Source organism: Rhodanobacter denitrificans, from assembly GCF_000230695.2.
Lineage (GTDB): Bacteria > Pseudomonadota > Gammaproteobacteria > Xanthomonadales > Rhodanobacteraceae > Rhodanobacter > Rhodanobacter denitrificans.
Genome location: NC_020541.1, coordinates 1,069,182 through 1,124,596 on the forward strand (window position 1 = coordinate 1,069,182; position 55,415 = coordinate 1,124,596).

Genomic DNA, 55,415 nt, shown 5'->3' on the forward strand with positions numbered 1-55,415 from the left:
CGGTCTTGATCTTCGCCATCATGGAGGATGGCTAAAACTTCCGCTCATGTAGCTCAGTCGGTAGAGCACTTCCTTGGTAAGGAAGAGGTCACAGGTTCGATTCCTGTCATGAGCACCATTCCTTCGGCCGTCACGGTCAGCCCCAAAACGGGCAGGTTCCTTTCAATTTATTGACTCCATCGGGGTTTAGCGCGCATGGCAAAGGGTAAATTCGAACGCACCAAGCCGCACGTCAACGTCGGCACGATTGGTCACGTGGATCACGGCAAGACGACGCTGACGGCGGCGCTGACGAAGGTCGGTGCGGAGCGCTTCGGTGGCGAGTTCAAGGATTACAGCGCGATCGACGCGGCGCCGGAAGAGAAGGCGCGCGGCATCACGATCTCGACGGCGCACGTGGAATACGAGTCGCCGAAGCGGCACTACGCGCACGTGGATTGCCCGGGGCATGCGGACTACGTGAAGAACATGATCACGGGTGCGGCGCAGATGGACGGCGCGATCCTGGTGTGCTCGGCGGCGGACGGTCCGATGCCGCAGACGCGCGAGCACATCCTGCTGAGCCGTCAGGTGGGCGTGCCGTACATCGTGGTCTACCTGAACAAGGCGGACATGGTGGACGACGCCGAGCTGCTCGAGCTGGTCGAGATGGAAGTGCGCGAGCTGCTGACCAAGTACGACTTCCCGGGCGACGACACGCCGATGATCCACGGTTCGGCCAAGCTGGCGCTGGAAGGCGATCAGAGCGAGATCGGCGTGCCGTCGATCATCAAGCTGGTGGATGCGCTGGACACCTGGATCCCGGAGCCGGTGCGCGCGATCGACAAGCCGTTCCTGATGCCGGTGGAGGACGTGTTCTCGATCTCCGGCCGCGGCACGGTGGTGACCGGCCGTATCGAGCGCGGCGTGATCAAGGTGGGCGACGAAATCGAAGTGGTCGGCATCCGCGACACGCAGAAGACCACCGTGACCGGCGTGGAAATGTTCCGCAAGCTGCTGGACCAGGGTCAGGCGGGCGACAACGCCGGTCTGCTGCTGCGCGGCCTGAAGCGTGACGACGTCGAGCGCGGCCAGGTGCTGGCCAAGCCGGGCACGATCACGCCGCACACCGACTTCGAGGCCGAGGTCTATGTGCTGAGCAAGGACGAGGGTGGCCGTCATACGCCGTTCTTCAAGGGCTACCGTCCGCAGTTCTACTTCCGCACGACCGACGTGACCGGCGCGGTGACGCTGCCGGAAGGCGTGGAAATGGTGATGCCGGGCGACAACGTGAAGATGGTGGTGAGCCTGATCCACCCGATCGCGATGGACGAAGGCCTGCGTTTCGCCATCCGCGAAGGCGGCCGCACCGTCGGCGCCGGCGTGGTGGCCAAGGTCATCAAGTAGGTAGAATGCAGGGAATAGGGACGAGGGAATAGGGAATCGGAAAGGCTCGCGACCCGCGCTTTCCGGCTCTTCTATTCCCGCTTCCCTATTCCCTATTTCCATTTTTACGCCAGTAGCTCAATTGGCAGAGCAGCGGTCTCCAAAACCGCAGGTTGGGGGTTCGAGTCCCTCCTGGCGTGCCACTTCCCCGAGGACCAAGACGGGTGACGATGGCAGGGTCGGGCCGCAAGGCACGGCATGCTGCTGACACCGAGTCGCTAGTGCATGAATACCAAGGCAGAACAGCCCAAGGGCACGAACGCCGCCGACATCGGCAAGCTGGTACTGGCGGGCCTGGTGCTGGCTGCCGGTATCTTTGCCTATTCCTGGTTCGGCCGGGACGGCAGCATTTCATCGTCGATACGCCTGCTGGGCGTGCTGGCCGCATTCGTGGTGGCGTCGGCGATTGCCGCGTTCACCGCGCTGGGCCGACGGGTACGGAACTTCATCGCCGAGTCGCAGTTCGAGATGCGCAAGGTGGTCTGGCCGACCCGCGACGAGACGATCAAGACGACCGGCATCATCATCCTGGTGGTGATCGTGTTGTCGTTGCTGCTGGGTCTTATCGACCTGATCCTGAAGTCGGTCATTCTCGACTGGCTGCTGAAGCTGGGTGGCTGAGGTGAGCATGAGCAAGCGCTGGTACGTGGTGCACGCCTATTCGGGTTTCGAGAACCAGGTGAAGCGTTCCCTCGAGGAGCGCATCAAGCGCGCCGCGATGGAAGAGAAGTTCGGCGAGGTGCTGGTGCCGACCGAGGAAGTGATCGAGATGCGCGGCGGCCAGAAGCGGCGCAGCGATCGCAAGTTCTTCCCGGGCTACGTACTGGTGCAGATCGAGACGAACACCGAGGGCAAGTCGCCCCGGATCGACGACGAGTGCTGGCACCTGATCAAGGAAACCCCGAAGGTGATGGGGTTCATCGGCGGCACCGCCGATCGCCCGCTGCCGATCAAGGACAGTGAGGCCGATGCCATCCTCAGCCGCGTGCGCGAGGGCGTCGAGAAGCCTCGCCCCAAGGTGCTGTTCGAACCGGGCGAGATGGTGCGCGTCACCGAGGGTCCGTTCAACGATTTCAACGGTGTGGTCGAGGAAGTCAACTACGAGAAGAGCCGCCTGCGTGTGGCGGTGCTGATCTTCGGTCGTTCGACCCCCGTGGAATTGGAGTTCGGTCAGGTCGAAAAGGCCTGAGTTCGCGAAGGAGCCTGTTCGAGGCTAATCCGCTCGATACCTTCCCCTCTTCTCACCGGCGGGGAAATGGCGCTTCGCCCGGCCGAGGCCCCCTGTCCTTGGATTTCAGCCCGAGGTCATTGCTGGCACGGGGCTTGCTGATGATCCGGTAAATCTCTATACTGCGCGGTTCACGCGGGGTCTTTTTGGCCCGGCGTGTACGCGTTTCGGATCCGCATGAGGCGGGTCTTCCCTCCATCCATGGAACGGTGAACAGCGAGGAGCCGCAAGGCGCCTGGACTCGCGAGGAACATCCAATGGCAAAGAAAGTCGTCGGTTACATCAAGCTGCAGGTCAAGGCCGGTCAGGCCAACCCGTCGCCGCCGGTGGGCCCCGCCCTCGGTCAGCGCGGCCTGAACATCATGGAGTTCTGCAAGGCGTTCAATGCTGCCACGCAGAAGCTGGAGCCGGGTCTGCCGATCCCGACCATCATCACGGCGTACTCCGACCGCAGCTTCACCTTCATCACCAAGACTCCGCCCGCCACCATCCTTCTGAAGAAGGCCACCGGTGTCGCCAAGGGTTCGCAGAAGCCGAACACCGACAAGGTCGGCAAGGTCACCCGCAAGCAGCTGGAAGACATTGCCAAGCAGAAGGAGCCGGATCTGACGGCGGCCGACCTTGACGCCGCGGTGCGCACCATTGCCGGTAGCGCCCGCAGCATGGGCCTGACGGTGGAGGGTTAAGACATGAAGATCACGAAGCGCATGAAGGCCGCGCAGGCCGCGGTGCAGCCGGGCAAGTTCTACGGCCTGGAAGAAGCCCTGAAGATCGTCAAGGACAACGCCAAGGCGAAGTTTGCCGAGTCGGTGGACGTGGCCGTGCGGTTGGGCATCGACGCGAAGAAATCGGACCAGGGCGTGCGTGGTTCCTCGCTGCTGCCGCATGGCACCGGCAAGACCGTCAAAGTCGCCGTGTTCTGCCCGCCGGGCGAGAAGGCCGAGGCCGCCAAGGCCGCCGGTGCCGATGCTGTCGGCATGGACGACCTGGCCGAGCGCATGCAGGGCGGTGATCTCGACTTCGGTCGCGTGATCGCTACGCCGGATGCCATGCGGGTGGTCGGCAAGCTGGGCCAGCTGCTCGGCCCGCGCGGCCTGATGCCGAACCCGAAGGACGGCTCGGTCACCGCCGACGTCGCCACGGCGGTGAAGAACGCCAAGGCCGGCCAGGTGAAGTTCCGCAACGACAAGGCGGGCATCATCCACGCCACCATCGGCAAGGCGAACTTCGAAGCCAGCCAGCTCGCAGACAACCTGAATGCGTTGATCGCCGACCTGCTGAAGGCCAAGCCGGCCACGGCGAAGGGTCAGTTCCTGCAGAAAGTGGCGTTGTCCAGCACGATGGGCGTCGGCGTTGCCGTCGATACCTCGTCGCTGACCATCGCCGCGAAGTAAGAATCAAGTCCCGCACCGGCCAGGTGCCAGTGCGGGCAGTTTTTGAGGGCAGTCCCGGTGTCTGTTGGATGCCGGGACCGCTGTCAAAGACCGCAGGCGCGATCAACGCGCGACGACGACGGGCAGGGAGCTCGGTTTTGGCAGGGAATCGCCGCGTCGCCAACGGGATTGCTTAATCGGGTTTTTCGCGAATCCGGCCTGCGCAGATGGTGCTGCCCCTTCTGGAATCGTTCGATTTGTTCTGGAAAGGCCAACACCCGGGGCACCGCAGTGCCCCCGACGTCACGGAGGGCGTCGCCCAGGACCGCAAGCGGCAGGAGCCGTGAGCGGAGTTCATTTGGAGGAGTGCAATGGCTCTCAATCTGTCTCAGAAGCAAGAAGTAGTCGCCGAACTGGCAGAAGTTGCCGCGAAGGCTCACTCCCTGGTCGCTGCCGAGTATGCGGGCACCACGGTCGCTCAGATGACCGCGATGCGCAAGAAGGCCCGCGAATCCGGCGTGTACTTGCGGGTTGTCAAGAACACGCTGGCGTCGCGCGCCGTGGCCGGTACCGAGTTCGAGGTCGTCAAGGACGCCTTGGTCGGTCCGCTGCTGTACGCATTCTCGACGGAAGAGCCCGGTGCAGCCGGGCGTCTGATCAAGGAATTTGCCAAGGACAACGACAAGCTGAAGGCGAAGCTCGTCTCGGTGGAAGGCAAGCTGCTGCCGGCCGCGCACGTCGACGTGCTGGCCTCGCTGCCGACCCGCGAACAGGCGCTGGCCATGCTGGCCCGCGTACTGGCCGAACCGGCCACGATGTTCGCCCGCGTCGTCAAGGCCGTGGCCGACAAGCAGGGTGGTGGCGAAGTCGCCGCCGAGGCCCCGGCCGAAGCCGAACCCGCCTAAGTTCATCGTCTATCAAATCGAATCCATTTCCAGAGGTAAATGCAATGTCCCTGACCAACGAACAGATCGTTGAAGCCGTCGCCGCCAAGTCGCTGATGGAAGTGATGGACCTGGTGAAGGCCATCGAAGAGAAGTTCGGCGTGACCGCCGCCGCCCCGGTGATGGTTGCCGCAGGCCCGGCCGCTGCCGGCCCGGCCGCCGAAGCGCAGACCGAGTTCGACGTCATCCTGAAGACCGCCGGCGCCAAGAAGGTCGATGTGATCAAGGCTGTCCGCGCGATCACCGGCCTGGGCCTGAAGGAAGCCAAGGACCTCACCGAGGCTGGCGGCGTCCTGAAGGAAGCCGTGTCGAAGGAAGATGCCGAGAAGTTCAAGAAGGACCTCGAAGCTGCCGGCGCCACGGTCGAACTGAAGTAATCGGCGCCCTTGCGCGCCGTCAGTTTGATCTAGCGTCAAGCAAGCCTGGGGGCGCGAGCCCCCGGGCTTTGCCTGCTTAGGCGGGAAGGGGAATGGAGAATAGGGATTCGCAGGTCGACTCCCCATTCTCGATTCCCAAATCCGCGGATTTGTCGAACATCTGATTTTTCATTCAGCCGGTGTGTGCACCACCGGCGTCACTGCGAACCGAGGCGCTACCGATCATGGCCTACTCGTTTACCGAGAAGAAACGCATCCGCAAGGATTTTGGCAAGCGTCCGCCCGTACTGGGCGTGCCGAACCTGCTGACCATCCAGACTGATTCCTACCGGGAGTTCCTGCAGGAGCACGTCGCGCCGAAACAGCGCGGCGAGAAGGGTTTGCATGCCGCGTTGAAGTCGGTGTTCCCGATCTCCAGCTATTCGGGCAATGCCGCGCTCGAGTACGTCGACTATCGCCTGGGCGAGCCGGCGTTCGACGAGCGCGAGTGCCGCAACCGCGGCATGACCTACGGCGCCCCGCTGCGCACCACCGTGCGCCTGGTCATCTACGACAAGGACAGCCCGGCCTCGAAGAAGGTGGTCAAGTACATCAAGGAGCAGGAAGTCTACATGGGCGAGATTCCGCTCATGACCGACACCGGCACCTTCATCATCAACGGCACCGAGCGCGTGATCGTCTCGCAGCTGCATCGTTCGCCGGGCGTGTTCTTCGACCACGACCGCGGCAAGACGCACAGCTCGGGCAAGCTCTTGTTCTCGGCCCGCGTGATTCCCTACCGCGGCTCCTGGCTGGACTTCGAGTTCGACCCGAAGGACGCGCTGTTCACCCGCATCGACCGTCGCCGCAAGCTGCCGGTGACGGTGCTGCTGCGCGCGCTCGGCTACAGCAACGAGGAGATGCTGGGCATCTTCTTCGAGCACAACGTGTTCCATCTCGGCAAGAAGGGCGGCACCACGCTGGAGCTGGTCGCCGAGCGCCTGCGCGGCGAGACGCTCTCCTTCGACCTGGCGATCGGCGGCAAGGTACTGGTGGAAGCCGGCAAGCGCATCACTGCGCGCCACGTGCGCCAGCTGGCGGCCGAGAACATCACCGCGCTGGAAGTGCCGGACGACTATCCGGTAGGCCGCATCGTGGCGACCGACATCGTCGACGCCAAGACCGGCGAGCTGCTGGCCTCGGCGAATGACGAGATCACCGCCGAACAACTGGAGAACTTCCGCAAGGCCGGCATCGAGATCGTGCCCACGCTGTACGTCAACGACCTCGATCGCGGCGCCTACATCTCGCATACCCTGCGCATCGACAACACCAAGACGCCGCTGGAGGCGCTGGTGGAAATCTATCGCATGATGCGCCCGGGCGAGCCGCCGACCAAGGATGCCGCGCAGAACCTGTTCTTCAACCTGTTCTTCACTTTCGACCGCTACGACCTGTCGGGCGTGGGCCGGATGAAGTTCAACCGCCGCGTGGGCCGCAAGGACATCCTCGGTCCGGGCGTGCTGTACGACCACAAGTACTTCAGCGAGCGCAAGGAAGATGCGTCGCAGGCGATGGTCAAGGAACTGGGCGAAAGCTCCGACATCCTCGACGTGCTGAAGGTGCTGATCGACATCAAGAACGGCCACGGCACCGTCGACGACATCGACCACCTGGGCAACCGCCGCGTGCGTTCGGTCGGCGAGATGGCCGAGAACACCTTCCGCATCGGCCTGGTGCGCGTCGAGCGCGCGGTGCGCGAGCGTCTGTCGCTGGCCGAGGCCGATGGCCTGACCCCGCAGGACCTGATCAACGCCAAGCCGGTCGCGGCCGCGGTGAAGGAGTTCTTCGGCTCCTCGCAGCTGTCGCAGTTCATGGACCAGAACAACCCGCTGTCCGAAGTGACGCACAAGCGCCGCGTCTCCGCGCTCGGGCCGGGCGGCCTGACCCGCGAACGCGCCGGCTTCGAAGTGCGCGACGTGCACCCGACCCATTACGGCCGCGTGTGCACCATCGAGACGCCGGAAGGCCCGAACATCGGCCTGATCAACTCGCTGGCCGTGTACGCCCGCACCAATGCCTACGGCTTCCTCGAGACGCCGTACCGCAAGGTCGCCAACAGCAAGGTCACCGACAAGGTCGATTACCTGTCGGCGATCGAGGAAGGCGACCACGTGATCGCGCAGGCGAACTCGCCGCTGGACAAGCACGGCGCGTTCCTGGAGGACTTCGTGTCCTGCCGTTTCCGCGGTGAATCCGAGCTGCGTCCGGCCTCCGAAGTGGACTACATGGACGTCTCGCCGATGCAGACCGTGTCGGTCGCCGCGGCGCTGGTGCCGTTCCTCGAGCATGACGACGCGAACCGCGCCCTGATGGGCGCGAACATGCAGCGCCAGGCCGTGCCGACCCTGCGCTCGCAGACGCCGCTGGTGGGTACCGGCATCGAACGCGCGGTGGCGCGCGACTCCGGTGTCATCGTCAGCGCCAAGCGCGGTGGCGTGATCGACCAGGTCGATGCGGCGCGTATCGTGGTGCGCGTGAACGAGGAAGAGGTCGGCGACAACGATGCCGGCGTCGACATCTACACGCTGACCAAGTACACCCGCTCCAACCAGAACACCAACCTCAACCAGCGCCCGCTGGTGAACGTCGGCGACGTGGTGGCGAAGGGCGACACGCTGGCCGACGGCTCGTCGACCGACCTGGGCGAGCTCGCGCTCGGCCAGAACATGCTGATCGCGTTCATGCCGTGGAACGGCTACAACTTCGAGGACTCGATCCTGCTCTCCGAGCGCGTCGTGCAGGAAGACCGCTACACCTCGATCCACATCGAGGAGCTGTCCTGCATCGCGCGCGACACCAAGCTGGGCGCCGAGGAAATCACCGCCGACATCCCGAACGTGGGCGAGCAGGCGCTGGCGCGGCTGGACGAGTCGGGCATCGTCTACATCGGTGCCGAGGTGAAGGCCGGCGACATCATGGTCGGCAAGGTCACGCCGAAGGGCGAGAGCCAGCTCACGCCCGAAGAGAAGCTGCTGCGCGCGATCTTCGGCGAGAAGGCGTCCGACGTGAAGGACTCGTCCTTGCGCGTGCCGCCGGGCATGGACGGCACCGTCATCGACGTGCAGGTGTTCACCCGCGACGGCATCGAGAAGGACAAGCGCGCCAAGCAGATCGAGGAAACCGAGGTCAAGCGGGTCCGCAAGGATCTGGACGACCAGTTCCGCATCCTCGAAGGCGCGATCTACAGCCGCATGCGTACCCAGTTGGTCGGCAAGTCCGCGATGAGCGGTCCGGGCGGCCTGAAGCGCGGCGCCGAGATCACCGACGCCTACCTGGACGGCCTGAAGAAGGACGACTGGTTCAAGATCAACGTCAAGGACGAGGACGTCACCGAGTTCCTCGAGCGCGCCGCCGACCAGATCAAGCGCCACAAGGAAGAGTTCGACAAGCGCTTCAAGGAGAAGCAGGGCAAGATCACCCAGGGCGACGACCTCGCACCGGGCGTGCTGAAGATGGTCAAGGTGTTCCTGGCCGTGAAGCGCCGCATCCAGCCGGGCGACAAGATGGCCGGTCGCCACGGCAACAAGGGCGTGGTGTCGAACGTGGTGCCGGTGGAGGACATGCCGTACTCCGCCGACGGCGTGCCGGTCGACATCGTGCTGAACCCGCTGGGCGTGCCGTCGCGCATGAACATCGGGCAGATCCTGGAAGTGCATCTGGGCTGGGCCGCCAAGGGCCTGGGCAAGAAGATCCAGAAGATGCTCGAAGCGCAGGAGAAGGTGGCCAAGATCCGCGAGTTCCTCGACCAGATCTACAACAACCACGTCGCCGGCGCGGTGCAGCATGTCGACCTGAAGTCGCTCACCGACAAGGAAATCTTCGCGCTCGCCACCAACCTGCAGGAAGGCGTGCCGATGGCGACGCCGGTGTTCGACGGTGCGGAAGAGACCGAGATCAAGGCGATGCTGAGGCTGGCGGACCTGCCCGAGTCGGGCCAGACCACGCTGTACGACGGCCGTACCGGCGAGGCGTTCGATCGCCCGGTTACCGTCGGCTACATGCATTACCTGAAGCTCAACCACCTGGTCGACGACAAGATGCACGCGCGCTCCACCGGCCCGTACTCGCTGGTTACCCAGCAGCCGCTGGGCGGCAAGGCGCAGTTCGGCGGCCAGCGCTTCGGCGAGATGGAAGTGTGGGCGCTGGAAGCCTACGGCGCGGCCTACACCCTGCAGGAAATGCTGACGGTGAAGTCCGACGACGTGCAGGGCCGCAACCAGATGTACAAGAACATTGTCGACGGCAACCACGAAATGTCCGCGGGCATGCCGGAATCCTTCAACGTGCTGGTGAAGGAAATCCGCTCGCTCGCCATCGACATCGATCTGGAAGAGATCAAGTGATCCGCGCAGTCACCGGAGATTTCGAATGAAAGACCTGCTCAATCTGTTCAACCAGCAGCGCGCGACGCCGGATTTCGATGCGATCAAGATCGCGCTGGCCTCGCCGGAGCTGATCCGCTCGTGGTCGTACGGCGAAGTGAAGAAGCCGGAGACGATCAACTACCGCACCTTCAAGCCGGAGCGTGACGGCCTGTTCTGCGCCGCGATCTTCGGACCGGTGAAGGACTACGAGTGCCTGTGCGGCAAGTACAAGCGCATGAAGCATCGCGGCGTGGTCTGCGAGAAGTGCGGCACCGAGGTCACCCTGGCCAAGGTGCGTCGCGAGCGCATGGGCCACATCGAGCTGGCCAGCCCGACCGCGCACATCTGGTTCTTGAAGTCGCTGCCCTCGCGCATCGGCCTGATGCTGGACATGACCCTGCGCGACATCGAGCGCATCCTGTACTTCGAAGCCTTCGTGGTGATCGATCCGGGCATGACCGCGCTGGAGCGCGGCCAGCTGCTCAGCGAAGACCAGTACCTGGAAGCGACCGAAGAACATGGCGACGAGTTCGACGCGCGGATGGGCGCCGAGGCGGTGTTCCATCTGCTGAAATCGCTCGACCTGCCGGGCGAAGTGATCCGCCTGAAGGAAGAGATCGGCTCGACCAACTCCGAGACCAAGCTGAAGCGGCTGACCAAGCGCGTCAAGCTGATCGAGGCGTTCCTCGAATCCGGCAACAAGCCGGAGTGGATGGTGCTGACCGTTCTTCCCGTGCTGCCGCCGGACTTGCGTCCGCTGGTGCCGCTGGATGGTGGCCGTTTCGCCACTTCCGATCTGAACGATCTGTACCGTCGCGTGATCAACCGCAACAACCGCCTGAAGCGGCTGCTCGAGCTCAATGCGCCGGACATCATCGTGCGCAACGAGAAGCGCATGCTGCAGGAGTCGGTCGATGCGCTGCTCGACAACGGCCGCCGCGGCCGTGCCATCACCGGCACCAACAAGCGCGCGCTGAAATCGCTCGCCGACATGATCAAGGGCAAGCAGGGCCGCTTCCGCCAGAACCTGCTCGGCAAGCGCGTGGACTACTCCGGTCGCTCGGTGATCGTGGTCGGTCCGACCCTGCGCCTGCACCAGTGCGGCCTGCCCAAGAAGATGGCGCTGGAGCTGTTCAAGCCGTTCATCTTCGCCAAGCTGCAGGCGCGTGGCGAAGCCACCACGATCAAGGCGGCGAAGAAGCTGGTCGAGCGCGAAGAAGCCCAGGTGTGGGACATCCTCGAAGAGGTGATCCGCGAACATCCGGTACTGCTGAACCGTGCGCCGACCCTGCACCGTCTGGGTATCCAGGCGTTCGAGCCGAAGCTGATCGAAGGCAAGGCGATCCAGCTGCATCCGCTCGTCTGTACCGCGTTCAACGCCGACTTCGACGGCGACCAGATGGCCGTCCACGTGCCGCTGTCGATCGAGGCGCAGCTGGAAGCGCGCACGCTGATGATGTCGTCCAACAACATCCTCAGCCCCGCCAACGGCGAGCCGATCATCGTGCCGACCCAGGACGTGGTGCTGGGCCTGTACTACATGACCCGCGAGCTGATCAATGCCAAGGGCACCGGCATGGTGTTCTCCGGCATTTCCGAGGCGCGTCGCGCGTACGACAACCGTGCGGTCGAGCTGCATGCCCGGGTCAAGGTGCGCCTGAAGCTGGTGCATATCGCCGAGGACGGCGCCCGTACCCACGAGACGAAGATCGTCGACACCACCGTCGGCCGTGCGCTGCTGGCCGAAATCCTGCCGGAGGGCCTGCCGTTCGAGCTGGCCAACACCGAGCTGACCAAGAAGAACATCTCGCGCCTGATCAACTCCAGCTACCGTTTGCTGGGCCTGAAGGAAACGGTGGTGTTCGCCGACAAGCTGATGTACACCGGCTACCGGTTCGCCACCCGCGCGGGCATCTCGATCGGCATCGATGACATGCTGATCCCGGCCGAGAAGAAGACCATCCTCGACGAAGCCGAGAAGGAAGTCGTCGAGATCCAGCAGCAATACCAGTCGGGCCTGGTCACCGCCGGCGAGCGTTACAACAAGGTGGTCGACATCTGGTCGCGCACCAGCGAGCAGGTGGCCAAGGCGATGATCGACGGCATCGGCACCGAGAAGGTCGTCGATGCCGAGGGCAAGACGGTCAGCCAGAAGTCGATGAACTCGCTGTACATCATGGCCGACTCGGGCGCGCGCGGCTCGGTAGCGCAGATCCGCCAGCTGGCCGGCATGCGCGGCCTGATGGCGCGGCCGGACGGCTCGATTATCGAGACCCCGATCAAGGCCAACTTCCGCGAAGGCCTGAACGTGCTGCAGTACTTCAACTCGACCCACGGCGCCCGCAAGGGTCTGGCGGATACCGCGCTGAAGACCGCCAATTCCGGTTACCTGACCCGCCGCCTGGTGGACGTGGCGCAGGACGTAGTCATCACGATGGACGACTGCGGCACCGAGGACGGTGTCACCATGCAGCCGATCGTCGAGGGTGGCGATGTGGTCGAGCCGTTGCGCGACCGCGTACTCGGCCGCGTGGTGGTCGAGGACGTCTACGCCCCGGGCGACGATGACCGGCCGATCGTCACCCGCGACACCCTGCTCAACGAAGCCCTGGTCGAGAAGCTCGACAAGGCCGGCGTGCAGATCGTCAAGGTACGTTCGCCGATCACCTGCGAAGCCATCCACGGCGTGTGCAAGCTGTGCTACGGCCGCGACCTGGCCCGTGGCCACCTGGTCAACATGGGCGAGGCCGTGGGCGTGGTCGCCGCGCAGTCGATCGGCGAGCCAGGCACCCAGCTGACCATGCGTACCTTCCACATCGGCGGCGCGGCTTCGCGCGCGGCGGCGGTGGACAACGTGACGGTGAAGACCACCGGTTCGCTGAAGTTCAACAATCTGAAGTCGGTACAGCACAAGCAGGGCAACCTGGTGGCGGTGTCGCGCTCAGGCGAACTGAGCGTGATCGACGCCAGCGGTCGCGAGCGCGAGCGCTACAAGGTGCCGTACGGCGCCGTCATCGCGGTCAAGGATGGCGCCCCGGTCAAGCCGGGCCAGACCGTGGCGAACTGGGATCCGCATACCCATCCGATCGTCACCGAGGTGGCCGGCGTGGTGCGCTTCATCGACTTCCTCGATGGTGTCACCGTGCAGAGCCAGACCGACGAGCTGACCGGTCTGGAGTCGGCGGTGGTCACCGATCCGAAGCGTCGCGGCGCGCAGGCGAAGGACCTGCGTCCGATCGTACGTCTGGAAGATGCCAAGGGCCGCGAGCTGAAGCTGCCGGGCACCGACATTGCCGCGCAGTACTTCCTGCCGGCCGGTGCGATCGTGTCGATCCAGAACGGCGCGGAAGTGGGCGTAGGCGACGTGATCGCGCGCATTCCACAGGAAACCTCCAAGACCCGCGACATCACCGGCGGTCTGCCGCGCGTGGCCGACCTGTTCGAGGCACGCAAGCCGAAGGAGCCGGCAATCCTGGCCGAGCGCTCCGGCATCGTCAGCTTCGGCAAGGACACCAAGGGCAAGCAGCGCCTGATCATCAAGGACGCCGACGGCAACGAGCACGAGGAGCTGATTCCGAAGTGGCGTCAGGTCATCGTGTTCGAGGGCGAGCATGTGGAGAAGGGCGAGACCGTCGTCGACGGCGAGCCGAATCCGCATGACATCCTGCGCCTGCTCGGCGTGGAGCCGCTGGCCACCTACCTGGTCAAGGAGATCCAGGACGTGTACCGCCTGCAGGGCGTGAAGATCAACGACAAACACATCGAGGCGATCATTCGCCAGATGCTGCGCAAGGTCGAAATCGTCGAGCCGGGCGACAGCCACTACCTGCGCGGCGAGCAGGTCGAGCGCGTGCGGATCAACGGCGAGAACGAGCGGGCGACCGCCAAGGGCGAGCGTCCGGCGGATTACCAGTCGGTGCTGCTGGGCATCACCAAGGCATCGCTGGCGACCGAGTCGTTCATCTCGGCAGCCTCGTTCCAGGAAACTACCCGCGTCCTTACCGAGGCGGCGGTTCGCGGCACCCGCGACAGCTTGCGTGGCCTGAAGGAAAATGTTATTGTCGGTCGTCTTATTCCGGCAGGTACGGGTCTGGCATACCACGCATCGCGTCGTCGCCAGGGCGGTTTGACCGCCACGGAGCTGGAGACTCTTTCCGGCTCCACGCCTGCAGTCTCGTTCGCCGAGGCTTCGGCCGGTGGTGAAAACGGTGTCGAGTAAATCCGTTCGGGATCTTGCTCGCTGACATACGAAATGAGGTGCAGGGACGCACCTCGTGTTCGGGTCCAGGACGGCTGAGCGCTGGCTTGCCTATGGCGGGCCGCTCATGTTAAATTCCCGCTTCTTGGCAGACCGAGCTTATTCGGGCTGCCTTTATGTTTTCAGGAACAGCTTCGCATGACGACAGTCAACCAGTTGGTGCGCAAAAACCGCAGCCCCAAGACCTACAAGAGTGGGTCGCCTGCACTGCAGAGCAGCCCGCAGCGTCGTGGCGTCTGCACGCGCGTTTACACGACCACTCCGAAGAAGCCGAACTCGGCCCTGCGCAAGGTTGCCAAGGTGCGCCTGACCAACGGCTTCGAGGTCATCAGCTACATCGGTGGCGAAGGCCACAACCTGCAGGAGCACTCGGTGGTGCTGATCCGCGGCGGCCGCGTCAAGGACTTGCCGGGCGTGCGCTACCACACGGTACGCGGCAGCCTCGATTGCGCCGGCGTCACCAAGCGTCGCCAGTCGCGCTCGAAGTACGGCGCCAAGCGCCCGAAGAAGTAACGGCGGCTTACTTACTCGAAGAGTGCGGCCACGGACGGTCGCTTTTGCTCGGCAGGCATGGTGCCTGCAAGAAATACAACAGTGCGGCCAGGGTGGTCGCTTTTCCGGTGGGCAGGAATGCCCGCAAAAATAACGGACAAAAAACATGTCGCGCAAAGGTTCACATCCCGCCCGTCTGGTTCTGCCGGATCCCAAGCATGGCAGTCAGCTGATCGCCCGTTTCATCAACATGGTGATGAAGAGCGGCAAGAAATCGGTCGCCGAGAGCATCGTCTACGGTGCGCTGCAGCATATCGGCGAGAAGAATGCCGAGCCGGTGGCGCTGGTCGAGAAAGCGCTGAACAACATCGCTCCGGCGGTCGAGGTGAAGTCTCGCCGTGTCGGCGGCGCGACCTACCAGGTGCCGGTCGAAGTGCGTCCGGGTCGCCGCATGGCGCTGGCGATGCGCTGGGTCATCGACGCTGCCCGCAAGCGCGGCGAAACCTCGATGCCGCGCAAGCTGGCTGCCGAATTGCTGGAAGCTTCGGAAAGCCGCGGCGGCGCCGCCAAGAAGCGCGAGGAAACGCACCGCATGGCAGAGGCCAACAAGGCCTTCTCGCACTACAGGTGGTAAGTGGGTCGGGTCCTTGCCGTCGTCGCTGATGGCTAGGCGGCTCCGCCATCCTGGCAGACTCCTAAATAGAAGCGCGACCCGGACGGTCGTTTTCGAAACAGGGCAGGGTTGCCCGGCAAAGGTAAATATCCATGGCACGCACCACTCCCATCGAGCGCTACCGCAACTTCGGCATCATGGCTCACATCGATGCCGGCAAGACCACCACCACGGAGCGCATCCTGTTCTACACCGGCGTCAGCCACAAGATCGGCGAAGTGCACGACGGTGCGGCCACGATGGACTGGATGGAGCAGGAGCAGGAGCGCGGCATTACCATCACGTCGGCGGCCACGACGGCGTTCTGGAAAGGCATGGATCGTTCCATGCCCGAGCACCGCTTCAACATCATCGACACCCCGGGACACGTGGACTTCACCATCGAGGTCGAGCGTTCGCTGCGCGTGCTTGATGGCGCGGTATTCGTGTTGTGCGCGGTTGGTGGCGTGCAGCCGCAGTCCGAGACCGTGTGGCGCCAGGCCAACAAGTACAAGGTCCCGCGCCTTGCCTTCGTCAACAAGATGGATCGCACCGGCGCGAACTTCAGCAAGGTGATCGAGCAGCTGAAGGCTCGCCTGGGTGCCCATCCGGTGCCGATGCAGGTGCCGATCGGCGCCGAGGACAACTTCGCGGGCGTGGTCGACCTGCTCAAGATGAAGGCGATCATCTGGGACATGGAGTCCCAGGGCATGAAGTTCGAGTACCAGGAGATCCCGGCGAATCTGGCCGACAAGGCCGCCGAGGCGCGCAGCTTCATGGTGGAGTCGGCTGCCGAGGCCACCGAGGAGCTGATGAACAAGTATCTCGAGGGCGGCGACCTCAGCGAGGAGGAGATCATTGCCGGTCTGCGCCAGCGTACGCTCGCGAACGAGATCATCCCGGTATTCTGTGGCACGGCGTTCAAGAACAAGGGCGTCCAGGCGATGCTCGACGCCGTGGTCCAGCTGCTGCCGTCGCCTGCCGATCGCCCGCCGGTCGCCGGTGTCGACGAGAACGAACACGAAGCCACGCGCAAGGCCGATGACGCCGCGCCGTTCTCCGCGCTGGCGTTCAAGATCATGACCGACCCGTTCGTCGGCTCGCTGACGTTCTTCCGCGTCTACTCGGGCACGCTGAACTCCGGCGACGCCGTGTACAACCCGATCAAGAGCAAGAAGGAGCGCATCGGCCGCATCCTACAGATGCACGCGAACGAGCGTCAGGAACTGAAGGAAGTGCGTGCCGGCGACATCGCCGCCGCGGTCGGCTTGAAGGATGTGACGACCGGCGACACGCTGTGCGCGCAGGATCACGTGATCACCCTGGAGCGGATGACGTTCCCGGAGCCGGTGATTTCGATGGCGGTCGAGCCGAAGACCAAGTCGGACCAGGAGAAGATGGGCATCGCGCTCGGTCGTCTGGCCGCGGAAGATCCGTCGTTCCGTGTGCGCACGGACGAGGAGTCGGGTCAGACGATCATCTCGGGCATGGGCGAGTTGCACCTGGACATCCTGGTCGACCGCATGCGTCGCGAGTTCAACGTCGAGGCCAATGTCGGCAAGCCGCAGGTGGCCTATCGCGAGACGATTCGTGCTTCGGATGTCAAGTCTGACTACAAGCACGCCAAGCAGTCGGGCGGCAAGGGCCAGTACGGTCACGTCGTGATCGAGCTGTCGCCGATGACCGACGCCGACCGTGCCGATCCGAACGTGAAGGACGACTTCCTCTTCATCAACGACATCACCGGCGGCGTGATCCCGAAGGAATTCATCCCGTCGGTCGAGAAGGGCCTGCGCGAGACCATCACCAGCGGTCCGCTGGCCGGCTTCCCGGTGGTGGGCGTGAAGGTCAAACTGGTGTTCGGTTCGTACCACGATGTCGACTCGTCCGAAATGGCGTTCAAGCTGGCTGCTTCGATGGCATTCAAGCAGGGCTTCGCCAAGGCGAACCCGGTGCTGCTCGAGCCAATCATGAAGGTCGAGGTGGTGACCCCGGAAGAGTACGTCGGTGACGTGATGGGCGACATGAGCCGTCGTCGCGGCCTACTTCAGGGTCAGGACGACACGCCCTCGGGCAAGACCATCGACGCGATGGTCCCGCTGGGCGAGATGTTCGGTTATGCGACGACGATCCGCTCGCTGACCCAGGGCCGCGCCACCTTCACGATGGAATTCGACCACTATGCCGAAGCGCCGAACAACATCGCCGAACAGGTCATGAAGAAGGCCTGACCGGGCCGGCTTTCCCACGCTTAATTAGTGCGATCGATCCCTGATCGCGAAAATCGAAGAGCGGCCCCGCGGCCGCGCTAATTGATTGGTTCTTTCTAGAGGTCAGAGTCATGGCAAAGGGTAAATTCGAACGCACCAAGCCGCACGTCAACGTCGGCACGATTGGTCACGTGGATCACGGCAAGACGACGCTGACGGCGGCGCTGACGAAGGTCGGTGCGGAGCGCTTCGGTGGCGAGTTCAAGGATTACAGCGCGATCGACGCGGCGCCGGAAGAGAAGGCGCGCGGCATCACGATCTCGACGGCGCACGTGGAATACGAGTCGCCGAAGCGGCACTACGCGCACGTGGATTGCCCGGGGCATGCGGACTACGTGAAGAACATGATCACGGGTGCGGCGCAGATGGACGGCGCGATCCTGGTGTGCTCGGCGGCGGACGGTCCGATGCCGCAGACGCGCGAGCACATCCTGCTGAGCCGTCAGGTGGGCGTGCCGTACATCGTGGTCTACCTGAACAAGGCGGACATGGTGGACGACGCCGAGCTGCTCGAGCTGGTCGAGATGGAAGTGCGCGAGCTGCTGACCAAGTACGACTTCCCGGGCGACGACACGCCGATGATCCACGGTTCGGCCAAGCTGGCGCTGGAAGGCGATCAGAGCGAGATCGGCGTGCCGTCGATCATCAAGCTGGTGGATGCGCTGGACACCTGGATCCCGGAGCCGGTGCGCGCGATCGACAAGCCGTTCCTGATGCCGGTGGAGGACGTGTTCTCGATCTCCGGCCGCGGCACGGTGGTGACCGGCCGTATCGAGCGCGGCGTGATCAAGGTGGGCGACGAAATCGAAGTGGTCGGCATCCGCGACACGCAGAAGACCACCGTGACCGGCGTGGAAATGTTCCGCAAGCTGCTGGACCAGGGTCAGGCGGGCGACAACGCCGGTCTGCTGCTGCGCGGCCTGAAGCGTGACGACGTCGAGCGCGGCCAGGTGCTGGCCAAGCCGGGCACGATCACGCCGCACACCGATTTCGAGGCCGAGGTCTATGTGCTGAGCAAGGACGAGGGTGGCCGTCATACGCCGTTCTTCAAGGGCTACCGTCCGCAGTTCTACTTCCGCACGACCGACGTGACCGGCGCGGTGACGCTGCCGGAAGGCGTGGAAATGGTGATGCCGGGCGACAACGTGAAGATGGTGGTGAGCCTGATCCACCCGATCGCGATGGACGAAGGCCTGCGTTTCGCCATCCGCGAAGGCGGCCGCACCGTCGGCGCCGGCGTGGTGGCCAAGGTCATCAAGTAATAGCTCTTGTGAGAAGTCCGGCATGGATGCCGGGTTGATCTTTGCCATCAGGGAGGATGGCTGAAGTAAAGGTCACGGGGCGAACGGAACCGCACGCTGCCGGGATAACTCCCGCTGTTGAACCGGACGTGGCTGCGCCGCGCCGGTTGACGCCGGCCAAGTCAAGGTTGATGTTGTTTCGCACCCCTTCACTAATGCCAGATTTGCCGGTATACTTGGCAGCTCACTTGTCGGACAGACGTGTTTCTGGACGACCAACCGCGAAATGAGGCGCAGGACGTGCTTCGAGTTCGCTGGCCGCGGATCGGCCTTCGCAAGTCGACGTGATCGCGGGGTGTGCCCTGTTGACACGTCGTTTTGTGCGAGATTCGGATGGTGCCAGGCGAGCGAACCGATGCTCGCCTGGTGTTTTTCAAAGGGGCCGACGAATCATTGAAGGCCTCGGGTTTGTGGCAATAGGCAGTGCGGGGCGGTGAGAAGCCGCTTCGTTTCACAGAACGTTCTTTCGACAACAGGACACGGTTATGGCGAACCAGAAGATTCGGATTCGGCTGAAAGCGTACGATCATCGCCTGATCGACCGCTCGGCCAGCGAGATCGTCGAGACGGCAAAGCGCACGGGTGCCACGGTACTCGGCCCGATCCCGCTCCCGACCAAGATCGAGCGTTACACCATTCTGACGTCGCCGCACGTCGACAAGGATGCACGCGACCAGTACGAGACCCGTACCCACAAGCGTGTGCTCGACATCGTCGACCCGAACGACAAGACCGTGGACGCGCTCATGAAGCTTGATCTCGCCGCAGGCGTCGATGTTCAGATCAAGCTCGGTTGAGCGACAGACAGGATACGAAGATGAGTATCGGATTGGTTGGCCGCAAATGCGGCATGAGCCGACTCTTCACTGAAGATGGTCGTTCGATTCCGGTGACGCTGATTGAAGCGACGCCGAACCGGGTGACCCAGCTGAAGACGGATGACAACGATGGCTACAGCGCCGTCCAGGTTTCTGCGGGCAGCAAGCGCGCGAACCTGCTGACGCAGCCGCTGAAGGGTCATTACGCGAAGGCCAAGGTTGAGCCGGGTCGTGGTCTGTGGGAGTTCCGCGTGGCGGCCGAGGACCTCGGCAAGTATGCCGTGGGTACCGAGATCAAGGCGGATGAGGTGTTCTCCGTCGGCCAGATCGTCGACGTTGCCGGCGTGTCGAAGGGCAAGGGCTTCCAGGGCACGATCAAGCGCTGGAACTTCAAGATGGGCGACGCCACCCACGGCAACTCGCTCTCGCATCGCGCGCCGGGCTCCATCGGCCAGCGCCAGACGCCGGGTCGCGTGTTCCCCGGCAAGAAGATGGCCGGTCACATGGGTGCCGTGCGCCGCTCGGCGCAGGGGCTGGAAGTGGTCAAGGTCGACGCCGAGCGCCACCTGATTGCGGTGAAGGGCGCGGTACCGGGTGCAACCGGTGGCGACGTCATCATTCGCCCGACGACCAAGGGTTGAGGAGAGTCGCCATGGAATTGAATGTCATTGGCGCCAAGCCGCTCAGCGTGTCGGACGAAGTGTTCGGCGGCGAGTACAAGAAAGCCCTGGTTCACCAGGTGGTGGTTGCCTACCAGGCGGCTGGTCGCGCCGGTACCAAGGCGCAGCTGTCGCGCGGCGAGATGTCCGGCACCACCAAGAAATTCAAGAAGCAGAAGGGCGGTGGTGCCCGTCACGGTGACTACCGTGCGCCGATCTTCATCGGCGGCGGCGTCACGTTTGCCGCCAAGCCGCGCAGCTACGAGCAGAAAGTCAATCGCAAGGCCTACCGTGTCGCGATCCGCTCGATTTTCTCCGAGCTGGCCCGCCAAGGTCGCCTGAAGGTCGTCGAGAGCTTCGGTGTCGAGACGCCGAAGACCTCCGCGATGGTGGCCAAGCTGGCTGAGCTGGAGGTTTCCGGTCGCGTGCTGCTGGTGTCGGAGGATGCCTCCGAGGCGTTGTTCCTGGCCGCGCGCAATATCCCGTATATCTATGTGCTGGACGTGATGGCGCTGAACCCGGTCAGCCTGGTCGGTTCCGACCATGTGGTGATGACGGTCGACGCCGTGAAGAAGGTCGAGGAGTGGCTGGCATGAACAACGAACGCATTCTCGATACGCTGCGCGCGCCGCACATTTCCGAGAAGTCGGCGCGCCTGGCCGAGCATAATCAGTACGTATTCGTGGTCGCCCCGACCGCAACCAAGGCTGATGTCCGCGTTGCCGTGGAGAAGATGTTCGACGTCAAGGTCGAGCAGGTGAACCTCGTCAACACCAAGGGCAAGGTCAAGTCCTTCCGTTTCCGCGCTGGCAGCCGCCAGGGCAAGCGCAAGGCCTATGTGCGTCTTGCCGATGGCCAGACCATCGACGTGTCCGCCAAGGCCTGAGCCAGGAGTTCTGTGAGATGGCACTAATCAACCACAAGCCGACCTCGCCGGGCCGCCGTGACGCGGTGAGCGTCCGCACGGAAGGCCTGTACAAGGGCGCGCCGTACGCGGCGTTGACCGAGTCGCAGTCCAAGACCGGCGGTCGCAACCACCACGGTCGCATCACCACGCGTCATCGTGGCGGCGGCCACAAGCAGCATTACCGCCTCATCGATTTCAAGCGCGACAAGGAGGGCATTGCTGCCCGCGTCGAGCGCATCGAGTACGATCCGAACCGCACCGCGCACATCGCGTTGCTGTGCTATGCCGACGGCGAGCGTCGTTACATCATTGCGCCGAAGGGCGTGCAGGTGGACGACCGCCTGGTGTCTGGCCGCGATGCGCCGATCAAGGCCGGCAACTGCCTGCAGCTGCGCAATATCCCGATGGGCAGCACCATCCATTGCATCGAGCTGCGTCCCGGCAAGGGCGCGCAGATCGCCCGCAGCGCAGGCGCTTCGGTGCAGCTGGTCGCCCGCGAGTCCGGGTACGCCACGTTGCGACTGCGCTCCGGCGAGATGCGCCGCGTCTCGGTCGACTGCCGCGCCACCATCGGCGAAGTGGGCAACGGCGAGCACAGCCTGAAGAAGCTGGGCAAGGCCGGCGCCAAGCGCTGGGTGGGTATTCGCCCGACCGTCCGCGGCGTGGTGATGAACCCGGTCGACCACCCGCACGGCGGTGGTGAAGGCAAGACTTCTGGCGGTCGTCATCCGGTCAGCCCGTGGGGCACGCCGGCCAAGGGTTACAAGACCCGCAACAACAAGCGCACGCAGCAGTTCATCGTGCGTCGTCGTACCAAGTAACAGGAAGCCGACATGCCGCGTTCTCTGAAGAAAGGTCCGTTCGTCGACCTTCACCTCGCGAAGAAGGTGGAAGCTGCGGTTTCCGCCCACAACAAGCGCCCGATCAAGACATGGTCGCGCCGCTCGATGATCCTGCCGGAAATGGTCGGCTTGACCATCGCCATCCACAACGGCCGTCAGCACGTGCCTGTCCTGATCAACGAGAACATGGTCGGGCACAAGCTCGGCGAGTTCGCGGTGACCCGTACGTTCAAAGGCCATGTCGGCGACAAGAAGGGCAAGTGATGAGCACTGAAGCCAAAGCGATCCTGCGCGGCGCCCGCATTTCGGCGCAAAAGGCACGCCTGGTGGCTGATCTGGTCCGCGGTCTTCCCGTGGGCAGGGCCAGCGACGTGCTCACCTACACCAACAAGAAGGCCGCGCACCTGGTTCGCAAGGTGCTGCTGTCGGCCGTCGCCAACGCCGAGAACAATCTCGGCGCGGATGTCGACGAGCTGAAGGTGGCCAGCATCTTCGTCGACGAAGGTCCGGCGATGAAGCGCATGTATGCCCGCGCCAAAGGCCGCGGTTCGCGCATTCTCAAGCGCACCAGCCACATCACTGTGGTTGTTGGTAACTGACCGGGGACATAGACGATGGGTCACAAAGTTCATCCCACCGGTATCCGCCTCGGCATTGCCAAGGACTGGAACTCGAAGTGGTTCGCCAACAAGGGCGATTATGCCAAGTATCTCGTGGCCGACATCAAGGTCCGCGACATGCTGAAGAAGAAGCTGGCTGCCGCCGGTATCTCGAAGATCCAGATCGAGCGCCCGGCCAAGACGGCGCGCGTGACGATCCACACCGCCCGCCCGGGCGTGGTGATCGGCAAGAAGGGCGAGGATATCGAGAAGCTGCGTAAGGAAGTCAGCGACATGATGGGCGTCCCGACGCACATCAACGTCAACGAAGTGCGCAAGCCCGAGCTTGACGCGCAGTTGGTGGCCGAGTCGATCGCGCAGCAGCTGGAGCGTCGCATCATGTTCCGCCGCGCGATGAAGCGTTCGGTCGGCAATGCGATGCGCCTGGGCGCGCTGGGCATCAAGATCAACGTGTCCGGCCGCCTGAACGGTGCCGAGATCGCCCGTTCCGAGTGGGCCCGTGAAGGCCGCGTGCCGCTGCACACGCTGCGTGCCGACATCGATTACGGCTTCGCCGAGGCGAGCACCACCTACGGCATCATCGGCATCAAGGTGTGGGTCAACAAGGGCGAGATCTTCGACCTGACCCAGATCGGCCAGGAGTCGAAGGACGAGTCGCCCGCGCAGCCGCGCCGCGAAGGTGGCGAAGGTCGTCGTAACGATTCGCGTCGCGAGGCCGGTGACGGCCGCCGCGAGCGGTCTGCGAAGTAAGGAGAGTTGCCATGTTGCAACCCAAGCGAACCAAATACCGCAAACAGTTCAAGGGCCGTAACAACGGTCTGGCGCAGTGCTCCAACCTCGTCAGCTTTGGCGAGTACGGCCTGAAGGCTACGACCCACGGCGCGCTCACTGCACGTCAGATCGAAGCCGCCCGTCGTTGCATCACCCGCTTCGTCAAGCGTGGCGGCAAGCTGTGGATCCGCGTGTTCCCGGACAAGCCGATCACCAAGAAGCCGATCGAAGTCCGCATGGGCTCGGGCAAGGGCAGTGTCGAGTTCTGGGTCGCCCCGATCCAGCCCGGGCGCATGCTCTATGAAATCGAGGGCGTCGACGAGTTGACGGCGCGCGAGGCGTTCCGCCTGGCCGCCGCCAAGCTGTCGGTGCAGACCCAGTTTGTGACCCGGGCGGTGATGTGATGGCCAGCAAAGATATCAACAACCAGTCGGCCGAAGAGCTGCAGCAGCACCTGCTGGACCTGCGCAAGGAGCAGTTCAACCTGCGCATGCAGAAGGGTTCCGGCCAGCTCACTCAGCCGCACCAGCTCCGCCGCGTTCGGCGTGACATCGCCCGCACGAAATTCGTGCTCGGCGGCAAGAAGTAAGGGACGGCCGACATGAGCGACAACAACAAGCAGACGCGCACCCTTGAGGGCCGCGTCACCAGCAACAAGATGGACAAGACGGTCACCGTCCTGGTCGAGCGCCAGGAGCAGCACTGGCTGCTCGGCAAGACCATCCGCCGGTCGACCAAACTGCACGCGCAGGACGACCTGGGTGCGAACGAGGGCGACCTCGTGCGCATCGCGGAGTGCCGTCCGCTGTCCAAGACCAAGCATCACCGCGTGGTCGAAATCATCACGCGCGCCAACGTCTAAGGGAGGGTGCAGACATGATCCAGATGCAAAGCACGCTTTCCGCAGCGGACAACAGCGGCGCGAAAGAACTGATGTGCATCAAGGTACTCGGCGGCTCCAAGCGCCGTTACGCCGCGATCGGTGACGTGATCAAGGTCACCGTGAAGGATGCGATCCCTCGCGGCAAGGTGAAGAAGGGCGAGGTTTACAACGCCGTGGTGGTGCGTACTGCCAAGGGTGTGCGTCGTCCCGATGGCTCGCTGATCCGTTTCGACGGCAATGCAGCGGTCCTCCTCAACAACAAGCTCGAGCCGATCGGCACCCGTATTTTCGGGCCGGTTACCCGCGAGCTGCGCAGCGAGAAGTTCATGAAGATCGTCTCGCTTGCGCCCGAAGTGCTCTGAGCGGAGTCAAGACAATGAACCGTATCCGCAAGGGTGATCAGGTCCTGGTGATCACCGGCAAGAACAAGGGTCAGCGCGGCGATGTGCTGCGTGTTGCAGGCGATCGCGTGTTCGTCTCCAACGTGAATCTGGTCAAGCGCCACACCAAGCCGAACCCCCAGGCCAACCAGGCTGGCGGCATCGTCGAGCGTGAAGCCTCGATCCATCTCTCCAATGTGCAGCTGTTCAACCCCGCCACGAACAAGGGTGAACGCGTCGGCACCAAAACGCTCGCTGATGGGCGCAAGGTTCGCGTGTTCCGCTCGTCTGGCGAGGTGGTGGACGCGTAAGGAATCACGATCATGACCCGCCTTGAAAATTTCTACAAAGAGCAGGTAGTGCCGAAGCTCACCGAGCAGTTCGGCTACCAGAACGTGATGCAGGTTCCCCGCATCACCAAGATCACGCTGAACATGGGCGTGGGCGAAGCCGCGGGCAACAAGAAGGTGCTCGAGAATGCCGTGGCCGACATGGCCAAGATCTCCGGCCAGAAGCCGATCACGACCAAGGCGCGCGTGTCCGTGGCCTCGTTCAAGATCCGCGACGGCTGGCCGATCGGCTGCAAGGTCACCTTGCGCCGCGCCCAGATGTTCGAGTTCCTCGATCGCCTGATCAACATTTCGCTGCCGCGTGTGCGCGACTTCCGCGGTGTTTCGGGCAAGGCCTTCGACGGCCGCGGCAATTACAACTTCGGCATCAAGGAACAGATCATCTTCCCTGAGATCGACTTCGACCAGGTCGATGCGCTGCGTGGCATGGATATCTCCATCACCACCACCGCCAAGACCGACGAAGAAGCGAAGGCCTTGCTGGCAGCGTTCAGCTTCCCGTTCCGCAACTGATAGACGCGAGAGATACCCATGGCAAAGACCTCGATGGTCAACCGCGACATCAAGCGGACCAAGCTCGTCCAGAAATTCGCCACCAAGCGTGCCGAGCTGAAGGCGATCGTGCTGAGCCCCAGCGCTTCCTACGACGAGAAGATGGCGGCCCAGTCCAAGCTGCAGAAGCTGCCGCGCGATGCCAGCCCGGTGCGCCAGCGCACCCGTTGCGCGTTGACCGGTCGTCCGCGTGCCGTCTACGCCAAGTTCGGCCTGGGCCGCAACAAGCTGCGCGAAGCGACCATGCGTGGCGACGTGCCCGGCCTGCGCAAGGCCAGCTGGTAACCACCTTTCCGGGCCGGTCGACGGGATATTCCGTCGCCGGCTCACCCGGCGGGCTCAGCGTGCCGCCGGTAGATGCGACTACCGCATCGCTATTCGCCAAAACCTGAAAATGCTGTTATAGTCGGCGGTCTGCGCAAGGCAGGCCGGCGTCCGTGCCGGCTCACAATCTGATTGATTTCCGGTTTTATCGGATATCGGTGCACTCTGAAGGATGTTTTCATGAGCATGACTGATCCCATCGCCGATCTGTTCACGCGTGTCCGCAATGCCCAGGCCATGGGCAAGCCGACCGTGCGTATGCCGTCGTCGAAACTGAAGGTGGCGATCGCCGACCTTCTCAAGAACGAGGGCTACATCCTCGACGCCAAGACTTCCACCGAGGAAGGCAAGCCGGTGCTCGAGCTCAAGCTCAAGTATTTCGAGGGCCAGCCGGCCATCGAGCGCATTTCCCGTGTCAGCCGCTCTGGCCTGCGCGTTTATCGCGGCAAGGACGAGTTGCCAAAGGTCCTGGGTGGCCTGGGCATCTCGATCATCTCGACTTCCGCCGGTCTGCTGACCGATGCGCAGGCCCGCGCCAAGGGTCTGGGTGGCGAAGTCATCGGCCAAGTGGCATAAGGAGTCCATCAATGTCACGTGTTGCCAAACAACCAATTTCCCTGCCCAAGGGCGTCGAGATGACGGTCGGTAACGACGGCATCTCCGTGAAGGGCCCCAAGGGTACGCTGTCCGTGCATCACCTGCCGGGCGTCAGCATCGCCGTGGACAACGGCGTGGCGAACATCAGCCTGGTGGAAGGCGCCGACGACAAGTTCGGCGGCACCGCGCGCGCACTGCTGTCCAACATGGTCACCGGTGTCTCCACCGGCTACGAGCGCAAGCTTGAGCTGGTCGGCGTCGGCTACCGTGTTTCCATGCAGGGCAAGTCGCTGAACCTGAGCCTGGGCTTTTCCCACCCGGTGGTGTTCGATGCGCCGGAAGGCATCAGCATCGAAACCCCGACGCAGACCGAAGTCCTGATCAAGGGCGCGGACAAGCAGGCGGTGGGCCAGGTGGCGGCCAAGATTCGCGGCTTCCGTCCGCCGGAGCCCTACAAGGGCAAGGGCGTGCGTTATGCCGGCGAGAAGATCACCTTGAAGGAAGCAAAGAAGGCTTGATGCGGGTCCCTCCGCGAAGACCGGCCATCCATGGCCGGACTCTTCGAAAGAGCCGCTCATACTAGCCAATCCGCTTTCTGGAGACATGACGATGAACAAGAACGAAAACCGCCTGCGCCGTGCCAAGTCCACGCGGGCCCATATCCGCAAGCTGGCGGTCGCCCGCCTGTCGGTGCACCGTACGGGCCAGCACATCTATGCGCAGGTGTTCGACGCCTCCGGCAAGAACGTGGTGGCGGCTGCCTCCACCGTACAGAAGTCGGTGGCCGAGGGCCTGAAGGGGACCAAGAACCTGGCTGCCGCCGCTGCGGTGGGCAAGGCCGTCGCCGAGCGTGCGAAGGCCGCGGGTATCGAAGCGGTGGCGTTCGATCGCTCCGGTTTCCGCTATCACGGCCGCATCAAGGCACTGGCCGACGCGGCCCGCGAGGCCGGTCTGCAGTTCTGAGCGACACCCGGGTCAGGGCACGTCCCTGATTTCCATTGCATCACCTACAACTCCAAGCGGCCCAGCCGCAAACGAAGTCCCGGTCCGCCGGGCACATGGAAAAGAACATGTCTTCTACCGATCGCGAAAATTCCGACGGCCTGCTGGAAAAGCTGATTGCCGTCAACCGTGTGGCCAAGACCGTCAAGGGTGGCCGCCAGATGAGCTTCACCGCGCTGACCGTGGTCGGCGACGGCGAGGGCAAGGTCGGCTTCGGCTATGGCAAGGCGCGTGAAGTGCCGGTGGCCATTTCCAAGGCGATGGAGCGCGCCCGTCGCCAGATGGTGAACATCGAGCTGAACAACGGCACCCTGTGGTATGCCGTGAAGGCGAACCATGGCGCGGCCCGCGTCTACATGCAGCCGGCTTCCGAAGGTACCGGCGTGATCGCCGGCGGCGCCATGCGTGCCGTGCTGGAAGTGGTCGGCGTGAAGAACGTGCTGGCCAAGGCAGTCGGTTCGCGCAACCCGATCAACCTGGTGCGCGCCACCATCAAGGGCCTGCAGGCAGTCGCCTCGCCCAAGAAGATCGCCGCCAAGCGTGGCAAGAGCCTGGAAGAGGTGCTCGGCAATGGCTAAGAAGAACGAAACCGCCGCCACCGTGCGCGTGCGTCTGGTCAAGGGCCTGCGCGGCGTGCAGGCCCGGCACCGCCTGAGCGTCAAGGCGCTGGGCCTGGGCAAGATCGATGACGTCCGTGAATTGAAGGACAGTCCGCAGGTCCGTGGCCTGATCAATACGGTCTACTACCTGGTTCGGGTCGAGGAGTAAGCATCATGCGTCTGAATGACATCAAGCCGGCCGCCGGTTCCCACAAGACGCGCCTGCGCGTCGGCCGCGGCATCGGTTCGGGCCTGGGCAAGACCGCCGGTCGCGGCCACAAGGGTCAGCACGCCCGCGCAGGCGGCACCCACAAGTATGGCTTCGAGGGCGGCCAGATGCCGCTGAATCGCCGGATGCCGAAGATCGGCTTCCGTTCGAAGAAGCAGGCCGAGAGCCAGGAAGTGTTCCTGTACCAGCTGGCCAGCCTCAAGGGTGACGTGATCGACGTCGTCGCGCTGCATCAGGCTGGCCTGATCAACGGCCGCGCGAAGAAGGTCAAGGTGGTCCTCAAGGGCGAGATCGGTCGCGCGGTGAAGTTGTCCGGTCTGCTGGCTACCGCCGGCGCCAAGGCAGCCATCGAGGCTGCCGGCGGCAGCGTGGAGTAATCAGGTGGCAGCAGCCAAGGGCAATGCACTCGGCAAGCTCGGCAAGCTGACGGAGCTTCGCCAGCGTATCTTCTTCGTGATCGGTGCGCTGGTGGTGTTTCGGCTCGGTTCGTTCATTCCGGTTCCGGGCGTCAACCCGGAGGCGATGACCAACCTGGTCAACGGCAATGGCCTGATGGACATGTTCAACATGTTCTCGGGCGGCGCGCTGGAGCGCTTCTCGGTATTCGCGCTGGGCGTGATCCCGTACATCTCGGCGTCGATCGTGTTCCAGATGATGGGCGCGGTGGTACCGAGCCTGCAGAGCCTGCGCAAGGAAGGCGAGGCCGGCAAGCGTAAGATGACGATGTACACGCGCTATGCCACGGTGGCCCTGGCGGCGTTCCAGTCGTTCGGTATCGCAGTGGCGTTGCAGGGGCAGGTTGCCGCGGGTGGCGCACCGGTGGTCTACACCCCGGGCTTCGGCTTCATCTTCTCGTCCGTGGTCGGGCTTACCGCCGGCACCATGTTCCTGATGTGGCTGGGCGAGCAGATGACCGAGCGCGGCATCGGCAACGGCATTTCCCTGCTGATCTTCGCCGGTATCGTGGCCGGTCTGCCGGGGGCGGTGGTGCATACCCTGGGCATGGCCAGCAACGGCGAGCTGTCGTTGATCAAGTTGTTGATGGTACTTGTTGTAACGCTGGGCGTGACTGGGTTCGTGGTGTTCATGGAGCGTGCCCAGCGGCGCATCACGGTGAACTACGCGCGGCGTTCCGGTGGGCAGAAGGCCTACATGAACCAGAGCTCGAACCTGCCGCTGAAGATCAACATGTCGGGCGTGATTCCGCCGATCTTCGCCTCCAGTCTGCTGATGTTCCCGGCGACTGCGGTGAGCTGGTTCAGCACGGGTCAGAAATCGCGCTGGCTGCAGGACCTGACCCAGGCGCTGAGTCCGGGCAACCCGCTGTACGAGACCGTCTTTTCGGTACTGGTGATCGGTTTTGCGTTCTTCTACACGGCGATCGTGTTCAACGCCGACGAGACTGCCGACAATCTCAAGCGTTCCGGAGCGTTGATCCCGGGTATCCGTCCGGGCAAGGCCACGGCCGGCTACATCGATGCGGTGATGACGCGCCTGACCGGTGTCGGCGCGCTGTATCTGGTGCTGGTCTGCCTGGTGCCGTCGTTCATGCAGAGCGCCTGGCACGTACCGTTCTATTTCGGTGGCACGTCGCTGCTGATCGTGGTGGTGGTGGTGATGGATTTCACGGCACAGGTGCAGGCGCACCTGGTCAGTCACCAGTACGAAAGTCTGCTCAAGAAGGCCAATCTCCGTCGCAACTAGTGGCTGCTGGGGCGAACGGGTCTGGTCGAAGTCGGAGGCTGGCGGCGCCTTGGTGCCGCAGGGCTTTCCAGTCAGGGTAATTCAGGTTAGAATTGCGCGTTTACCGCGCAAGAAACGCATCGGAGAAAGTACATCATGGCGCGCATCGCGGGTGTCAATTTGCCGGTCCAGAAGCATGTCTGGGTCGGTCTGCAGAGCATTTACGGTATCGGCCGCAGCCGGGCCAGGAAGGTCTGCGTGGATGCTGGCGTGGTTCCCACCACCCAGATCAAGTCCCTCAGTGAAGGCGAGGTGGAGAAGATCCGCCACGAGATCGCCAAGTACACCGTCGAGGGCGATCTTCGCCGCGAGGTGGGCATGGCCATCAAGCGCCTGATGGACCTGGGTTGCTACCGCGGCCTGCGTCATCGTCGCGGCCTGCCGGTGCGCGGCCAGCGCACGCGTACCAACGCACGCACCCGCAAGGGCCCGCGTCGCGCCATCAAGAAGTAAGTAACGGATTCCGAACATGGCCAAGCCTGTCAAGACCAAGAAGAAGATCAAGCGCGTTGTCACGGATGCCGTGGCCCACGTGCAGGCCTCCTTCAACAACACCATCGTCACCATTACCGATCGCCAGGGCAATGCCCTGTCGTGGGCGACCGCCGGCGGCGCGGGTTTCCGCGGTTCGCGCAAGTCGACCCCGTTCGCCGCCCAGGTGGCCGCCGAGAAGGCCGGTCGTGCCGCCGGCGACTACGGCGTGAAGACGGTGGAAGTGCGCATCAAGGGTCCGGGCCCGGGCCGCGAGTCGGCGGTGCGCTCGCTGAACGCGTTGGGCTACAAGGTGCTCAACATCATCGATGTCACGCCGATTCCGCACAACGGCTGCCGTCCCCCCAAGAAGCGTCGAGTCTAAGAGGTTGTTTTTTGCGATCATCCCTGATCGCGAAAATCAAAAACCGGCCTTCCTTGGCCGGACTATCGAAAGAGAAAAAACATGGCCCGTTATCGTGGAGCTACCTGCAAACTCGCCCGTCGTGAGGGTGCAGATCTCAGCCTGAAGAGCCCGGCGCGCGCGCTGGATTCCAAGTGCAAGCTGGAAAACAAGCCCGGTCAGCATGGCGCGAACAAGCGCATGCGCATGTCCGACTACGCCGTGCAGCTGCGTGAAAAGCAGAAGGTCAAGCGCATCTACGGTGTGCTCGAGCGCCAGTTCAGCAACTACTACACCAAGGCGACCACCCTCAAGGGCAACACCGGCGAGAACCTGCTGCGCCTGCTCGAGAGCCGCCTGGACAACGTCGTCTACCGCATGGGCTTCGCGGTCACCCGCGCCCAGGCCCGCCAGCTGGTCGCGCACAAGGCCATCCTGGTGAACGGCAAGAAGGTGAACATTCCTTCGTACCAGGTGCGCCCGGGCGATGCGATCGCGCTGACCGAGCGCGCCCGCAGCCAGCTACGCGTGCAGGAGGCGGCGACTGTGTTCGACACCATGGACCTGCGTCCGGGTTGGGTCGAGGTCGACAGCAAGAAGTTTGAAGGTACGTTCAAGTCGGTGCCGGATCGTGGCGATCTGCCGACCGACATCAATGAAGCCCTGATCGTCGAGCTTTACTCGAAGTAATTTTACCGGAGCTCTGCATGGCAGTTTCGTCAACTAGCGTGCTGCGGCCGCGTGGCCTCAGCGTCGAACAGCTCGGAGCCAACCGCGCCAAGGTGGTGGTCGAGCCGCTCGAGCGTGGCTTTGGCCACACCCTGGGCAACGCGCTGCGTCGCGTGCTGCTCTCCTCGATCCCCGGCAGCGCCATCGTCGAGGTCGAAATCGATGGCGTGCTGCACGAGTACACCACCCTGGAAGGCCTGCAGGAGGACGTGATCGAAGTCCTGCTGAACCTCAAGGATGTGGCGATCCGTCAGCACAGCGGCGACGAGGTCACCCTCACCCTGTCCAAGAAGGGCAAGGGCGTGGTCACGGCCGGCGACATCGTCGTCGACCACTCGGTGGAGATCATCAACCCCGAGCACGTGATCTGCCACCTGACCAAGGACATCGCGCTCAACATGCGCCTGAAGGTGCGTCGAGGCGTCGGCTACCAGCCGGCCAGCGCGCGGCAGCATCCGGATGACGAGGCGCGTCCGATCGGCCGCCTGCAACTGGACGCGTCGTTCGCGCCGGTGCTGCGCGTGGCCTACGAAGTGGACGCGGCTCGTGTCGAGCAGCGTACCAACCTCGACAAGCTGGTGCTGGACATCGAGACCAACGGCACCATCGGCGCCGAGGATGCGGTGCGCAAGGCGGCCGAGATCATCAACGACCAGCTGTCGGTGTTCGGCGATTTCTCGCGTCGCGAGAGCGCCACCGACAAGGCGGAGAAGAGCGGTTTCGATCCGCTGCTGCTGCGCCCGATCGACGATCTGGAGCTCACCGTGCGTTCGGCGAACTGCCTGAAGGCCGAGAGCATCTATTACATCGGCGACCTGGTGCAGAAGACCGAGGTCGAGCTGCTGAAGACGCCGAACCTGGGCAAGAAGTCGCTGACCGAGATCAAGGACGTGCTGGGCGGTCGTGGCCTCGCGCTGGGCATGAAGCTCGAGAACTGGCCGCCGCCGGGCTTGTCGCACGGTATGCAGCTGGGTTGATGGAAAGCCGGGATCCCGTATCCCGAAAAACATAAGCGGATAGCCGCGGAAGGCCGGACGCAGGTGCCGGTCTTTCATAACAACAGACCAAAGAGAGTTCCGTCATGCGCCACATGAAATCCGGACGCAAGTTCAACCGGACCAGCAGCCATCGCGAAGCCATGTTCAAGAACATGGCTTCGTCGCTGTTCAAGCACGAGCTGATCCGTACCACCCTGCCGAAGGCGAAGGAACTTCGCCGCGTGGCCGAGCCGCTGATCACCCTGGCCAAGGCCGACGGCGTGGCCAATCGTCGCCTCGCCTTCTCGCGCCTGCGTGACAAGGAAGCGGTGGGCAAGCTGTTCGTCGAGCTGGGCCCGCGCTACAAGGAGCGCCCCGGCGGCTACCTGCGCATCCTGAAGTGCGGCTTCCGCGATGGCGACAACGCGCCGATGGCGTACGTCGAGCTGGTCGGCCGCCCGCAGGTCGAGGCCGTCGACGCCGAGTAAGGCGGTCGATCGGGCGGGCCCACCGCACCTTCAGACAAGAGACCCGGCCGGGTGACCTGCCGGGTTTTCGCGTATGGGGGCTTCGCCGGGCCGGGTATTTCTGCCCGATGCCGCTTGCCTGCTGACAGCGTCCAGGCGAACGGGTAATGTCATTGGTTCCGCAACGCAGCAATCCACCATGAATCCATTCCGCTGGTCGTACCGTGTCAGTTTCCTCGTCGGCTTCCTGGTCTGCGCGGGGCTGCTCGGCTTTGCGCTGTACGCCGAATACGGACTGGGCATGACGCCGTGCCCGCTGTGCGTCTTCCAGCGCATCGCGTTCCTGTTCATGGCGCTGTTCTTCCTGGTGGGCGGCCTGCATGCGCCGCGTGGCAACGGCCGCTGGGCCTATGCAGGGCTGGTACTGGTCGGTGCGGTGGGTGGCATCGTCACCGCCGGCCGCCATCTCTGGCTGCAGACCCTGCCGGCCGACCAGGTGCCTTCCTGCGGCCCCGGCCTCGGCTACATGCTGGATGCGTTTCCGTTCTCCCGCATGCTGAAGCTGGTCTTCACCGGCTCGGGCGAGTGCGCCAAGGTCGAGCCGATCCTCGGCCTGCCGATGCCGGCCTGGACCCTGCTGTGGTACGTCGCGCTGGCCGTGCTGGCGATCGCGGCGGCGCGGCGCCGGTCTGCCGTGAAGTGAGCGTTCCCGTTGCCATCCAGGGTCGTGTGATGAATCCCGCCGTGTCCAACTTCCGTCTCCCCGCCGACTGGGCGCCCGACTCGTGGCAGCAGCGCGTGGCGCTGCAGCAGCCGCATTACGACGATGCGGGGGAACTGGCCGCCGCCGGCGCCCAGCTCGCCCGGTTGCCGCCGCTGGTGACCTCGTGGGAAGTGCTTGCGCTGAAGCAGGCGCTGGCCGAGGCGCAGGAGGGCGGGCGCTTCCTGCTGCAGGGCGGCGATTGCGCGGAGAGCTTCGCCGACTGCACCAGCCCGGTGATCTCGAACCGGCTGAAGGTGCTGCTGCAGATGAGCCTGGTGCTGGTGCACGGGCTGAAGAAGCCGGTGCTGCGGGTGGGCCGTTTCGCCGGGCAGTACGCGAAGCCGCGTTCGACGGATCACGAGGTCCGTGACGGTGTGAGTCTGCCCAGTTTCCGCGGCGACGTGGTCAACGGCCCGGAGTTCACCGCCGCCGCGCGCCGGCCCGATCCGCAGCGGCTGATCCAGGCGCATGCGCATTCCGCCCTGACCATGAACTTCGTGCGCGCGCTGATCGACGGCGGCTTCGCCGACCTGCATCACCCGGAGTACTGGGATCTGGCCTGGGTCGAGCACTCGCCGCTGGCTGCCGAGTACCGCCAGATGGTCGCGGCCATCGGCGACTCGTTGCGCTTCATGGAGACCCTGGCCGGTCCGATCGCCGGTTTCTCCAAGGTGGACTTCTTCACCTCGCACGAGGCGCTGCTGCTGCACTACGAGCAGGCACTGACCCGCCAGGTGCCGCGCCATCCCGGCTGGTTCAACCTGTCCACCCACTTCCCGTGGATCGGCATGCGCACCGCCGCGCTGGATGGCGCGCACGTGGAATATTTCCGCGGCATCCGCAACCCGGTGGCGGTGAAGGTGGGGCCGTCGGTGACTGCCGCGCAATTGCTGCCGCTGATCGACGCGCTGAGCCCGGACGACGAGCCGGGCCGGCTGACCCTGATCCACCGCATGGGCAACGCGAAGATCGCCGCGGCGCTGCCGCCGCTGCTGGACGCGGTGAGGCGGGAGGGCCGGCGCGTGCTGTGGGTGGCCGATCCGATGCACGGCAATACCGAGAGCACCTCGAACGGTTACAAGACCCGCCGTTTCGACAACATCCGCGGCGAGCTCGACCAGGCGTTCGACATCCATGCCGCCGCCGGCACGCGGCTGGGCGGCGTGCACCTGGAATTGACCGGCGAGGACGTCACCGAGTGCATGGGCGGTGCGCGCGACCTGTCCGAGCGCGACCTCGACCGCGCCTACAAGTCGATGGTCGATCCGCGCCTGAACTACGAGCAGTCGCTGGAACTGGCGATGCTGATCGTGCGCAAGTCGGCCGGGGCAATGCCGGCGCCCGAGTGATCGGCCATGACAGATGTCATGGCCGCGGACTGGCACTGTGCACTGGAGTGCGTGTGCCGGAAGCGTGACCATGGGTTCCTCTGACGGGGAGCATCGAACGGTGACCGAAAAGAATCCGGCGTCGCCGCGCGTCGACCTCTGGACGCTGCTGGGGCTGGTGCTGCTGCTGTTGCCTTTGCTGACCATGGCGCATGAGCTGATGGGACACGCGCTTGCCTGCGTCGCCAGTGGCCATCGGCCCAGCGAGCTGGGCGCGTATTACGTCGAGTGCCCCGGGACGGGTAGCTGGAGCAGACGCATCGTGGCGATGGCCGGTACGGGCGTGGACGCGATACTGGCAACGTTGGCCTGTCTCGCCTGGAGCCGGGTGAAACGGCCGCTGCCGCGGCTGGTGCTGTGGATCGTGTTCACCGTGAAGGGCATGGTCGCCGCGGGTTACTGGATGTTTTCCGGGGTGACCAACCTCGGCGACTGGGGGCCGGACACGGGTGGCGGCATCGGCCCGCTGCCGTGGCCGTGGCTGTGGCGAGGTGTGATGTTCGCCATAGGCCTGTACGTCTACATCGCAGTGGTCCGTCGGGCCATACGCATGATGTGGGCGATGCTGGGCGGCGGCGGGCAGGCCCGACATGAGCAGCGGAAGATTGCCATGGCCGTGTACGCGATCGGCGGCATGGTCGCCGTGCTCGTCAGCCTGCTGAATCCGCTGGGTATCGCGATCACCCTGATGTCGGCAGTCGCTTCAACGTTCGGCGGCACCGCTGGGTTGTTCAACGTGGCCTATGCCCGTGCCTGCAACGAACCGCCGCGCGATTTCGCGATCGGCCGCCATGGCGCCATCGTGGTTGCCGGCGTGCTGGTGACGCTGGTGTTCGCGGTAGTGCTGGGGCCGACGGTCTACCTGCGCTAGCGACGCGTTACGGCCGTTTTCCGGTTGCCACGGGCTTGCCGCCCACCGTCTCCAGGAACTGCGGCGGCTGCCACGCGCCGGCATGCTGCTCGAAGCCGTAGGCGATCGAGATCAGCGCGGGCTCGCTCCACTTCGCGCCGAACAGCACGATGCCCACCGGCAGGCCGTGGGCGAAGCCGGCGGGTACCGTGATCGAGGGGTAGCCGGCCACGGCCGCCGGCTGCGACGCGCCGCCCACGGTGGGGTCGCCGCTGACGATGTGGTCGCCGAGCACCGGGTCGGTCATGAAGGCCGGACCCCACGACGGCGCCAGCAGGGCGTCCAGATGTTGTGCCTGCAAGGCGGCGTCGATGCCCTCCGGCCCGGACAGCCGCTTCGCCTTGGCCAGCGCATCCGTGTACGCCTTGTCGCTGAGCGGCCCCTTTTTCTCCGCCTGCTCGAACAGTTCCTGGCCGAACCAGGGCATCTCCTCGCCGGCGTGTGCCTGGTTGAACGCGACCAGGTCGGCCAGCGTCCTTGCCTTGAGGCCGCGGCGGTTGGCGAGGTAGGCGTCGATGTCGTGCTTGAAGTCGTACAGCAGCACGGTCATCTCCGGCTCGCCCAGCTCGGCCAGGTGCGGCAGCTTGACCGGGTCGACGATGATCGCGCCCTGCGCCTTCATCAGCGCGATCGCCTGCTCGAGCACGCGGTCGGCGTTAGGCTCGGCGCCGGCGAGCTGGCGCACCACGCCGATGCGCTTGCCGCGCAGGCCGTTCGGGTCGAGGAACTTGGTGTAGTCGGTGGCGTGCCGGTCCGCTTCGGCGGTGGCCGGATCGCGCGGGTCGCTGCCGGCGATCACCGTGAGCAGGGCGGCGGCGTCGGCCACGCTGCGCGCCATCGGGCCGGCGGTGTCCTGGCTGTGGCTGATCGGCACGATGCCGCTGCGGCTGACCAGGCCCAGGGTGGGCTTGATGCCGACGATGCCATTCATCGCCGCGGGGCAGATGATCGAGCCGTCGGTCTCGCTGCCGATCGCCGCGGTGGCCAGCCCGGCCGCCACCGCGGCGGCGGAGCCGGCACTGGAGCCGCAGGGGTTGCGGTCGAGCACGTAGGGGTTCTTCGTCTGCCCGCCGCGTCCGCTCCAGCCGCTGCTGGCGTGGTTGGAGCGGAAGTTGGCCCACTCGCTGAGGTTGGTCTTGCCCAGCACCAGCGCGCCGGCCTTGCGCAGCCGTTCGACCAGGCCGGCGTCGCGCGGCGCCGGCGCGTCGATGAGCGCCAGTGAGCCGGCGGTGGTGAGCATGCGGTCGCCGGTGTCGATGTTGTCCTTCAGCAGCACCGGGATGCCGTACAGCGGGCCGTGAGCCTTCGTGCGCTTCGTGTCGAGCGCGCCGGCCAGCGCCAGCGCCTCGGGGTTCGACTCGATCACCGCGCGCAGGGTCGGGCCGGAGCGATCGATGCGCTGGATGCGGTCGAGCAACGCCTGGGTCAGCTGGCGGCTGTCCAGCGTGCCGGCGTCCATACGCTGCTGCAGCTGCGCGATCGATGCGTAGGCGGTCTCCGGCGTAGCGGCCTCGGCGGCCAGTGCGGAGGCGGCAAGCAAGGTGGAGACGAAGGCGGCGAGATGGACGGCTGAATGCTTCACGATGACCCCCGATATGACGAGCGCGGCACGCAGCCGTGTCGGCCAAGCTTAGCGCCAGCGTGACCGGCGTGCGGTGGTGGCCGCAGTACAATCCCCGGATGATGACGAACGCCCGCGCCTGTCCAGTCCGTTTCCGCTCAGTCCGTTCCTTCGGTGTCGCGATCCTGCTGGTGACCACGCTGTTGTCTGGCGCTCCTGCCCGTGCCGCCGATACGGACGCTACGCCGCCGGTTCCCGACACCCTGCAGCAGCGTATCGCCGCCTGCACCGCCTGCCATGGCGTGCATGGCGAAGGCACGCCCGGCAGCGGCTACTTCCCGCGCCTGGCCGGCAAGCCGGCGGCGTATCTCGCGCGCCAGATGCAGGATTTCCAGAACGGCCTGCGCAAGTACGCGCCGATGGAATACACCGTGCGCCAGCTGCCGCCCGCGTACATGCGCGAGATCGCCGACTACTTCGCGGCGCAGCAGATCCCGTACGCCCGCTCGCCGCTGCCGCCGGTATCCGCCGCGACGCTTGCGCGCGGCGAGGAACTGATCGGCAAGGGCGATCCGGCCCGCAGGATTCCTGCCTGCAGCAGCTGCCACGGCAGCCAGCTGACCGGGGTGGAGCCGTCCACGCCGGGGCTGGTCGGCCTGCCGTACGACTACATCAGTGCGCAGCTGGGCTCGTGGCGCACGCACACCCGCGCCACGGTGGCGCCGGACTGCATGGCCGAGGTGGCGAGCCGGCTCGGCGCGTCGGACATCACTGCGGTGGCCGCCGCGCTGGCCAGCCGCGAGCTGCCGGCCGACACGCACCCGCAGCCGGCCGGTTCGGTGAAACCGCCGCTGGCCTGCGGCGTGCTGGGCGCGCCGGGAGACCCGTCATGAAGTGGCTGCGCTGGCTGTTGCCGTCGGTGGCGCTGCTGGTCGTGCTGGCGCTGGGCTGGGTGCTGTTCGGCGGCCGCAGCCAGCCGACGCCGCCGGCCGCGAGCAAGGTCGCGGCGGCCAGCCTGCGCGATCCGGCGCTGCTCGCGAAGGGCGAGTATCTGGCTACGGTCGGCGACTGCGCCGGCTGCCATACCGCGCAGGGCGGCGTGCGCTACGCCGGCGGGCGGGCGCTGGCCACGCCGTTCGGCAACATTCCGGTGCCGAACATCACGCCCGACCGCGAAACCGGCCTGGGCGACTGGAGCTTCGAGGATTTCTGGCAGGCGCTGCACAGCGGTAAGGGCCGCCACGGCGAGCTGCTGTATCCGGCGTTCTCCTATACTTCGTACACCAAGGTCAGCCACGACGATGCGCTGGCGATCTTCGCCTGGCTGCAGTCGTTGGCGCCGGTGCGGCAGAAGAACATGACGCCGGCGCTGGCGTTCCCGTACAGCGTGCGCAACAGCCTGAAGGCCTGGCGCGTGCTGTACTTCCGCGAAGGCGAGTTCAAGCCCGACCCGGCGCAGTCGGCCGAGTGGAACCGCGGCGCCTACCTGGTGCAGGGGCTGGGCCACTGCAACGAATGCCATGCGGCGCGCGACACGCTTGGCGGCACGCCGCAGGACGTGCACCTCAGCGGTGGCCAGATCCCAATGCAGAACTGGTACGCGCCCGACCTCAGCACCGGCAGGAACGGCGGCCTGGAAGGCTGGAGCGCGCAGGACATCGTCGACCTGCTGAAGACTGGCCAGTCGGCCCGGGGCGCGGCATTCGGTCCGATGGCCGCGGTGGTGTCGGGCAGCACCCAGCACCTGAGCGACGCCGACCTGCGCGCGATCGCCAGCTACCTGCAGTCGTTGCCGTCGCGGGAACAGCCGGCGCCACCGACCACGCCGTTCGACGCCAGGACGCTGGCCGAGCAGGGTACGAAGGTTTATGCGAAGCACTGCGCTGCATGCCATGGCAAGCGCGGCGAAGGCGTCGCCGGCGTCTATCCGCCGCTGGACGGCAACTCCTCGGTGACCGAGCCGACCGGCATCAACGCGACCCGCATGGTGCTGCTCGGCGGCTTCACGCCGGTCACCGCGGCGAACCAGCGGCCGTACTCGATGCCGCCGTTCGCGCAGCAGCTGAGCGACGCCGAGGTGGCGGCTGTGGTCACCTACATCCGCCGCACGTGGACCAACCAGGCCTCGATCGTGCGCGCCGAAGCGGTCAGCACGTACCGGCACACGCCGATCGACTGACTCCGGCTTCGCGTGTAGCAGCGCACTGTGTGCGCGATGCTCTTGCGCTTACTGCATTCAGAGCCTAGAGCTTCAGAGGCAAGAGCAAGAGCATCGCGCGCAAGCGCACTCCTACACGTCCGCCCGGGCAGCGTGATACAGCTCGCCCAGTGCCAGCCACGGCGCCAGGTCCCAGTACCCGCGCGCCTGGCCGGATGGCGAGGGCAGCACGAACAGCCGCGTGCCGCCGACGGTGTCGCCCTGCAAGCCATAGCCGACTGCATGGCCGAGTGCGGCGCGCGCCGCGTTCTTGCTGGTGAAGGCGAGCAGGCGCGGAGCGTGGCGTTCGATCCGGGCGAACAGGGCAGGCGCATCGAACGCATCGGGCGGCAGCTCGTCGTCGTTGCCGCTGTGGCGCTTGGCCAGGTCGGTGAGGCCGATGCCGAACTGCGGCAGCAGCGGAAACTCCGCCGGCGCCAGCAGGCGCGGCGTGAGGCCGGACGCATGCAGCGCGCGCCAGAACAGGTTGCCAGGGTGGGCGTAGTAGGCGCGCTCGGCGGCCGAGCGCCTGCCTGCAGCGGTGCCGCAGAACACCAGCGCCAGCCCGGGTTGCAGCAGGTCGGGCAGGATCGGGCGCTCAGTCCGCCGCGGCATGGCCATCGGGCCGGCTGTCGTCCAGCAGGAAATCGGTGAACTGGAAGCGACCGTCGCGCAGTACCGATTCGCCGCGGCGCAGCTTGAGCGGCCGGCGGAACAGCGGCCCGGCGTAGCTCAGCGTGTGGAACTCGCCGCGCTCGCCGCAGGGGTCGACGCCGGCCGGCAGCGCGTCGAGCAGGGCGGCGTCGTAGGGGCGGCCGCAGAAGTCCGCGTCGAGCTGCTGGGTATCCACGCAGCACAGCACCGCACGGTGGCCTTCGCCGACGAAGCGGCGCGCCAGCGCGGCGGTGTCTTCGCCCCACAGCGGGAACACCGCGCGCCAGTTCTCGCGGCCGAGCTGGCGCACGCGGTAGTCGCGCACGTCCTCCAGGAACAGGTCGCCGAACGCGCAGTGGCGGATTCCCGGCCAGCGCATGCGCGCCTCGACCAGCGCCTGCGCGTGGGCCGCCTCGTAGGCTTCGTTGCTGCCGGGCCAGTCCAGCATCACCTCCAGCAACGGCAGGCCGAGCGCGGCGGCCTGTGCCTGCAGCACCTCGCGCGGCGTGCCGTGCATGGCCACGCGCTGGTAGTTGCGGTTGACCGTGGTGAGCAGGCCGGCCACCTGCCATTGCGGATCGGCCAGCAGCCGCTGCAAGGCCAGCAGGCAGTCCTTGCCGCCGCTCCAGGCCAGCAGGGTGGGCGTAGGCGTAGGCGTGGGGGTCGTCATGCGTTCGCTTCCGGGGTGGTCGGGTGGCAGAGCTTGTCGCGCGCCAGCGCCCATTTTGCGTCATCCGGCGCCGGTCTGCGGATTCCATGCCGTGGTTCATCGACAGTCCGTGGCTGCACCGCTATAAAGATCACCTGTCCGGGGGAGTATGCGGTGAGCGAAGAAATCCTGATCAACGTGACCCCGCGCGAGACGCGGGTCGGGGTGGTCGAGAACGGCATGCTGCAGGAGGTACACGTCGAGCGGGCGTCGCGGCGCGGCTATGTCGGCAACATCTACAAGGGTCGCGTGCAGCGGGTGATGCCGGGTATGCAGGCGGTGTTCGTGGAGATCGGGCTGGAGCGCGCGGCGTTCCTGCACGCCTCGGACATCGTGCGCCCGGCACCGGCCGAGGGCGCCGAGTCGAACGGCAACGGCCACCTGCCCTCGATCAGCGAACTGGTGCACGAAGGCCAGGAGATCGTGGTGCAGGTGGTCAAGGACCCGATCAGCACCAAGGGCGCGCGGCTGTCGGCGCACCTGTCGATCCCTTCGCGCTACCTGGTGCTGCTGCCGTACGCGCGCACGCTGGGCATTTCCGCGCGGATCGAGGACGAGGCCGAGCGCCAGCGCCTGCGCGAGGTACTGACCCCGCTGCTCGGCGACACTCCGCTGGGTTACATCGTGCGCACCAATGCCGAGGGGCAGAGCGCCGAGTCGCTGGCGTTCGACGTGACCTATCTCGGCAAGGTGTGGCGGGTGGTGCAGGAGAACATCGCCAGGGCGAAGGTCGGCGAGCGCGTGTACGAGGAATTGTCGCTGCCGCTGCGCAGCCTGCGCGACATGCTCAACGAGGACATCGAGAAGGTGCGGGTGGATTCGCGCGCGACGTTCGAGAACGTGGTCAAGTTCGTGCACAAGTTCATGCCGAACCTGGACGACCGCGTCGAGCACTACGACGGCGAACGGCCGATCTTCGACCTGTACGGCGTCGAGGACGAGATGCAGCGCGCGCTGAAGAAGGAAGTGCCGCTGAAATCCGGCGGCTACCTGATCGTCGACCAGACCGAGGCGATGACCACCATCGACGTCAACACCGGCGCCTACCTGGGCACGCGCAACCTGGAGGAAACCGTCTACCGCACCAACCTGGAGGCGGCGCAGGCGGCGGCGCGCCAGCTGCGCCTGCGCAACCTGGGCGGCATCATCATCATCGACTTCATCGACATGAGCGACGAGGAGCACAAGCGGCAGGTGCTGCGCATGCTCGGCAAGGGGCTGGCGCGCGACCACGCCAAGACCACGGTGTATCCGATGTCGGCGCTGGGCCTGGTCGAGATGACCCGCAAGCGCACCACCGAAAGCCTGGCCCGCCAGCTGTGCGAGCCGTGCCCGGCCTGCAACGGCCGCGGCGTGCTGAAGACCGCCGAAACGGTGACCTACGAGATCTTCCGCGAGATCACCCGCGCGGTGCGCCAGTTCAACGCGCGGAAGCTGCTGGTGATGGCCAGCCCGGCGGTGGTCAACCGGATCCTGGAAGAGGAATCCGGCGCGGTGGCCGAACTGGAAGAGTTCATCTCCAAAAGCATACGCTTCCAGGCCGAAGAGCATTATTCGCAGGAACAGTTTGATGTCGTGTTGCTGTAATTCCGGCGGCTGCCCATCCATGCGGGACCGCCGCGCGTGAACGCGCTGTGGCGGCGCCGGCTGCATCGTTGCGCGCGCGCGTCGGGCTGGGTCGCCGGGGTGGCGCTGATCCTGCTTGCCGTGGTCGCGGCGCTGGCCCAGCTGCTGCTGCCGCTGCTGGCGCGGCATCCGGACTGGGTGGCCGCGCAGCTCAGCGCGCGGCTGCAGCGGCCGGTCAGCTTCGCCTCGATGGAGGGGCGCTGGACTGGCTCCGGCCCGGTGTTCGTGATGCATGGGGTAAGCGTCGGCGCGGCCGCCGGCGAGAGCGGTGCCGTGCTGCAGCTGCCCGAATCGGAGCTGAAACTCGACTTCGGCGGCTGGCTGCTGCCGTCGCGGCACCTGCTCAACCTGCACGTGCGCGGCCTGCAGCTGGACCTGCTGCGCGACGCCGGCGGCTGGCACGTCAACGGCATCGGCGTGGCCGGCGGCAGCGCGCGGCAACCGTTGTCGCCGGGCCGGCTGTCGGCCGACCTGTGGCTGGAAGACCTGCGCGTGGTGGTCACCGATGCCACCCTGGGCAAGCACTACACGCTGTTGTCGAAGCAGCTGCGGCTGAGCCACCAGGGCAGCCAGATCCGCTTCGGCGGTGTGCTGCGGCGCGACGGGGTAAGCGCCGCGCTGCGCACGGCCGGGCGCTTCCGCGACGACGGCAGCGCGGGCCAAGTGTGGGTCGAGGTGGCGGGCGGCGAGCTGAAGCCGCTGCTGGACGGCATCGACTTGGGCGGCTACTCCATCGACCACGGCCGCGGCCAGCTGAATGCCTGGCTCGACTGGCGCAACGGCCAGCTGAGCCGCAGCCTGATCCGTTTCGACCTGGACACGCTGGCGGTGACCGCGCCGGCTGGCGGCAAGGCCAGCGTGGCCTCGCTGCACGGCTTGGCCGGCGTGCGCCACGCGGACGACGGTTACGACCTGCGCTGGGCTGGCGACGACGGCAGCGCCCTGGCGCTGAACCTGCGCCAGGGCAGCGGCAACGCCAGCGTAGACGTGGCCGCGCGCCAGCTGCAGCTGGCGCCGCTGCTGCCGTGGCTGGCGCTGAAGCCGGCGCTGTCGCCGGCGCTGGCGCAGTGGCTGGGCAGCGGCCATCCGCGCGGCGTGCTGGATCGGCTCGCGCTGCACTGGAGCCGCGCACAGGGCCTGCGTTCGGTCGAGCTGGCGTTCAGCGGCCTGGGCATCGACCCGGTCGGCAAGCTGCCGGGGCTGAGCCGCCTGCACGGCGAGTTGCGTGGCGACGCCGAGGCGCTGTCGCTGGAACTGCCTGCCCAGGCCACCACGCTGGCCTTCCCGCACACGTTCCGCCAGCCGTTCGTGCTGTCGCGTTTGGCCGGCACGCTGGCGTTCTGGCCGCAGGACGGCGACTGGCACATTGGCGTTGACGCACTGGACTTCAACGGCGCCGGCTACGCCGGCCAGGCCCGCGGCGAGCTGATGTTGCCGGCGCAGGGCGGCGCCCCGTTCATGGAGATGTACGCGAAGCTGACGCAGGCCGACGTGGTCGCCGCCAAGCTGTTCTGGCCGATCGACTCGATGTCACCCGGCACCGTTGCCTGGCTCGACCGCGCCCTGGTCGCCGGCCGTCTCGACCAGGCCGACGTGCTGCTGCGCGGCGACCTGCACGATTGGCCGTTCCGGAACAACGAAGGGCGCTTCGAGGCACGCGCGGTGATCAGCGACCTCACCCTCGACTACGGCAAGGGCTGGCCACACGCCGAAGGCGTCAGCGCGGTGGCCAACTTCATCGACAACGGCATGCTGGTCGAAGCCGACGGCGGCCACGCGCTGGGCGTGAAGGCGGAGCGGGCGGTCGCGCTGATCCCGGACTTCCATGACGCCCTGCTCGACCTCAACGTGCAGGGCAGCGGCAGCGGCGCCAGCCTGATGGAGTTCGTGCGCAAGAGCCCGATCGCCAGCCGCGAGGCCGACACCCTGGCCAAGCTGAAGCTGGGTGGCAGCGGCACGTTCGGCTTCCACCTGGCACTGCCGTTGAAGGAGGGTCTCGGCGAGCCGCGGCTGGACGGCCTGGCCGAGCTGAAGGACGCCGACCTCAGCGCGCCGGCGTGGAAACTCCAGCTGGACAAGCTCAACGGCCCGCTCAGCTTCGACCTGCACGGCATGCGCGCCGGCCCGCTGGACGCCGGCTTCCGCGGCCAGCCGTCGACCCTGCAACTGGCGATCGCCGGGGCCAACAGCGACCCGGCCACCGTGCTGTCGGCGCAGTTGCACGGCAACTACCGCCTGGCCGAGCTGGTGCAGGATTATCCGACCCTGGACTGGATCGGCAAGCTGGGCGACGGGCGTGGCGCGTTCGACATCGGCTTCACCATCGCCCGCGTGCCGGGTCGCGACGCGCTGGCGCAGACGCTCAGCGTCGACTCGCCGCTGGACGGCATCGCGCTGGAGCTGCCCGCGCCGCTGCACAAGCCGGCGGCGGCCAGCCTGCCGCTGCACCTGACGATGAGTCTGCCAATCGAGGGCAGCGAGCTGCGGCTCGGCCTGGGTGATGCGATGCGCGGCTACCTGCGCCTGGCCGACGCGCAGCGCCCGCTGGCCGGCACCCTTGCGTTCGGCAGCCGGGTGCCCGCGGAACTGCCATCGCGCGACCTGCGCATCCGCGGCCATGCCGGCCGGCTCGACGTCACCGGCTGGGTGCAGCACGTGGCGGCCGGCAGCGGCAGCGATGGGCCGGGGCTGGAGAGCCTGGAGGTCAGCGCCGACCAGACCGAGTGGTTCGGTCGCGAGCTGGGCGCGCTGAAACTGCATGCCACGCCGCAGGCGGATCTGCTCAGCGTGGACGTGGACGGCCCGGCGATGCTCGGCAACTACAGCATCCCGAGGCAGGAACTGGACAAGCGCGGCATCACCGCGCGGCTGAAGCGGCTGTACTGGCCGAAGGATCCCGGCGCCGAAGCCGCCAGCCATCCACCCAAGCCCGATGCCGGCGCCGCGCTGCCGGCCGCCGCGACACCGGCGGCGCCGGCGCCCGACCCGGCCAACACCGGGATCAACCCGGCGGCATTGCCGCCGTTCCACGTGTGGGTCGGCGACCTGCGCATGGGCGACGCGAAGCTCGGCGAGGCGCGCCTGGAAACCTGGCCGACCGCCGAGGGCCTGCACATCGAGCAGTTGCGCGCGTTGTCCAGCCGCGTGCAGATCACCGGCAGCGGCGACTGGAACGGCACTGCCAGCAACAGCCACACGCACATGAAGATCAACTTCGCCGCCGAGGATCTCGGCGCGATGCTGGGCGCACTCGGTTTCGACGGGCTGGTCAACGGCGGCAAGACGCGCGACCAGCTCGACGCCAGCTGGCCGGGCGCGCCCAGCGGGCTGTCGCTGGCCACCATGGACGGCACCCTCAGCATCCGCGTCGACGACGGCCGCATCCCCGAGGCAACCTCGCCCGGCGTGGGGCGGCTGCTCGGGCTGGTCTCGCTGACCGAGCTGCCGCGCCGGCTCACCCTGGATTTCGGCGACGTATTCGGCAAGGGGCTGGCGTTCGACTCGATCAGCGGCGACTTCAAGCTGGCCAACGGCAATGCCATCACCGACAACCTGTCGATCGTCGGCCCGGCCGCCAACATCAGCGTCAACGGCCGCACCGGCCTGCGCGCGCGCGACTACGACCAGCAGATGGTGGTGGTGCCGCACGTCGGCAACAGCCTGCCGCTGGTGGGCGCGATGGTCGGCGGCCCGGTCGGCGCCGCGGCAGGCTTCGCCGTGCAGGGCATTCTTGGCCGCGGCCTCAACCAGGCCGCCAGCGCGCGCTACCGCATCACCGGCAGCTGGGATGAGCCGGTGATCACCCTGGTCGAGAAGCGCGGCAGCATGCCCCCGCCGGCAGCGCCCTTGCTCAACCCCGCCGGCAGCCGGCCGGCTGCCGGCGGGGGCGCGACGCAGCTGCCTGCGCTCGGCCTGCCGGCAGCGGCCGGCAGCGCCGTGTTGCCGGCCGCGCCAAGCTCGGTTCCGCCGCCCGCCTCCAGGCTTTAAAGCCGCCGGCGCGAGCCCCATGTGGGATAGTCCAGGTTCGACCATAGGCAAGCTGACCCCCATGGATTCATTGATCGCCCTTGCCGAAAGCAAGTTGTTGTTCCCCGGAGGCATCGCCACCGGCGACCTCGACCGCGTGTTCACCCAGCTGATGGGTCCATCGATCGATGCTGCCGACCTGTACTTCCAGCATTCGCGCAGCGAGTCGTGGACGCTGGAGGAGGGCATCGTCAAGGACGGCAGCCACTCGATCGAGCAGGGCGTGGGCGTGCGCGCGATCAGCGGCGAGAAGACCGGCTTCGCCTATTCCGACGAGATCGTACTGCCGCAGCTGCTGGAGGCATCCAGGGCCGCCCGCGCGATCGCCCGCGACGGCCAGGGCGCCGGCAAGCCGCTGGCGCTGAACGGCGTACGCGCGCTGTACCCGGCGCTCGACCCGGTCGAGAGCCTGCCCAACCCCGACAAGATTGCACTGCTGCGCGAGGTCGACGCGTACGCGCGCTCGCGCGATCCGCGCATCCGGCAGGTCATCGTCAGCCTGGCCGCCACCATCGACACCGTGCTGATCGCCGCCTCCGACGGTACTCTGGCCGCCGACGTGCGCCCGCTGGTACGCATCAACGTGCAGGTGATCGCCGAGCAGAACGGCCGGCGCGAGCAGGGTTATGCCGGTGGCGGTGGCCGCTACGGCTACCGCGAGCTGATCGAGAACGGCCGTGCGCTGCGCTTCGCCGACGAGGCGGTGCGCCAGGCGCTGGTGAACCTGGATTCGGTCGACGCCCCGGCCGGCCAGATGACCGTGGTGCTCGGCCCCGGCTGGCCCGGCGTGCTGCTGCATGAGGCGATCGGCCACGGCCTCGAAGGTGACTTCAACCGCAAGGGCAGCTCCGCCTTCGCCGGCCGCCTCGGCCAGCGCGTGGCGGCGAAGGGCGTCACCATCGTCGACGACGGCACCTTGCCCGGTCGACGCGGCTCGCTCAGCATCGACGACGAAGGCACCCCGAGCGAGTGCACCACGCTGATCGAGGATGGCATCCTCAAGGGTTACATGCAGGACAAGCTCAACGCGCGCCTGATGGGCATGGCACCCACCGGCAACGGTCGCCGCGAATCCTTCACCGCGCTGCCGATGCCGCGCATGACCAATACCTACATGCTCGCTGGATCGCACGACCCGGCCGAGATCATCCGCTCGGTGAAGAAGGGCCTGTACGCGCCGAACTTCGGCGGCGGCCAGGTCGACATCACCAACGGCAAGTTCACCTTCTCCGCCAGCGAGGCCTACCTGATCGAGGACGGGAAAATCACTCGCCCGGTGAAGGGCGCCACGCTGATCGGCTCCGGCCCCGAGGTGCTCAACCGCGTCTCGATGATCGGCAACGACCTGGCGCTGGACGAGGGCGTCGGCGTGTGCGGCAAGGACGGGCAGAGCGTGCCGGTGGGCGTGGGGCAACCTACGTTGAAGATTGATGCGATGACGGTGGGTGGTACGGCGGCGTAGGGCCGAGTCACCTTCTCTTTGCGTACTCACGCATGCACAGCTCATGTCCGCCATCGGCCGGAAGCGATCGCCCGAACGTGCACTCCGAGCGAGTTTTGCGCAGATGTCCCAGCGCGGCGATTCGCAATTTCCTGCATGCTTTCCTTGCGCCGGTGGCCGCCGATCGGGTGCGCCCGTGATGGCCCGGCGATATTCCGTGTGCTGCTGCAGCGCCTGCGACATTGCGCGCGAGAGACGTATCGCCGGCGTTTGATGGACGTCAATATCGGGGTCATCCGATCGGCAAAGACTGCGCCTGCATCCAGCCATCACACTGGAATCGTGGGGAGCATGTCATGAACACTTGCCAGAATAGCCTCATTTCGAGCTGGTTCACCGCCCTCGCTCGACCACCGCGCTGGGTCGTGCTGATCGCGCTCGCATGGCTGGGGATACCCACCCTGGCATCGGCGGTGCCCTCGTACGCGCGACAGACCCAGCAGCCCTGCGTGGCTTGCCATGTGGGCGGCTTCGGGCCGGAGCTCACCCAGTTCGGACGCCAGTTCAAGCTGATGGGCTACACCATGAAGGTCGGCGAGCAGACCGACGTGCCGCTTTCGGCAATGCTGGTCGAGTCGTTCACCCACACGCAGAAAGCCCAGCCGGAGGCCCCGGCCAACGGCTTCGGCACCAACAACAACACCGAGTTGCAGCAGGCGTCGGCGTTCCTGGCCGGCCGATTGAGCGAGCATATCGGCGTCTTCGCGCAGGCGACCTACTCCGAGAACGGCGGCCTGCTCGGCTGGGACAACATGGACTGGCGCTATGCGCGCATGTTCAGCCATGGCAGCCACAGCGGCATCTGGGGCATCTCGCTCAACAACAACCCCACCGTCAGCGACGTGTTCAACACCGCACCGGCGTGGAAGTACCCCTACATGTCGGCCGACCTGGCCCCCGGGGCGCCCGCCCAGCCGATGCTGCTCGGCGGCCTCGCCGCCCAGGTGGTCGGTGTCAGCGCCTACATGCAGCTGGACGGCGCCTGGTACATGGAGCTGGGCGGCTATCGCTCGCTGTCGCCGGCCTTCCTGCGCAGCGTCAATGGCCATTTCGACGGCCGCCTGAGCGGGGTCACGCCCTATGCGCGCCTGGCCTATACGTGGAACCTGCCCACCGGCAGCGTCTCCCTCGGCGGCTTCATGCTGAACATGCGCCGCGGACAGGTCGGCACCAACGCGGCCGGTGACGCGGTGGCGTTGCCCGGGCCGACGGACCGGTTCCGCGACTTCGGCATCGATGCCAGCTACATGTACATCAAGGACGATCACGCGATCACCGTCGACGGACTGTACGTCCACGAGAACCAGCGCCTGGATGCCACCTACGGCGGTGGCGGATCGGACCATCTGCGCAACAGCCTGCAGTCGCTCAACCTCAAGGCCAGCTACTGGTACCGCCATACCTACGGCGTGACCCTGGCAACCTTCGTCGACAACGGCAGCAAGGACGCCACGCTCTACGGCAACGACGGCTCACCGAACACCCAGGGCGAAAGCATCGAGCTCGGCTACAGCCCGTTTGGCCAGTCCAACTCGTGGGCGCAGCCGTGGGCCAACGTGCGGCTGGGCCTGGAGTACACGTACTTCAACCGTTTCAGCGGACGCGTGCACAACATCGACGGAGCAGGACGCAACGCCAGCGACAACAACACACTCTACTTCTACGTGTGGCTGGCGATCTGAGCGTGCGTCGATGAAAATGGGCGGTGCTGGTGCAAGCGGTCACGGATGCCCATTGGGATCAGATGGACGTCCATATGGCAACAGAGTTCGTTGGCCATGAGTCCTTCGACGAGCCCAGGGCAGGCGCAGTGAAGTCGAAGGGCGATTGCCGCGAAGTTATGTCGATGCTTGACTGGTGGAGCTAAAGCGAAGGGCTTTCGGCTGCCGCAAGTGGCCGAAGGCCCTTTGTTCTGAATGCCACGGAGAGCCAAGGGCATCGCGCACGACCAAAGGAAGTCCCTTGTGGACAGGAGCGCTCCTGCGGGCTGATGCGTCAGCCTTCGGCCGAATCGCCCGCCTGCAGATCCTTCAGCAACTGGAAGATCTCCCGGTACGCCCGCGGCGGCTTGTTCGGCGTGTCCTTCTCGATGCGCACCTGGCGCACCAGCGAGCGCAGGTGCTGGCGATCGACCTGCGGATGCTCGGCGATCAGTTCGGAGAGCGCGCTTTCGTCCTCGGCAACCAGCCGGTCGCGCATCGCCTCCAGGCGGTGCATCGCGGCGGTTTCCTGGCGCTGCTTCTCGCGGTTCTCGCCGAGTTCGGCGCGCACGGCGGCGAAGTCCTCGTCGCCGTAGCGGCGCATCACCTTGGCGAGGAAGGCGAGCTGGCGCTTCTTCGCGCCGTGCGAAGTGATGCGGCGGGTGACGTCGACCTCGCGGCGCACGTCTTCGGGGAGGGCCAGCTTGGCCAGCTTGCTCGGCGGCAACTCGATCAGCTGGCCGGCCAGGGTCAGGATGGCCAGCGCCTCGCGGCGCTGCTGGGTACGGCTGGGGCCGTAGTCCGCGTCGTCGAGTTCGGTCTGGTTGCGGCTGCGGCTCGGGCTCACGGGTTCATTCCAGAGGAAAAACGGGTGGATCAGGCGTGCGGGTCGTTGCTGGCTAGCCCGGTCGGGCCTGGTCCGGCCGGGTCCAGCTCGGCCTGTTCCAGCGCGAAGCGGGCGATCGGCTCGCCGTCCAGCTCGATGGTCTCGCTGAACATCGCGGCAGGGCGCACCCACAGGCCGTGATCGCCGTAGAGCGCCTGGTAGACCACCAGCGGTTCCATCGTTTCGCTATGGCGGGCGGTGCCCAGCACGCGGTAGCGCTGACCCTTGTAGTGACGATAGATGCCGGCGGTGGGTTGCATGGACGTTCTCCGCAGCTCTTTTCATTTCGCCGCCGCGCCCCCACGTTTCGGGGTCGGCGGTCGCGAACCGCTTATTCTACCCGCCTATCTCTCAGGAAAACCCGAACGTGAGCGAAGTTGCCATCAGCCAGGACCGCAGTCTTTACGAGCTTGATCGCCTGGCGGAGCTGGCCGAGGACGTGATCCGCCGCGCCCGCGCCGCCGGCGCCAGCCAGGCCGAGGTGGCGGCGAGCATTGACACGGGCTTGAGCGTGAACGTGCGCCTGGGCGAGGTGGAAACGGTGGAACACACCCGCGACCGCGGTTTCGGGCTCACCGTGTATTTCGGCCAGCGCAAGGGCTCGGCCAGCACCGCCGATCTCCACCCCGATTCGATCCAGGCCACGTTGGAGCAGGCCTGCGCGATCGCCCGCTACACCGAGGCCGACCCGGCCGCCGGGCTGGCCGATGCGGCGCGCATGGCCACCGCGTTTCCCGATCTCGACCTGTGGCATCCGTGGGCCATCGACACCGCGCAGGCGATCGCGCTGGGCGTCGCCATCGAGGACGCCGGCCGCGCCCATGCCGGCATCAGCAATTCCGACGGCGCCAGCGTGCAGGCGGGCGAAGGGCTGTCGGTGTACGCGAATTCGCACGGCTTCGTCGGGCGCGAGCGCGGCACGCGGCATGCGCTGTCGCTGGCGCTGATCGCCGGCGAGGGCGACGGCATGCAGCGCGACTACTGGTACGACAGCGTGCGCGCTGCCGGCGATTTCATCAGTGCGCAGGCGCTCGGCGACAAGGCCGCCGAACGCACGCTGGCGCGCATGGGTGCGCGCAGCTTGTCGACGCGGCAGTGCCCGGTGCTGTTCGCGCCGGAGCTGGCGCGCGGGTTGGTCGGCCATCTGCTCGGCGCGGTCAGCGGCGGCGCGCTGTACCGCCAGGCCAGCTTCCTGCTCGACCACGCCGGCAAGCGGATCATGCCGGCGTGGCTGAACATCGACGAGCGGCCGCATCTGCCGCGCGGCCAGGGCTCGGGCAACTTCGACGCGGAGGGCGTGGCCACCGTCGACGGCGCGCTGGTCGAGGGCGGCGTGCTGGCGCGCTACGTGCTGGGCAGCTATTCGGCGCGCAAGCTCGGACTGCCATCGACCGGCAATGCCGGTGGCGTGCACAACCTGATCGTGGAGCCGGGCAGCGTCGACGGCGAGCGCAGCGACTTCGACGGCATGCTGCAGCGCCTGGGCAACGGCCTGCTGGTGACCGAAGTGATGGGCCAGGGCGTGTCCACCGTCACCGGCGATTATTCGCGCGGCGCGGCGGGGTTCTGGGTGGAAAACGGCGCGATCGCCTACCCGGTCGAGGGCATCACCATCGCGGCGAACCTGCGCGACATGTTCGCCGGCATCGTCGCGGTGGGCGCCGACGTCGACCCGCGCTCGCACATCCTCACCGGCTCGATCCTGCTCGAGCGCATGACCGTGGCGGGCGAGTAGTAGCGATTGCCGTAAGAGTGCGGTTGCCCCCTTGTCGCCCTCAAAGCTCTTGCCTCTGATGCTCTCTGCCCTGGATGCAGCAGGAGCAAAGAGACAAGAACATCGCGCACAGGGCGCGCCCCGGCGTTGACGGCTCGCAGATTCATGCGGCAAAGCGACGCGAGCCTTGCTAGCATCGGCGCAACCGGCCAGTCGCCGGCGAGCCGTCGACGCAAGTTCCCACTACAAGGAGATGCGCATGAGCGTTCCACCCGAGTCCGTCATTCCGCCCCCGCCGAGCGAGCCGCCGATGGCCGGGGGGCCTTCCGCCGAGGAGCGTCAATGGGCGATGTTCGCGCACCTGTCCGCGCTGGTCGGCGTGATCATCCCGTTGGGCAGCATCATCGGGCCGCTGGTGATCTGGCTGATCAAGAAGGACACCATGCCGTTCGTCAACGACCAGGGCAAGGAAGCGCTGAACTTCAACATCACCGTGGGGATCGCCGCCGTGGTGAGCTGGATCCTGTGCTTCATCCTGATCGGCTTCCTGCTGCTGGCGGTGTTGGCGGTCGGCTGGGTGGTGTTCGTGATCATCGCCACGATCAAGGCGAACGAAGGCACCACCTACCGCTACCCGTTCACGCTGCGGCTGGTCAGCTGAGCCAGTCGACGCTGCGGTGAAACGAGGGCGGCGCAAGCCGCCCTTTTTCGTGCGGCGCGAGGGGCTTCAGTAGCGGCGATGGGCGGCGTACCGCGCCAGTTCTTCCAGCAGCCCGGCACGTTTGCCCAGCGGGACGATCGCGGCCAGCGCGGCGTCGGTCAGCTCGGCCAGTCGCGCGCGCGAGGCGTCGAGGCCGATGATCGAGGGGAAGGTGGGCTTGGCGGCGGCGGCGTCCTTGCCGGCGGTCTTGCCGATCACCGCCGATTCGCCTTCCACGTCGAGGATGTCGTCGCGCACCTGGAAGGCCAGGCCGACCGCGTGCGCGTAGCGGTCCAGCGCCTGCAGCGCGTTGGCGTCGGCGCCGGCTGCGAGCGCGCCCAGTTGCACCGAGGCGCGGATCAGCGCGCCGGTCTTGCAGGCGTGCATGTGTTCCAGTGCGTCCAGCGTCAGCGCCTGGCCGACCGCCGCCAGGTCCAGTGCCTGGCCACCGGCCATGCCCTCGGCGCCGCAGGCGCGGCCCAGCGCACGCAGCATGGCGACGCCGGTGGCCGCGTCGGCGCGGCGTGCGGCATCGTCGGCGAGGATCTCGAACGCCAGCGCCTGCAGCGCGTCGCCGGCGAGGATCGCCATCGCCTCGCCGAACACCACATGGCAGGTCGGGCGGCCGCGGCGCAGCGCGTCGTCGTCCATCGCGGGCAGGTCGTCATGCACCAGCGAGTAGGCGTGGATCAGTTCCACCGCGCATGCGGCGGCATCCAGCGACGGACCGTCTTCGCCCAGTGCATGCGCGCCGGCGTAGACCAGCAGCGGGCGCAGCCGCTTGCCACCGCCGAGCACGGCGTAGCGCATCGCGCGATGCAGTTCGGCGGGGGAGTAGTCGGCCGGCGGCAGGCTGTGGTCCAGCGCCTGTTCGGCGCGGGCGATCAGCGACTGCAGGGCGGGGCCAAGCTCAGAGTTCGGGTTCAAACGGTTCGGCGCTGTCGGGGGCTTCGGGGTCGAGCAGCAGCCGCACGCGCAGTTCGGCCTGCTCCAGCGACTGCTGGCAATGGCGGAACAGGCCGATGCCGCGCTCGAACGAGGCCAGCGATTCATCCAGGCTCATCTCGCCGCTCTCCATCTTCGCGACCAGTTGCTCCAGCTCGTCGAGGGAGTGTTCGAAATCGGCGGCGGGCGGGGTCTTGCCGGGGGTGGGAGCGGTCTTGGCCATGGCCCGCAACGCTAGCGCAGCGGCTGTCCGGAATCAATCTGCGCGGGCTGCGGAGCGGCGTTGGCGTGACCTGGATCAGCGCCCCGCGCGCCAGCGCGGCGATGTGCCGGCCTGGCGGAAAATTGCCGCGCCACGGGCGCTGATCCAGCGGTCGGCCACCGCGACCAGCTCGTCGTCGGCGTACAGCAGCGGACAGGCGTGGCGCCGCCACGGCGGCAGCTGCGCCTGCTGGAACAGGTCGCGCAGCTCGCGCGTGTGCGCGTCGCCGTCGGGCTTGATGCGCTCGCCGCCGCGGCGCAGGCGCACCAGCAGCGGCTCGGCGAGACGGGTGTCCTCGATGGCCAGGGTCAGTTCGCCGCCGTCGGGGAGTGCCAGGGGCTCGCCGCGCCAGCGCACCTGCCAGCCGGCGTCGACGGCGCGCCCGGGCGGCAGCGCCCACAGCCGGCCTTTCCAGATGTGCAGTTCGGTACCGGCCCAGCGGACGCATGGCAGCTGGCCGGCACGCGCGCCGCACTGGCGTTCGATCTGCCGGCGTTGCGCCTTGCCGGGGGCGCGCAGGCCGCGCGCGTGCAGCCAGTGGTCGAGCAAGGGCTCGCGCAGCGCCGGCGCCAGCGCCAGCCAGCCGAGGGCGTCGAGGCTGCCGCTGGCCGCGTCGTGCAGCGCGTCGAAGGCGGCCAGCCAGTGCGCTTGCAGTGCGTCCGCCGCGGCGCGGCACAGGGCGGCGCTGTGCAGGATCGAATCCACTGCTTGCGGCCAGTGCCGCGCCAGCCGCGGCAGGATCTCCTGGCGCAGCTGGTTGCGCGCGAGGCGGGTGTCGGCGTTGGAGGGGTCGTCGATGCATTCGAGCCGGTGTGCCGCCACGT

General features: G+C 66.1%; 59 protein-coding genes and 2 tRNA genes (1 of these 61 only partly in view). 53 read left to right on the forward strand and 8 right to left on the reverse strand.

Going from position 1 to position 55,415, the window contains the following annotated elements:
• Positions 1–42: 42 nt before the first annotated feature.
• From R2APBS1_RS04690 to R2APBS1_RS04910, 45 genes are all read left to right on the forward strand, one after another.
• A tRNA-Thr gene (locus R2APBS1_RS04690) sits at positions 43–118 on the forward strand.
• 77 nt (positions 119–195) lie between these two features.
• Complete coding sequence (gene tuf / locus R2APBS1_RS04695) at positions 196–1,386, forward strand: elongation factor Tu (protein ID WP_007514312.1); 1,191 nt, start codon at positions 196–198, stop codon at positions 1,384–1,386.
• A gap of 106 nt (positions 1,387–1,492) precedes the next feature.
• Positions 1,493–1,568, forward strand: a tRNA-Trp gene (locus tag R2APBS1_RS04700).
• A gap of 82 nt (positions 1,569–1,650) precedes the next feature.
• Entirely contained in the window at positions 1,651–2,046 is a 396-nt protein-coding gene (gene secE / locus R2APBS1_RS04705; RefSeq protein ID WP_007514528.1) for a preprotein translocase subunit SecE, read from the forward strand.
• Positions 2,047–2,053: 7 nt separating this feature from the next.
• A complete protein-coding gene (nusG, locus tag R2APBS1_RS04710) occupies positions 2,054–2,614 on the forward strand; it encodes a transcription termination/antitermination protein NusG (RefSeq protein WP_007514530.1) in 561 nt (186 codons plus the stop codon).
• Positions 2,615–2,910: 296 nt separating this feature from the next.
• A complete protein-coding gene (gene rplK / locus R2APBS1_RS04715; RefSeq protein ID WP_007514532.1) occupies positions 2,911–3,339 on the forward strand; it encodes a 50S ribosomal protein L11 in 429 nt (142 codons plus the stop codon).
• A gap of 3 nt (positions 3,340–3,342) precedes the next feature.
• Positions 3,343–4,047, forward strand: a complete 705-nt coding sequence (gene rplA, locus R2APBS1_RS04720) for a 50S ribosomal protein L1 (protein ID WP_007514534.1) — start codon at positions 3,343–3,345, stop codon at positions 4,045–4,047.
• A gap of 350 nt (positions 4,048–4,397) precedes the next feature.
• Positions 4,398–4,931, forward strand: a complete 534-nt coding sequence (gene rplJ, locus R2APBS1_RS04725) for a 50S ribosomal protein L10 (protein WP_007514535.1) — start codon at positions 4,398–4,400, stop codon at positions 4,929–4,931.
• 44 nt (positions 4,932–4,975) lie between these two features.
• On the forward strand, positions 4,976–5,347 hold the full coding sequence (rplL, locus tag R2APBS1_RS04730; RefSeq protein ID WP_007514537.1) for a 50S ribosomal protein L7/L12: 372 nt from the start codon (positions 4,976–4,978) through the stop codon (positions 5,345–5,347).
• Between the two features lie 221 nt (positions 5,348–5,568).
• Entirely contained in the window at positions 5,569–9,732 is a 4,164-nt protein-coding gene (rpoB, locus tag R2APBS1_RS04735; RefSeq protein WP_027485835.1) for a DNA-directed RNA polymerase subunit beta, read from the forward strand.
• Positions 9,733–9,757: 25 nt separating this feature from the next.
• Entirely contained in the window at positions 9,758–13,972 is a 4,215-nt protein-coding gene (gene rpoC / locus R2APBS1_RS04740; RefSeq protein ID WP_007514541.1) for a DNA-directed RNA polymerase subunit beta', read from the forward strand.
• A gap of 177 nt (positions 13,973–14,149) precedes the next feature.
• The gene (gene rpsL / locus R2APBS1_RS04745; RefSeq protein WP_007083021.1) at positions 14,150–14,524 is read left to right on the forward strand and encodes a 30S ribosomal protein S12; all 375 of its coding nucleotides are present in this window, start codon (positions 14,150–14,152) and stop codon (positions 14,522–14,524) included.
• A 145-nt stretch (positions 14,525–14,669) separates the two neighbouring features.
• The gene (rpsG, locus tag R2APBS1_RS04750; protein WP_007514548.1) at positions 14,670–15,137 is read left to right on the forward strand and encodes a 30S ribosomal protein S7; all 468 of its coding nucleotides are present in this window, start codon (positions 14,670–14,672) and stop codon (positions 15,135–15,137) included.
• Positions 15,138–15,268: 131 nt separating this feature from the next.
• Complete coding sequence (gene fusA, locus R2APBS1_RS04755) at positions 15,269–17,386, forward strand: elongation factor G (RefSeq protein WP_007514550.1); 2,118 nt, start codon at positions 15,269–15,271, stop codon at positions 17,384–17,386.
• A gap of 110 nt (positions 17,387–17,496) precedes the next feature.
• Positions 17,497–18,687 (forward strand): elongation factor Tu, encoded by a 1,191-nt coding sequence (gene tuf / locus R2APBS1_RS04760; protein WP_007514312.1) that lies wholly within the window; start codon positions 17,497–17,499, stop codon positions 18,685–18,687.
• A 524-nt stretch (positions 18,688–19,211) separates the two neighbouring features.
• Complete coding sequence (rpsJ, locus tag R2APBS1_RS04765) at positions 19,212–19,523, forward strand: 30S ribosomal protein S10 (protein ID WP_007082173.1); 312 nt, start codon at positions 19,212–19,214, stop codon at positions 19,521–19,523.
• A gap of 20 nt (positions 19,524–19,543) precedes the next feature.
• On the forward strand, positions 19,544–20,185 hold the full coding sequence (gene rplC / locus R2APBS1_RS04770; RefSeq protein ID WP_007513338.1) for a 50S ribosomal protein L3: 642 nt from the start codon (positions 19,544–19,546) through the stop codon (positions 20,183–20,185).
• A gap of 11 nt (positions 20,186–20,196) precedes the next feature.
• Complete coding sequence (gene rplD, locus R2APBS1_RS04775) at positions 20,197–20,799, forward strand: 50S ribosomal protein L4 (protein ID WP_015447079.1); 603 nt, start codon at positions 20,197–20,199, stop codon at positions 20,797–20,799.
• On the forward strand, positions 20,796–21,089 hold the full coding sequence (rplW, locus tag R2APBS1_RS04780; protein WP_007513343.1) for a 50S ribosomal protein L23: 294 nt from the start codon (positions 20,796–20,798) through the stop codon (positions 21,087–21,089). The genes rplD and rplW overlap by 4 nt, the downstream gene beginning before the upstream one ends.
• Before the next feature lie 17 nt (positions 21,090–21,106).
• Positions 21,107–21,931 (forward strand): 50S ribosomal protein L2, encoded by an 825-nt coding sequence (gene rplB, locus R2APBS1_RS04785; RefSeq protein WP_007513344.1) that lies wholly within the window; start codon positions 21,107–21,109, stop codon positions 21,929–21,931.
• Positions 21,932–21,943: 12 nt separating this feature from the next.
• Complete coding sequence (gene rpsS / locus R2APBS1_RS04790) at positions 21,944–22,216, forward strand: 30S ribosomal protein S19 (protein WP_007513347.1); 273 nt, start codon at positions 21,944–21,946, stop codon at positions 22,214–22,216.
• A complete protein-coding gene (gene rplV / locus R2APBS1_RS04795) occupies positions 22,216–22,551 on the forward strand; it encodes a 50S ribosomal protein L22 (protein WP_007513348.1) in 336 nt (111 codons plus the stop codon). The genes rpsS and rplV overlap by 1 nt, the downstream gene beginning before the upstream one ends.
• A gap of 15 nt (positions 22,552–22,566) precedes the next feature.
• Entirely contained in the window at positions 22,567–23,322 is a 756-nt protein-coding gene (gene rpsC / locus R2APBS1_RS04800; protein WP_007513351.1) for a 30S ribosomal protein S3, read from the forward strand.
• 11 nt (positions 23,323–23,333) lie between these two features.
• On the forward strand, positions 23,334–23,747 hold the full coding sequence (gene rplP, locus R2APBS1_RS04805) for a 50S ribosomal protein L16 (protein WP_007513352.1): 414 nt from the start codon (positions 23,334–23,336) through the stop codon (positions 23,745–23,747).
• Positions 23,747–23,932 carry a 50S ribosomal protein L29 gene (rpmC, locus tag R2APBS1_RS04810; RefSeq protein WP_007513354.1) on the forward strand — a complete coding sequence of 62 codons (186 nt, stop codon included), beginning with the start codon at positions 23,747–23,749 and terminating at the stop codon, positions 23,930–23,932. Before rplP ends, rpmC begins: the two co-directional genes overlap by 1 nt.
• 12 nt (positions 23,933–23,944) lie before the next feature.
• Positions 23,945–24,205: a 30S ribosomal protein S17 gene (gene rpsQ, locus R2APBS1_RS04815; protein ID WP_007513356.1), complete on the forward strand. Its 261-nt coding sequence runs from the start codon at positions 23,945–23,947 to the stop codon at positions 24,203–24,205.
• A 14-nt stretch (positions 24,206–24,219) separates the two neighbouring features.
• The gene (rplN, locus tag R2APBS1_RS04820) at positions 24,220–24,588 is read left to right on the forward strand and encodes a 50S ribosomal protein L14 (RefSeq protein WP_007513359.1); all 369 of its coding nucleotides are present in this window, start codon (positions 24,220–24,222) and stop codon (positions 24,586–24,588) included.
• A 14-nt stretch (positions 24,589–24,602) separates the two neighbouring features.
• Complete coding sequence (gene rplX, locus R2APBS1_RS04825) at positions 24,603–24,917, forward strand: 50S ribosomal protein L24 (RefSeq protein ID WP_007513361.1); 315 nt, start codon at positions 24,603–24,605, stop codon at positions 24,915–24,917.
• Positions 24,918–24,926: 9 nt separating this feature from the next.
• Complete coding sequence (gene rplE / locus R2APBS1_RS04830) at positions 24,927–25,469, forward strand: 50S ribosomal protein L5 (RefSeq protein ID WP_174315863.1); 543 nt, start codon at positions 24,927–24,929, stop codon at positions 25,467–25,469.
• 18 nt (positions 25,470–25,487) lie between these two features.
• Positions 25,488–25,793: a 30S ribosomal protein S14 gene (gene rpsN / locus R2APBS1_RS04835; protein ID WP_007513366.1), complete on the forward strand. Its 306-nt coding sequence runs from the start codon at positions 25,488–25,490 to the stop codon at positions 25,791–25,793.
• 219 nt (positions 25,794–26,012) lie between these two features.
• The gene (gene rpsH / locus R2APBS1_RS04840; protein WP_007513367.1) at positions 26,013–26,408 is read left to right on the forward strand and encodes a 30S ribosomal protein S8; all 396 of its coding nucleotides are present in this window, start codon (positions 26,013–26,015) and stop codon (positions 26,406–26,408) included.
• An 11-nt stretch (positions 26,409–26,419) separates the two neighbouring features.
• Positions 26,420–26,947 (forward strand): 50S ribosomal protein L6, encoded by a 528-nt coding sequence (gene rplF / locus R2APBS1_RS04845; protein WP_007513369.1) that lies wholly within the window; start codon positions 26,420–26,422, stop codon positions 26,945–26,947.
• A gap of 85 nt (positions 26,948–27,032) precedes the next feature.
• Positions 27,033–27,392, forward strand: a complete 360-nt coding sequence (gene rplR / locus R2APBS1_RS04850; RefSeq protein WP_174315851.1) for a 50S ribosomal protein L18 — start codon at positions 27,033–27,035, stop codon at positions 27,390–27,392.
• 107 nt (positions 27,393–27,499) lie between these two features.
• Positions 27,500–28,009, forward strand: a complete 510-nt coding sequence (rpsE, locus tag R2APBS1_RS04855) for a 30S ribosomal protein S5 (protein ID WP_007513373.1) — start codon at positions 27,500–27,502, stop codon at positions 28,007–28,009.
• Positions 28,002–28,199, forward strand: coding sequence for a 50S ribosomal protein L30 (gene rpmD / locus R2APBS1_RS04860; protein WP_007513375.1), 198 nt, complete (start codon positions 28,002–28,004; stop codon positions 28,197–28,199). Before rpsE ends, rpmD begins: the two co-directional genes overlap by 8 nt.
• Positions 28,200–28,204: 5 nt before the next feature.
• The gene (gene rplO / locus R2APBS1_RS04865; protein WP_015447081.1) at positions 28,205–28,636 is read left to right on the forward strand and encodes a 50S ribosomal protein L15; all 432 of its coding nucleotides are present in this window, start codon (positions 28,205–28,207) and stop codon (positions 28,634–28,636) included.
• A gap of 4 nt (positions 28,637–28,640) precedes the next feature.
• Complete coding sequence (gene secY / locus R2APBS1_RS04870) at positions 28,641–29,963, forward strand: preprotein translocase subunit SecY (RefSeq protein WP_015447082.1); 1,323 nt, start codon at positions 28,641–28,643, stop codon at positions 29,961–29,963.
• A 135-nt stretch (positions 29,964–30,098) separates the two neighbouring features.
• Entirely contained in the window at positions 30,099–30,455 is a 357-nt protein-coding gene (rpsM, locus tag R2APBS1_RS04875; RefSeq protein WP_007513382.1) for a 30S ribosomal protein S13, read from the forward strand.
• A 16-nt stretch (positions 30,456–30,471) separates the two neighbouring features.
• The gene (gene rpsK / locus R2APBS1_RS04880; RefSeq protein ID WP_007513384.1) at positions 30,472–30,858 is read left to right on the forward strand and encodes a 30S ribosomal protein S11; all 387 of its coding nucleotides are present in this window, start codon (positions 30,472–30,474) and stop codon (positions 30,856–30,858) included.
• A gap of 81 nt (positions 30,859–30,939) precedes the next feature.
• Positions 30,940–31,566 (forward strand): 30S ribosomal protein S4, encoded by a 627-nt coding sequence (gene rpsD, locus R2APBS1_RS04885; protein ID WP_008435462.1) that lies wholly within the window; start codon positions 30,940–30,942, stop codon positions 31,564–31,566.
• 17 nt (positions 31,567–31,583) lie between these two features.
• Complete coding sequence (locus tag R2APBS1_RS04890) at positions 31,584–32,582, forward strand: DNA-directed RNA polymerase subunit alpha (protein ID WP_007513388.1); 999 nt, start codon at positions 31,584–31,586, stop codon at positions 32,580–32,582.
• 104 nt (positions 32,583–32,686) lie between these two features.
• Positions 32,687–33,070 (forward strand): 50S ribosomal protein L17, encoded by a 384-nt coding sequence (gene rplQ, locus R2APBS1_RS04895; protein WP_007513389.1) that lies wholly within the window; start codon positions 32,687–32,689, stop codon positions 33,068–33,070.
• A gap of 178 nt (positions 33,071–33,248) precedes the next feature.
• The gene (locus R2APBS1_RS04900) at positions 33,249–33,752 is read left to right on the forward strand and encodes a disulfide bond formation protein B (RefSeq protein ID WP_015447083.1); all 504 of its coding nucleotides are present in this window, start codon (positions 33,249–33,251) and stop codon (positions 33,750–33,752) included.
• A gap of 29 nt (positions 33,753–33,781) precedes the next feature.
• On the forward strand, positions 33,782–35,161 hold the full coding sequence (locus R2APBS1_RS04905) for a class II 3-deoxy-7-phosphoheptulonate synthase (RefSeq protein WP_015447084.1): 1,380 nt from the start codon (positions 33,782–33,784) through the stop codon (positions 35,159–35,161).
• Positions 35,162–35,261: 100 nt separating this feature from the next.
• Complete coding sequence (locus tag R2APBS1_RS04910; RefSeq protein WP_015447085.1) at positions 35,262–36,071, forward strand: hypothetical protein; 810 nt, start codon at positions 35,262–35,264, stop codon at positions 36,069–36,071.
• A 7-nt stretch (positions 36,072–36,078) separates the two neighbouring features.
• On the opposite strand, the gene R2APBS1_RS04915 is transcribed toward R2APBS1_RS04910, so the two are convergent.
• Complete coding sequence (locus R2APBS1_RS04915; RefSeq protein WP_015447086.1) at positions 36,079–37,692, reverse strand: amidase; 1,614 nt, start codon at positions 37,690–37,692, stop codon at positions 36,079–36,081.
• Between the two features lie 101 nt (positions 37,693–37,793).
• On the opposite strand from R2APBS1_RS04915, the gene R2APBS1_RS04920 reads away from it, so the two are divergent.
• Both R2APBS1_RS04920 and R2APBS1_RS04925 read left to right on the forward strand, forming a co-directional pair.
• A complete protein-coding gene (locus tag R2APBS1_RS04920; RefSeq protein ID WP_041676860.1) occupies positions 37,794–38,564 on the forward strand; it encodes a c-type cytochrome in 771 nt (256 codons plus the stop codon).
• A complete protein-coding gene (locus R2APBS1_RS04925) occupies positions 38,561–39,850 on the forward strand; it encodes a cytochrome c (protein WP_015447088.1) in 1,290 nt (429 codons plus the stop codon). The genes R2APBS1_RS04920 and R2APBS1_RS04925 overlap by 4 nt, the downstream gene beginning before the upstream one ends.
• Before the next feature lie 111 nt (positions 39,851–39,961).
• On the opposite strand, the gene R2APBS1_RS04930 is transcribed toward R2APBS1_RS04925, so the two are convergent.
• Both R2APBS1_RS04930 and R2APBS1_RS04935 read right to left on the reverse strand, forming a co-directional pair.
• Positions 39,962–40,489 carry a mismatch-specific DNA-glycosylase gene (locus R2APBS1_RS04930; protein WP_015447089.1) on the reverse strand — a complete coding sequence of 176 codons (528 nt, stop codon included), beginning with the start codon at positions 40,487–40,489 and terminating at the stop codon, positions 39,962–39,964.
• Positions 40,467–41,192, reverse strand: a complete 726-nt coding sequence (locus tag R2APBS1_RS04935; RefSeq protein WP_015447090.1) for a Dph6-related ATP pyrophosphatase — start codon at positions 41,190–41,192, stop codon at positions 40,467–40,469. The genes R2APBS1_RS04930 and R2APBS1_RS04935 overlap by 23 nt, the downstream gene beginning before the upstream one ends.
• Before the next feature lie 153 nt (positions 41,193–41,345).
• Between R2APBS1_RS04935 and rng the strand changes: the two genes are divergently transcribed.
• The 4 genes from rng to R2APBS1_RS04960 all read left to right on the forward strand — a co-directional run bounded on the left by rng (position 41,346) and on the right by R2APBS1_RS04960 (position 50,066).
• Entirely contained in the window at positions 41,346–42,818 is a 1,473-nt protein-coding gene (rng, locus tag R2APBS1_RS04940; protein ID WP_007513409.1) for a ribonuclease G, read from the forward strand.
• Positions 42,819–42,854: 36 nt separating this feature from the next.
• Complete coding sequence (locus tag R2APBS1_RS04945; RefSeq protein WP_015447091.1) at positions 42,855–46,844, forward strand: YhdP family protein; 3,990 nt, start codon at positions 42,855–42,857, stop codon at positions 46,842–46,844.
• Between the two features lie 61 nt (positions 46,845–46,905).
• Complete coding sequence (gene tldD, locus R2APBS1_RS04950) at positions 46,906–48,345, forward strand: metalloprotease TldD (RefSeq protein WP_027485146.1); 1,440 nt, start codon at positions 46,906–46,908, stop codon at positions 48,343–48,345.
• A gap of 335 nt (positions 48,346–48,680) precedes the next feature.
• On the forward strand, positions 48,681–50,066 hold the full coding sequence (locus R2APBS1_RS04960; RefSeq protein ID WP_015447093.1) for a hypothetical protein: 1,386 nt from the start codon (positions 48,681–48,683) through the stop codon (positions 50,064–50,066).
• 313 nt (positions 50,067–50,379) lie between these two features.
• Here the strand turns inward: R2APBS1_RS04960 and yjgA are convergent, their stop codons facing one another.
• Complete coding sequence (gene yjgA / locus R2APBS1_RS04965) at positions 50,380–50,931, reverse strand: ribosome biogenesis factor YjgA (RefSeq protein ID WP_007511983.1); 552 nt, start codon at positions 50,929–50,931, stop codon at positions 50,380–50,382.
• 29 nt (positions 50,932–50,960) lie between these two features.
• Positions 50,961–51,230, reverse strand: a complete 270-nt coding sequence (locus tag R2APBS1_RS04970) for a DUF1653 domain-containing protein (protein ID WP_007511986.1) — start codon at positions 51,228–51,230, stop codon at positions 50,961–50,963.
• 107 nt (positions 51,231–51,337) lie between these two features.
• Between R2APBS1_RS04970 and pmbA the strand changes: the two genes are divergently transcribed.
• Both pmbA and R2APBS1_RS04980 read left to right on the forward strand, forming a co-directional pair.
• Positions 51,338–52,705, forward strand: a complete 1,368-nt coding sequence (gene pmbA / locus R2APBS1_RS04975) for a metalloprotease PmbA (protein ID WP_015447094.1) — start codon at positions 51,338–51,340, stop codon at positions 52,703–52,705.
• A 238-nt stretch (positions 52,706–52,943) separates the two neighbouring features.
• Positions 52,944–53,345 carry a DUF4870 domain-containing protein gene (locus tag R2APBS1_RS04980; RefSeq protein WP_015447095.1) on the forward strand — a complete coding sequence of 134 codons (402 nt, stop codon included), beginning with the start codon at positions 52,944–52,946 and terminating at the stop codon, positions 53,343–53,345.
• A gap of 66 nt (positions 53,346–53,411) precedes the next feature.
• Here the strand turns inward: R2APBS1_RS04980 and R2APBS1_RS04985 are convergent, their stop codons facing one another.
• From R2APBS1_RS04985 to tilS, 3 genes are all read right to left on the reverse strand, one after another.
• A complete protein-coding gene (locus R2APBS1_RS04985) occupies positions 53,412–54,311 on the reverse strand; it encodes a polyprenyl synthetase family protein (RefSeq protein ID WP_015447096.1) in 900 nt (299 codons plus the stop codon).
• A complete protein-coding gene (locus tag R2APBS1_RS04990; protein WP_007511994.1) occupies positions 54,295–54,552 on the reverse strand; it encodes an exodeoxyribonuclease VII small subunit in 258 nt (85 codons plus the stop codon). The genes R2APBS1_RS04985 and R2APBS1_RS04990 overlap by 17 nt, the downstream gene beginning before the upstream one ends.
• 75 nt (positions 54,553–54,627) lie before the next feature.
• Positions 54,628–55,415: the 3' portion of a tRNA lysidine(34) synthetase TilS gene (gene tilS, locus R2APBS1_RS04995; protein WP_015447097.1), read on the reverse strand. Its footprint extends 517 nt past the window's final position; only the last 788 of its 1,305 coding nucleotides appear in the window; its start codon lies beyond the right edge, outside the window — the gene reads right to left on this strand; it ends in the stop codon at positions 54,628–54,630.

What these genes read in the sequence shown, in the direction of transcription:
- rplO (WP_015447081.1), top strand. Translation starts at nt 28,205, where the DNA reads ATGCGTCTGAATGACATCAAGCCGGCCGCCGGTTCCCACAAGACGCGC.
- R2APBS1_RS04960 (WP_015447093.1), top strand. Translation starts at nt 48,681, where the DNA reads ATGAACACTTGCCAGAATAGCCTCATTTCGAGCTGGTTCACCGCCCTC.
- rplF (WP_007513369.1), top strand. Translation starts at nt 26,420, where the DNA reads ATGTCACGTGTTGCCAAACAACCAATTTCCCTGCCCAAGGGCGTCGAG.
- rplD (WP_015447079.1), top strand. Translation starts at nt 20,197, where the DNA reads ATGGAATTGAATGTCATTGGCGCCAAGCCGCTCAGCGTGTCGGACGAA.
- R2APBS1_RS04900 (WP_015447083.1), top strand. Translation starts at nt 33,249, where the DNA reads ATGAATCCATTCCGCTGGTCGTACCGTGTCAGTTTCCTCGTCGGCTTC.
- rplJ (WP_007514535.1), top strand. Translation starts at nt 4,398, where the DNA reads ATGGCTCTCAATCTGTCTCAGAAGCAAGAAGTAGTCGCCGAACTGGCA.
- rplN (WP_007513359.1), top strand. Translation starts at nt 24,220, where the DNA reads ATGATCCAGATGCAAAGCACGCTTTCCGCAGCGGACAACAGCGGCGCG.
- rpsH (WP_007513367.1), top strand. Translation starts at nt 26,013, where the DNA reads ATGAGCATGACTGATCCCATCGCCGATCTGTTCACGCGTGTCCGCAAT.
- rpsS (WP_007513347.1), top strand. Translation starts at nt 21,944, where the DNA reads ATGCCGCGTTCTCTGAAGAAAGGTCCGTTCGTCGACCTTCACCTCGCG.
- rpmC (WP_007513354.1), top strand. Translation starts at nt 23,747, where the DNA reads ATGGCCAGCAAAGATATCAACAACCAGTCGGCCGAAGAGCTGCAGCAG.
- rpsG (WP_007514548.1), top strand. Translation starts at nt 14,670, where the DNA reads ATGTCGCGCAAAGGTTCACATCCCGCCCGTCTGGTTCTGCCGGATCCC.
- R2APBS1_RS04890 (WP_007513388.1), top strand. Translation starts at nt 31,584, where the DNA reads ATGGCAGTTTCGTCAACTAGCGTGCTGCGGCCGCGTGGCCTCAGCGTC.
- R2APBS1_RS04970 (WP_007511986.1), bottom strand. Translation starts at nt 51,230, where the DNA reads ATGCAACCCACCGCCGGCATCTATCGTCACTACAAGGGTCAGCGCTAC.
- rplW (WP_007513343.1), top strand. Translation starts at nt 20,796, where the DNA reads ATGAACAACGAACGCATTCTCGATACGCTGCGCGCGCCGCACATTTCC.
- fusA (WP_007514550.1), top strand. Translation starts at nt 15,269, where the DNA reads ATGGCACGCACCACTCCCATCGAGCGCTACCGCAACTTCGGCATCATG.
- tuf (WP_007514312.1), top strand. Translation starts at nt 196, where the DNA reads ATGGCAAAGGGTAAATTCGAACGCACCAAGCCGCACGTCAACGTCGGC.
- rplC (WP_007513338.1), top strand. Translation starts at nt 19,544, where the DNA reads ATGAGTATCGGATTGGTTGGCCGCAAATGCGGCATGAGCCGACTCTTC.
- R2APBS1_RS04925 (WP_015447088.1), top strand. Translation starts at nt 38,561, where the DNA reads ATGAAGTGGCTGCGCTGGCTGTTGCCGTCGGTGGCGCTGCTGGTCGTG.
- R2APBS1_RS04905 (WP_015447084.1), top strand. Translation starts at nt 33,782, where the DNA reads ATGAATCCCGCCGTGTCCAACTTCCGTCTCCCCGCCGACTGGGCGCCC.
- rpsN (WP_007513366.1), top strand. Translation starts at nt 25,488, where the DNA reads ATGGCAAAGACCTCGATGGTCAACCGCGACATCAAGCGGACCAAGCTC.
- tuf (WP_007514312.1), top strand. Translation starts at nt 17,497, where the DNA reads ATGGCAAAGGGTAAATTCGAACGCACCAAGCCGCACGTCAACGTCGGC.
- rplV (WP_007513348.1), top strand. Translation starts at nt 22,216, where the DNA reads ATGAGCACTGAAGCCAAAGCGATCCTGCGCGGCGCCCGCATTTCGGCG.
- rpsQ (WP_007513356.1), top strand. Translation starts at nt 23,945, where the DNA reads ATGAGCGACAACAACAAGCAGACGCGCACCCTTGAGGGCCGCGTCACC.
- rpoC (WP_007514541.1), top strand. Translation starts at nt 9,758, where the DNA reads ATGAAAGACCTGCTCAATCTGTTCAACCAGCAGCGCGCGACGCCGGAT.
- rplL (WP_007514537.1), top strand. Translation starts at nt 4,976, where the DNA reads ATGTCCCTGACCAACGAACAGATCGTTGAAGCCGTCGCCGCCAAGTCG.
- R2APBS1_RS04990 (WP_007511994.1), bottom strand. Translation starts at nt 54,552, where the DNA reads ATGGCCAAGACCGCTCCCACCCCCGGCAAGACCCCGCCCGCCGCCGAT.
- nusG (WP_007514530.1), top strand. Translation starts at nt 2,054, where the DNA reads ATGAGCAAGCGCTGGTACGTGGTGCACGCCTATTCGGGTTTCGAGAAC.
- rpsC (WP_007513351.1), top strand. Translation starts at nt 22,567, where the DNA reads ATGGGTCACAAAGTTCATCCCACCGGTATCCGCCTCGGCATTGCCAAG.
- rplX (WP_007513361.1), top strand. Translation starts at nt 24,603, where the DNA reads ATGAACCGTATCCGCAAGGGTGATCAGGTCCTGGTGATCACCGGCAAG.
- rpsL (WP_007083021.1), top strand. Translation starts at nt 14,150, where the DNA reads ATGACGACAGTCAACCAGTTGGTGCGCAAAAACCGCAGCCCCAAGACC.
- R2APBS1_RS04920 (WP_041676860.1), top strand. Translation starts at nt 37,794, where the DNA reads ATGACGAACGCCCGCGCCTGTCCAGTCCGTTTCCGCTCAGTCCGTTCC.
- rpsM (WP_007513382.1), top strand. Translation starts at nt 30,099, where the DNA reads ATGGCGCGCATCGCGGGTGTCAATTTGCCGGTCCAGAAGCATGTCTGG.
- rpsD (WP_008435462.1), top strand. Translation starts at nt 30,940, where the DNA reads ATGGCCCGTTATCGTGGAGCTACCTGCAAACTCGCCCGTCGTGAGGGT.
- rplA (WP_007514534.1), top strand. Translation starts at nt 3,343, where the DNA reads ATGAAGATCACGAAGCGCATGAAGGCCGCGCAGGCCGCGGTGCAGCCG.
- rplK (WP_007514532.1), top strand. Translation starts at nt 2,911, where the DNA reads ATGGCAAAGAAAGTCGTCGGTTACATCAAGCTGCAGGTCAAGGCCGGT.
- secE (WP_007514528.1), top strand. Translation starts at nt 1,651, where the DNA reads ATGAATACCAAGGCAGAACAGCCCAAGGGCACGAACGCCGCCGACATC.
- rpsJ (WP_007082173.1), top strand. Translation starts at nt 19,212, where the DNA reads ATGGCGAACCAGAAGATTCGGATTCGGCTGAAAGCGTACGATCATCGC.
- rplR (WP_174315851.1), top strand. Translation starts at nt 27,033, where the DNA reads ATGACGATGAACAAGAACGAAAACCGCCTGCGCCGTGCCAAGTCCACG.
- rplB (WP_007513344.1), top strand. Translation starts at nt 21,107, where the DNA reads ATGGCACTAATCAACCACAAGCCGACCTCGCCGGGCCGCCGTGACGCG.
- rplP (WP_007513352.1), top strand. Translation starts at nt 23,334, where the DNA reads ATGTTGCAACCCAAGCGAACCAAATACCGCAAACAGTTCAAGGGCCGT.
- rpsK (WP_007513384.1), top strand. Translation starts at nt 30,472, where the DNA reads ATGGCCAAGCCTGTCAAGACCAAGAAGAAGATCAAGCGCGTTGTCACG.
- R2APBS1_RS04980 (WP_015447095.1), top strand. Translation starts at nt 52,944, where the DNA reads ATGAGCGTTCCACCCGAGTCCGTCATTCCGCCCCCGCCGAGCGAGCCG.
- rplQ (WP_007513389.1), top strand. Translation starts at nt 32,687, where the DNA reads ATGCGCCACATGAAATCCGGACGCAAGTTCAACCGGACCAGCAGCCAT.
- R2APBS1_RS04930 (WP_015447089.1), bottom strand. Translation starts at nt 40,489, where the DNA reads ATGGCCATGCCGCGGCGGACTGAGCGCCCGATCCTGCCCGACCTGCTG.
- tldD (WP_027485146.1), top strand. Translation starts at nt 46,906, where the DNA reads ATGGATTCATTGATCGCCCTTGCCGAAAGCAAGTTGTTGTTCCCCGGA.
- R2APBS1_RS04935 (WP_015447090.1), bottom strand. Translation starts at nt 41,192, where the DNA reads ATGACGACCCCCACGCCTACGCCTACGCCCACCCTGCTGGCCTGGAGC.
- rpsE (WP_007513373.1), top strand. Translation starts at nt 27,500, where the DNA reads ATGTCTTCTACCGATCGCGAAAATTCCGACGGCCTGCTGGAAAAGCTG.
- rpmD (WP_007513375.1), top strand. Translation starts at nt 28,002, where the DNA reads ATGGCTAAGAAGAACGAAACCGCCGCCACCGTGCGCGTGCGTCTGGTC.